The 57,671-nt window shown below is 71.3% G+C and carries 46 protein-coding genes, 1 other RNA gene and 1 pseudogene (2 of these 48 running past the window's edge); 37 read left to right on the top strand and 11 right to left on the bottom strand.

Annotated features, from left to right (window positions below; all coding sequences use genetic code 11):
• Window positions 1-366 carry the end of an ABC transporter permease gene (locus ACBJ32_RS21605; RefSeq protein ID WP_375128219.1) on the top strand. Its footprint begins 411 nt before the window's first position, so only the last 366 of its 777 coding nucleotides appear in the window; the start codon falls outside the window, past its left edge; the stop codon is at window positions 364-366.
• 117 nt (window positions 367-483) lie between these two features.
• On the top strand, window positions 484-1,179 hold the full coding sequence (locus ACBJ32_RS21600) for a L,D-transpeptidase family protein (protein WP_375128218.1): 696 nt from the start codon (window positions 484-486) through the stop codon (window positions 1,177-1,179).
• 206 nt (window positions 1,180-1,385) lie between these two features.
• On the opposite strand, the gene ACBJ32_RS21595 is transcribed toward ACBJ32_RS21600, so the two are convergent.
• The 4 genes from ACBJ32_RS21595 to ACBJ32_RS21580 all read right to left on the bottom strand — a co-directional run bounded on the left by ACBJ32_RS21595 (window position 1,386) and on the right by ACBJ32_RS21580 (window position 6,039).
• Entirely contained in the window at window positions 1,386-2,960 is a 1,575-nt protein-coding gene (locus ACBJ32_RS21595; protein WP_375128463.1) for an NADH-ubiquinone oxidoreductase-F iron-sulfur binding region domain-containing protein, read from the bottom strand.
• 70 nt (window positions 2,961-3,030) lie between these two features.
• Complete coding sequence (locus ACBJ32_RS21590; protein WP_357873410.1) at window positions 3,031-3,870, bottom strand: hypothetical protein; 840 nt, start codon at window positions 3,868-3,870, stop codon at window positions 3,031-3,033.
• Between the two features lie 70 nt (window positions 3,871-3,940).
• Window positions 3,941-5,419: a DUF1996 domain-containing protein gene (locus ACBJ32_RS21585; RefSeq protein WP_375128217.1), complete on the bottom strand. Its 1,479-nt coding sequence runs from the start codon at window positions 5,417-5,419 to the stop codon at window positions 3,941-3,943.
• Entirely contained in the window at window positions 5,416-6,039 is a 624-nt protein-coding gene (locus tag ACBJ32_RS21580; RefSeq protein WP_357873416.1) for a DUF4142 domain-containing protein, read from the bottom strand. The genes ACBJ32_RS21585 and ACBJ32_RS21580 overlap by 4 nt, the downstream gene beginning before the upstream one ends.
• Before the next feature lie 141 nt (window positions 6,040-6,180).
• Between ACBJ32_RS21580 and ACBJ32_RS21575 the strand changes: the two genes are divergently transcribed.
• The 4 genes from ACBJ32_RS21575 (at window position 6,181) to ACBJ32_RS21560 (ending at window position 12,727) form a co-directional block, all read left to right on the top strand.
• The gene (locus ACBJ32_RS21575) at window positions 6,181-6,726 is read left to right on the top strand and encodes a sigma-70 family RNA polymerase sigma factor (RefSeq protein WP_080047242.1); all 546 of its coding nucleotides are present in this window, start codon (window positions 6,181-6,183) and stop codon (window positions 6,724-6,726) included.
• Complete coding sequence (locus ACBJ32_RS21570) at window positions 6,726-6,926, top strand: anti-sigma factor (RefSeq protein WP_080042822.1); 201 nt, start codon at window positions 6,726-6,728, stop codon at window positions 6,924-6,926. Before ACBJ32_RS21575 ends, ACBJ32_RS21570 begins: the two co-directional genes overlap by 1 nt.
• A gap of 85 nt (window positions 6,927-7,011) precedes the next feature.
• Window positions 7,012-7,815: a tryptophan 2,3-dioxygenase family protein gene (locus tag ACBJ32_RS21565; RefSeq protein ID WP_357873422.1), complete on the top strand. Its 804-nt coding sequence runs from the start codon at window positions 7,012-7,014 to the stop codon at window positions 7,813-7,815.
• Between the two features lie 37 nt (window positions 7,816-7,852).
• A complete protein-coding gene (locus ACBJ32_RS21560; RefSeq protein ID WP_375128216.1) occupies window positions 7,853-12,727 on the top strand; it encodes an NAD-glutamate dehydrogenase in 4,875 nt (1,624 codons plus the stop codon).
• Window positions 12,728-12,811: 84 nt separating this feature from the next.
• Here ACBJ32_RS21560 and ACBJ32_RS21555 read toward each other — a convergent pair whose 3' ends face one another.
• Window positions 12,812-13,837, bottom strand: coding sequence for a hypothetical protein (locus tag ACBJ32_RS21555; protein ID WP_375128215.1), 1,026 nt, complete (start codon window positions 13,835-13,837; stop codon window positions 12,812-12,814).
• 47 nt (window positions 13,838-13,884) lie between these two features.
• Here ACBJ32_RS21555 and prfB point away from each other — a divergent pair, with 47 nt between their 5' ends.
• From prfB to ACBJ32_RS21485, 14 genes are all read left to right on the top strand, one after another.
• Window positions 13,885-15,000, top strand: a complete 1,116-nt coding sequence (prfB, locus tag ACBJ32_RS21550) for a peptide chain release factor 2 (protein WP_357873431.1) — start codon at window positions 13,885-13,887, stop codon at window positions 14,998-15,000.
• A gap of 411 nt (window positions 15,001-15,411) precedes the next feature.
• Window positions 15,412-16,101, top strand: coding sequence for a cell division ATP-binding protein FtsE (gene ftsE / locus ACBJ32_RS21545; protein ID WP_043620538.1), 690 nt, complete (start codon window positions 15,412-15,414; stop codon window positions 16,099-16,101).
• 20 nt (window positions 16,102-16,121) lie between these two features.
• Entirely contained in the window at window positions 16,122-17,021 is a 900-nt protein-coding gene (gene ftsX, locus ACBJ32_RS21540) for a permease-like cell division protein FtsX (protein WP_357873434.1), read from the top strand.
• A 50-nt stretch (window positions 17,022-17,071) separates the two neighbouring features.
• Window positions 17,072-17,539: an SsrA-binding protein SmpB gene (gene smpB / locus ACBJ32_RS21535; RefSeq protein WP_357873437.1), complete on the top strand. Its 468-nt coding sequence runs from the start codon at window positions 17,072-17,074 to the stop codon at window positions 17,537-17,539.
• 19 nt (window positions 17,540-17,558) lie between these two features.
• The gene (locus ACBJ32_RS21530) at window positions 17,559-19,415 is read left to right on the top strand and encodes a penicillin-binding transpeptidase domain-containing protein (protein ID WP_375128214.1); all 1,857 of its coding nucleotides are present in this window, start codon (window positions 17,559-17,561) and stop codon (window positions 19,413-19,415) included.
• A 310-nt stretch (window positions 19,416-19,725) separates the two neighbouring features.
• Window positions 19,726-20,109: a transfer-messenger RNA gene (ssrA, locus tag ACBJ32_RS21525) on the top strand.
• A 195-nt stretch (window positions 20,110-20,304) separates the two neighbouring features.
• On the top strand, window positions 20,305-20,688 hold the full coding sequence (locus tag ACBJ32_RS21520) for a YbaB/EbfC family nucleoid-associated protein (RefSeq protein ID WP_375128213.1): 384 nt from the start codon (window positions 20,305-20,307) through the stop codon (window positions 20,686-20,688).
• Between the two features lie 19 nt (window positions 20,689-20,707).
• Window positions 20,708-21,052, top strand: coding sequence for a hypothetical protein (locus tag ACBJ32_RS21515; RefSeq protein WP_375128212.1), 345 nt, complete (start codon window positions 20,708-20,710; stop codon window positions 21,050-21,052).
• Complete coding sequence (locus ACBJ32_RS21510) at window positions 21,049-22,152, top strand: hypothetical protein (protein WP_375128211.1); 1,104 nt, start codon at window positions 21,049-21,051, stop codon at window positions 22,150-22,152. Before ACBJ32_RS21515 ends, ACBJ32_RS21510 begins: the two co-directional genes overlap by 4 nt.
• A 183-nt stretch (window positions 22,153-22,335) precedes the next feature.
• Window positions 22,336-23,259, top strand: coding sequence for a hypothetical protein (locus tag ACBJ32_RS21505; RefSeq protein ID WP_375128210.1), 924 nt, complete (start codon window positions 22,336-22,338; stop codon window positions 23,257-23,259).
• Window positions 23,256-23,846: a hypothetical protein gene (locus ACBJ32_RS21500; protein ID WP_357873904.1), complete on the top strand. Its 591-nt coding sequence runs from the start codon at window positions 23,256-23,258 to the stop codon at window positions 23,844-23,846. Before ACBJ32_RS21505 ends, ACBJ32_RS21500 begins: the two co-directional genes overlap by 4 nt.
• Window positions 23,847-23,925: 79 nt before the next feature.
• On the top strand, window positions 23,926-24,759 hold the full coding sequence (locus ACBJ32_RS21495; RefSeq protein WP_375128209.1) for a phosphatidylinositol-specific phospholipase C/glycerophosphodiester phosphodiesterase family protein: 834 nt from the start codon (window positions 23,926-23,928) through the stop codon (window positions 24,757-24,759).
• 108 nt (window positions 24,760-24,867) lie between these two features.
• On the top strand, window positions 24,868-26,298 hold the full coding sequence (locus ACBJ32_RS21490; protein ID WP_375128208.1) for a hypothetical protein: 1,431 nt from the start codon (window positions 24,868-24,870) through the stop codon (window positions 26,296-26,298).
• Window positions 26,295-27,458, top strand: coding sequence for a hypothetical protein (locus tag ACBJ32_RS21485; RefSeq protein WP_375128207.1), 1,164 nt, complete (start codon window positions 26,295-26,297; stop codon window positions 27,456-27,458). Before ACBJ32_RS21490 ends, ACBJ32_RS21485 begins: the two co-directional genes overlap by 4 nt.
• Here the strand turns inward: ACBJ32_RS21485 and ACBJ32_RS21480 are convergent.
• Entirely contained in the window at window positions 27,403-27,813 is a 411-nt protein-coding gene (locus tag ACBJ32_RS21480; protein ID WP_375128206.1) for a hypothetical protein, read from the bottom strand. The two genes, ACBJ32_RS21485 and ACBJ32_RS21480, sit on opposite strands and share 56 nt — an antisense overlap.
• Before the next feature lie 99 nt (window positions 27,814-27,912).
• Between ACBJ32_RS21480 and ACBJ32_RS21475 the strand changes: the two genes are divergently transcribed.
• From ACBJ32_RS21475 to ACBJ32_RS21455, 5 genes are all read left to right on the top strand, one after another.
• Window positions 27,913-28,875, top strand: coding sequence for a GlxA family transcriptional regulator (locus ACBJ32_RS21475; protein ID WP_375128205.1), 963 nt, complete (start codon window positions 27,913-27,915; stop codon window positions 28,873-28,875).
• Between the two features lie 26 nt (window positions 28,876-28,901).
• On the top strand, window positions 28,902-30,473 hold the full coding sequence (locus ACBJ32_RS21470) for a serine/threonine-protein kinase (protein WP_375128204.1): 1,572 nt from the start codon (window positions 28,902-28,904) through the stop codon (window positions 30,471-30,473).
• Between the two features lie 13 nt (window positions 30,474-30,486).
• Entirely contained in the window at window positions 30,487-33,306 is a 2,820-nt protein-coding gene (locus tag ACBJ32_RS21465) for a BTAD domain-containing putative transcriptional regulator (RefSeq protein ID WP_375128203.1), read from the top strand.
• Window positions 33,307-33,491: 185 nt separating this feature from the next.
• Window positions 33,492-34,094, top strand: a complete 603-nt coding sequence (locus ACBJ32_RS21460; RefSeq protein WP_375128202.1) for a hypothetical protein — start codon at window positions 33,492-33,494, stop codon at window positions 34,092-34,094.
• Window positions 34,078-34,620 carry an OmpA family protein gene (locus ACBJ32_RS21455; protein ID WP_375128201.1) on the top strand — a complete coding sequence of 181 codons (543 nt, stop codon included), beginning with the start codon at window positions 34,078-34,080 and terminating at the stop codon, window positions 34,618-34,620. The genes ACBJ32_RS21460 and ACBJ32_RS21455 overlap by 17 nt, the downstream gene beginning before the upstream one ends.
• A 131-nt stretch (window positions 34,621-34,751) precedes the next feature.
• On the opposite strand, the gene ACBJ32_RS21450 is transcribed toward ACBJ32_RS21455, so the two are convergent.
• Together ACBJ32_RS21450 and ACBJ32_RS21445 are read right to left on the bottom strand one after the other, a co-directional pair.
• Window positions 34,752-35,867 carry a trypsin-like peptidase domain-containing protein gene (locus ACBJ32_RS21450; RefSeq protein WP_375128200.1) on the bottom strand — a complete coding sequence of 372 codons (1,116 nt, stop codon included), beginning with the start codon at window positions 35,865-35,867 and terminating at the stop codon, window positions 34,752-34,754.
• An 18-nt stretch (window positions 35,868-35,885) separates the two neighbouring features.
• Window positions 35,886-37,316: an AMP-binding protein gene (locus ACBJ32_RS21445; protein WP_375128199.1), complete on the bottom strand. Its 1,431-nt coding sequence runs from the start codon at window positions 37,314-37,316 to the stop codon at window positions 35,886-35,888.
• Window positions 37,317-37,396: 80 nt separating this feature from the next.
• Between ACBJ32_RS21445 and ACBJ32_RS21440 the strand changes: the two are divergent.
• The 3 genes and pseudogenes from ACBJ32_RS21440 to ACBJ32_RS21430 all read left to right on the top strand — a co-directional run.
• A pseudogene (locus tag ACBJ32_RS21440) lies at window positions 37,397-37,648 on the top strand (hypothetical protein); the annotation flags it as partial.
• A 531-nt stretch (window positions 37,649-38,179) separates the two neighbouring features.
• Window positions 38,180-39,046 (top strand): hypothetical protein, encoded by an 867-nt coding sequence (locus tag ACBJ32_RS21435; RefSeq protein ID WP_375128468.1) that lies wholly within the window; start codon window positions 38,180-38,182, stop codon window positions 39,044-39,046.
• A 108-nt stretch (window positions 39,047-39,154) separates the two neighbouring features.
• On the top strand, window positions 39,155-41,332 hold the full coding sequence (locus tag ACBJ32_RS21430) for an acyl-CoA dehydrogenase (protein ID WP_357873941.1): 2,178 nt from the start codon (window positions 39,155-39,157) through the stop codon (window positions 41,330-41,332).
• A 4-nt stretch (window positions 41,333-41,336) separates the two neighbouring features.
• On the opposite strand, the gene ACBJ32_RS21425 is transcribed toward ACBJ32_RS21430, so the two are convergent.
• Window positions 41,337-43,160, bottom strand: a complete 1,824-nt coding sequence (locus ACBJ32_RS21425) for a hypothetical protein (protein ID WP_375128198.1) — start codon at window positions 43,158-43,160, stop codon at window positions 41,337-41,339.
• 86 nt (window positions 43,161-43,246) lie between these two features.
• On the opposite strand from ACBJ32_RS21425, the gene ACBJ32_RS21420 reads away from it, so the two are divergent.
• The 5 genes from ACBJ32_RS21420 (at window position 43,247) to ACBJ32_RS21400 (ending at window position 51,091) form a co-directional block, all read left to right on the top strand.
• Window positions 43,247-44,788 carry a hypothetical protein gene (locus tag ACBJ32_RS21420; protein ID WP_375128197.1) on the top strand — a complete coding sequence of 514 codons (1,542 nt, stop codon included), beginning with the start codon at window positions 43,247-43,249 and terminating at the stop codon, window positions 44,786-44,788.
• 110 nt (window positions 44,789-44,898) lie between these two features.
• Window positions 44,899-45,033 carry a hypothetical protein gene (locus tag ACBJ32_RS21415; RefSeq protein WP_272894589.1) on the top strand — a complete coding sequence of 45 codons (135 nt, stop codon included), beginning with the start codon at window positions 44,899-44,901 and terminating at the stop codon, window positions 45,031-45,033.
• A 12-nt stretch (window positions 45,034-45,045) separates the two neighbouring features.
• Window positions 45,046-45,852: a glycosyltransferase gene (locus tag ACBJ32_RS21410; RefSeq protein ID WP_357873950.1), complete on the top strand. Its 807-nt coding sequence runs from the start codon at window positions 45,046-45,048 to the stop codon at window positions 45,850-45,852.
• Window positions 45,849-46,955: a glycosyltransferase family 4 protein gene (locus ACBJ32_RS21405; RefSeq protein WP_375128196.1), complete on the top strand. Its 1,107-nt coding sequence runs from the start codon at window positions 45,849-45,851 to the stop codon at window positions 46,953-46,955. The genes ACBJ32_RS21410 and ACBJ32_RS21405 overlap by 4 nt, the downstream gene beginning before the upstream one ends.
• The gene (locus ACBJ32_RS21400; protein ID WP_375128195.1) at window positions 46,952-51,091 is read left to right on the top strand and encodes an alpha-(1->3)-arabinofuranosyltransferase family protein; all 4,140 of its coding nucleotides are present in this window, start codon (window positions 46,952-46,954) and stop codon (window positions 51,089-51,091) included. The genes ACBJ32_RS21405 and ACBJ32_RS21400 overlap by 4 nt, the downstream gene beginning before the upstream one ends.
• Here the strand turns inward: ACBJ32_RS21400 and ACBJ32_RS21395 are convergent.
• Entirely contained in the window at window positions 51,018-52,163 is a 1,146-nt protein-coding gene (locus ACBJ32_RS21395; protein ID WP_375128194.1) for an acyltransferase family protein, read from the bottom strand. The two genes, ACBJ32_RS21400 and ACBJ32_RS21395, sit on opposite strands and share 74 nt — an antisense overlap.
• A 194-nt stretch (window positions 52,164-52,357) precedes the next feature.
• Here ACBJ32_RS21395 and ACBJ32_RS21390 point away from each other — a divergent pair, with 194 nt between their 5' ends.
• Window positions 52,358-53,278: a DUF3068 domain-containing protein gene (locus ACBJ32_RS21390; RefSeq protein WP_375128193.1), complete on the top strand. Its 921-nt coding sequence runs from the start codon at window positions 52,358-52,360 to the stop codon at window positions 53,276-53,278.
• A gap of 162 nt (window positions 53,279-53,440) precedes the next feature.
• Window positions 53,441-54,547 (top strand): nitronate monooxygenase family protein, encoded by a 1,107-nt coding sequence (locus tag ACBJ32_RS21385; RefSeq protein WP_357873964.1) that lies wholly within the window; start codon window positions 53,441-53,443, stop codon window positions 54,545-54,547.
• Between the two features lie 101 nt (window positions 54,548-54,648).
• Here the strand turns inward: ACBJ32_RS21385 and ACBJ32_RS21380 are convergent, their stop codons facing one another.
• Entirely contained in the window at window positions 54,649-55,458 is an 810-nt protein-coding gene (locus ACBJ32_RS21380; protein WP_375128192.1) for a crotonase/enoyl-CoA hydratase family protein, read from the bottom strand.
• Between the two features lie 113 nt (window positions 55,459-55,571).
• On the opposite strand from ACBJ32_RS21380, the gene ACBJ32_RS21375 reads away from it, so the two are divergent.
• Window positions 55,572-57,116 carry an acyl-CoA synthetase gene (locus ACBJ32_RS21375; RefSeq protein WP_375128191.1) on the top strand — a complete coding sequence of 515 codons (1,545 nt, stop codon included), beginning with the start codon at window positions 55,572-55,574 and terminating at the stop codon, window positions 57,114-57,116.
• Window positions 57,106-57,671 carry the 5' portion of an OB-fold domain-containing protein gene (locus ACBJ32_RS21370; RefSeq protein WP_357873973.1) on the top strand. Its footprint extends 334 nt past the window's final position, so only the first 566 of its 900 coding nucleotides appear in the window; the start codon lies at window positions 57,106-57,108; its stop codon lies off the right edge, out of view. Before ACBJ32_RS21375 ends, ACBJ32_RS21370 begins: the two co-directional genes overlap by 11 nt.

The following is a 57,671-nucleotide window of genomic DNA, read 5'->3' as shown; positions in this document are numbered from 1 at the left end:
TACCCGCCGCTGTCGCTCGCCGACGGGCCCACGCTGCGGGCGGCGGCCGGGTCCGTGCTCTACCTGGTGCTGATCGCCGTGCTGAGCGCGGGCGTGGCGACGGCCGTACGGGACTCGGCGGTGGCGGCGGGGGCCGTGCTCGGACTGATCTACCTCTTCCCGACGGTCGTCCTGATGATCACGAACGAGGACGTGCAGCGCCTGCTCTGGCGGCTGTCGCCGATGAACGCCGGGCTGGCCGTCCAGGCCACCACGAGCCTGCCCGCCATGCCCATCGGCGCGTGGGCGGGGCTCGGCGTGGCCGCCGCCTGGGCCGCGGCGGCGCTGGCGTGCGGCGGGCTGCTGCTGCGCGCACGTGACGCCTAAATACGAAATAACCGATTTTGGCGGGATCCGGATATTAGCCGGGGCTTTGCTTGATAAAAGCCATGAATTCTCGGCGGTGCGGGTAGGCGTTGATTTATGAGGATAAAGCTTCAAAGAATGGCCGCCCTTGGTGTCGCCGCCGCCGTCTGCGTGATCCCGGCCCCGGCTTCCGCCGACCACACGGACCAGGCCGGCCAGGTGGCGGGGGTCGTGCTGCGGCCCGGAGACCGGGGAGAGGCCGTCAAGCTGCTGCAGGCGAAGCTGCACCGCGGCCGCTACTACTTCGGGAAGATCAACGGCGTCTACGACGACCAGACCAAGATGGCCGTCTGGGCGCTGCAGAAGCACCGCAGGTTGATGCCGCAGGGCGAGGTCGGGTCGCGGGTGTGGGCGGCGCTGGACCGGTCGGCGCGCCACCGCCCGCTGGTGCCGGGCGGGGGCCCTGACCGGGTGGAGATCAGCCTGCGCGACCAGCTCCTGACCGTCTACCGCGACCGCAAACCGGCGCTGATCACGCACATCTCGTCCGGCGCCGAGGTGCGTTACTGCGAGGACGGCCGCTGCGGCAACGCCATCACGCCGGTCGGCGACTTCCGCGTCTCCCGGCGGGCGCCGGGCTGGACGACGGGGCGGCTCGGGTCGATGTTCAACTCGCTGTACTTCGTGGGCGGCATCGCCATGCACGGCTCGACGAAGGTGCCGCTGCGCCCGGCCTCCCACGGCTGCGTACGCGTGCCGCTGACGACGTCCAAGCGGCTGTTCGAGATGGTGAAGATCGGTGAGCCCGTTTACGTGCGAGGCAAGATCATGTGACGTCGATTATTCATATATCGGCACCGTTTCTGAAATACCGGCAATTGTCGCCTTCGCGGCAATTGGCACGTGGGAAAGCGTCCCGGTGGCGAAAGTGCGGCGGCGCGCGGAAAAGCCCGGCGGTCCGTGGCGTCTCCCCGGAGATCCTGGTGACCTCTCGCGAAGACGCGCGGGCGTTCCGCCGGGTTCGTCACACCCCCTCACGATCAGGCGCGCGCGATGCCGACGCGGGTGAGCCGCGGCACGCTCTCTCCTGCCTTCTTCATCACTCCGTCCTTGACGAGCCGCAGCGGCCTGCCCGCGGGCTTGGGCTCGCCGCCGTGGTCCCCGCCGTTGGTCTGGGCCAGCCGCAGGGCCAGCGCCGGGCACATGTCGACCGCCCGCCGCGCCTCCTTGGCCATGAACCCCGGGATCTGGCGGAACGACGGGAACCCGTAGTCGTCCAGGTCCACGAACTCCGGCAGCAGGTGCGCGCACAGCCCGTGCCCCTGGCATCGGGACCAGTCGACCTCCAGCCGGTACTCGGGCTCGGCCTCGCGCTCCGGCATCGGCAGCACCCCGAGTACGGGGCGGCCGCAGGAGCCCTGCTCCAGATGCTGGGCGATCTCGACCTCGAACGCGTCCAGGGCCGACAGCACGAACTTGGCCGTGCCGTCCGGGTGGAAGCACGCCCCGCGCCGCTCGACGCCGCGCACGCCGCGCCGTACCGCGTCGACCGAGCCGGTGCCCTCGACCAGCGCGTACATGGCCTTGGCGATGTCGGGCAGGCCGAGCCGGCACGGCCCGCACTGGCCCGCGGACTCCGCCGCCAGGTAGGCGGCGACCCTGGCGGCCTCGCCCAGGGCGCAGGTGGACTCGCCGAGCGGGACGATGATCCCGGCGCCGAGCGTGGCGCCGGCCTGCTTCATGCCCTCGCGCGAGATCACGGCCGTCTCGACGACGTCCGCCGACAGCCACGCGCCGTGGTAGCCGCCGATGAGCACGCCGTCGCCGATGTCCGCCTCGCACAAGCCGAGCACGTCCGACAGGTACGTCCCCGTGGGCGCCTCGATGACGGCGCCGTGGGCCGCGCCGCCGCTGACCGTGAGCAGGATCGTGCCGGGCTCCTTGGCGGTGCCGACCTCGGCGTACTTCTCCGGCCCGTACTCGGCGAGCAGCGCGAACTGCGCGTACGTCTCCGTGTTGGACAGCAGCGTCGGCAGCCCGTCCACGCCGCTCGTCGCGGCCCGCTTCTTCCTGCCCGGCGGGATGCCCTCCTCTCCGTTCACGGCCTTGACCAGCGCGCCGCCCTCGCCGGAGATGAACCGCTCCTTGATCCCGACCACCCTGATCGGGACCCGGCTCTCGGCTCCGCCGGACACGTTGGCCGCGCGGCGCTCGTTCACGGCGGCGGTGACGGACGCCTCGGCGACCTCGCCACCGGCCGTGGCGACGACCACTTCGCGGGCGCCCAGCGCCTCGGCCGCCAGCACCGCGCCGTCCAGCACGAGATGCGGGTTGCGGGTGAGCAGCATGGCGTCCTTGGAGCTGGCCGGCTCGCCCTCGGCGCCGTTGACCAGCACGACGCACTCGCCGCCCGAGCGGGCCGCGTCGGCCACGGCGCGCAGCTTGCGGGCGAACGGGAACGCCGCGCCGCCCCGGCCGCGCATGTCCACCTCGTTGGCGTACGAGATGAGCTCGCCCAGCTCCCTGGGCTCCATGACGCCGTGCAGGGTGCGGTGGGCGGGCAGATCGAGGCGACGGCAGTGGTCCAGCCCGGCGGTCAGCCGGGCCGGACCCATGCGTAACACCCGTGGCACTCTGGCCGGAATCACGGTCGCTCCTTGACGGGTGCGGACGGGATCAGCCTGGTCATCCTGCCTCCCGGTATCTGCGGCGGGCCTCGGCGAGGCTGACGGGCGCCTTGACGGCTGTCGCCGCCGCTCCGGCCGCGACCGGAGCCTTCTGCTTGGCCTGCTGTGGCCGCTCCGACGGCACGCCCAGGGCGGCGGGAGCGGTCACGGCGGGCATGATGACCTTCTCGGGTACGACCGGCGGCCGGCGCACCGTCGCCAGCACGCGGACGATCAGCGCGCCGCCGACCGCCGCCATGCTGGCCACGTACGACCAGGCCACCCAGCCGGCCGGCGGGCGGCCGGCCGTCAGTCCGTGCATGATCCCGACGGGCCAGGCCAGGTACGCCGCGGAGTGCATGATCCGCCACATCCACGGCCTGGTCCGCGTCGCGAACCGACCCCTGAGCATTCCCGTCACCACGGCCACGACCATCAGGTCGAAGGCCAGGGTGCCCAGCCCCACGTAGATCCCTGCGACCGGCACGACCGCCGCCCCCGGCGGCACGTGCCCGAGGCTGATCATGAGCGTGATGTGCGTGACCAGGTACGCCAGCCCGATGAGCGCGGTGGCCCGGTGAGCGAGCTGGGCCCTGACCCGGTTGGCCGGTGACAGGAAGACGCGTTCCGTGGTGAGCAGGCCGAGCGCGACGGTCGCGGTCAGCAGCACCAGGGCGAACACGCCCGCGTAGAACTCGAGGAAGCCGACCCCTCGGCCGAGCAGCGCGATCCCGCGTTCCGTCCTGGTCAGTGCGAACACTGTCAGCACGAGGGCCGCGATGGAGGCGCTCGCCCCCAGCCGGACGTTCCTGGTGTCCAGCAGAGTGGGGGCGTGCCTGGGGTGTCGTCTGTGGAGCATCTATTTCCCTCCAAGGTCGGGTGAGGGTGCGACTCGGAGAGCTGCGTTGCCTGTGAGGGCGACGTTCAGATCAGCAACGGCGGCCACGGTTGATGCATGAGACGACGAACTGCATCAGCCGGTCGGGCATCACGTTGGCGAAGTCACCGTGGTCGGTGACGGGGTTGTGCTTCTGCTCAGGGAAGGCGTCCACGGCGTACGAGGGGCCTTGCGGCACGTTGTACGCCAGCGTCATGCGTAGCTGCGGAATCGCCCTGGTGCCCTGCGGGCAGGCACCACCCTGGTCAGGGAAGACCACGTGCGTGCGGTGATTGGCGCTGTCGGTGTTCTGACCGTCCCAGCAGCTGGGGAAGTCCAGAATACGGAGGACCTGGCTGCCGCGCGGGCAAAGCGTGTATTTGTCGGGACTTATGCGATTTTGGAATCCCGAGCAGCTCCAACCGGCCTTGGCGTTGGCCCCGCCGTTCGTGGCCGCCTTGGCGTCACCGGTGATGATCCGGATGAACCTCGGCATCGCGACCACCCGGGAGGCGGCGTTCCCGCGGAACTGGAGCGTCACGGCGCGCGGCCGCAGCACCTGGCCGACGTTGCCGTCAGGGTCGGTGGCGTTCGCGTCCGACCTGCGGTCCCTGAGCACCGGCCAGAAGTAGGTGGACTTGTCGCCCAGCCGGCAGGTCGTTCCGGCCGCCGCCAGGCTCTCGTCGGTGGAGAAGGCGTCCGTCGACAGGTTGCCCACGTAGTCGTGCAGGTGGTGCGCGCCGTTGCTCACGCCCGGGGCCACGATGAAGTTGTCGGGGTTGTTGTGGCCGTTGCGGTTGGTGCCGCACTGCGAGACGAACGTGCCGCGCGAGCCGTTCCTGCCGGCGCGGGCGTCGTTGTTCACCGGCGCGACCTGGCGGATGTCCACGAAGTCCTCGGGGAACGGGCCCAGGTCGGCGCACTCCTCCTCGGCGCCGCCCGTCCCGGTGGGCGAGGGCGAGGCCGAGCCGGTGGGCGACGGCTCGGCGGTGGACCCGCCGTCGTCGGGGTTCTGGGTCTGGCTGGGGCTCGGGGTGGGCGTGCGGGTGGGCTGGTTGCCGCCGCCGCGGCGGCGCCCGAAGGTCTCGGCGGTCTGCTCCGGCTCGGCCTCGGGGTTGCCGGCCTCCGGATCCTCCGGAGCGCCGGTCTCCGGTGGCTGCGCCGGGTCGAGCAGCGCGATGCCGCCGCCCTGGGGGGCCTGCTGCTCGTCCTCGGCCTGTCCGGTGCCCTGCTGGTCGCCCTGCTGGTCTTGTTGCTGTCCCTGCTGGTTCTGATCCTGTTGCTGGCCCTGGTCCTGGTCCTGTTGCTGGCCTTGGTCCTGGTTCTGGCCCTGGTCCTGCTGCTGGCCCTGATCCTGGTTCTGGTCCTGATCCGGCTGCTGGGTCTGGCTCGCCTGAGGTGACTGGGTGGCCTCCGCCGGATCGCAGTGGTCGGCCAGAACCGGGCCGACACCGATGACGGCCGCGGACACCAGGCCGCTCGCCACCACCGCCAGGGTGGTCACGGCCGCGGCCATGCGTCTGGATCTCATGATGTGTGTCTCCTCTTTTCAACCGCCAGTGCGACGGGTGGAGCGGGTGAGGGCGTCGGGGGTTCGGGCAACTGGCTGTGGTCGACCAGGCCGGTGGACTCCAGGTAGCCCATGTGGCGCATCACGTAGTTGATGCCTTCCTGGGCGAACTTCCTGATCTCGGAGTTGCGCGTCCCGGACCGTACGCCCGCCACGACGGTGAAGACCTTGCCGTGCGCGGCACGCAACAGGTTCGCGAAGTCCTTGTCGAAGGCCGGTCCGCTTTCGGCCGCGAGCTGGGCCATCCAGCTCTGCTGGTCGGCGTTGGGCTCGTCGGGCAGGGCCACGCCGAGCTTCTTCGCGGTCTGGCGCGTGATCAGGTCGAGCTCCATGTGCTCTTCCATGATCAATTTGCCGACTTCCTTCACGCGCTGGGACTCGGCGCGGGTCTGGGCGTACTCGCCGACGGGCATCTCCCAGAGGCCCGCCTGGCGTACCTTGACCAGCAGATCGCGGTCGGCGGCCGTGAGCGGCCCCGATGAGGTCTGCGTCCACTGGGCGGCCGCGGGATCGATCGCCGGCGGCATGACCAGCGCGATCGTCGCGGCAGCGGCTACGACGAAGCCGCCGAGCATGAACATCTCGCCGCGCAAAAGCCTGTGCATGGTCGGAGGTACGCGGGCGTCTCGGTCCAGGTTCACGCATGGCCGGGAATAGTTAGAAATGACTGGAGTTATCGGAGTGGCTACCGCTTGGATAACGAAGGTGTAAAGATGTGCCCCGTGCTAGGTCACCTCGACGGCAGGTTCGAGAGTGCGGATGCCGAGGCGGAGCACCGCATCGCGGTGCTTTACCAGGAGTTCGGCGGCCCTCTGCTGCGCCACGTACGCAAATCAACAGGTAACGACCTTCAGTGGGCTGAAGACGTCGTGCAGGAGACGATTGTCAGGGCCTGGCGGAACTCGGCAAGACTGCAATGGGAACCAAGCCTCATATGGGCGTGGCTGCTGACAGTGGCCCGTCGCATAGTCATTGATGGTCGTCGGCGGAAGAGCGTCCGGCCGCAGGAGGTCGAGCCGCCTGAAGTCGACATGATGTCGGTGCCCGATGGATCGGAGCGAGCCTTATCGGCGATGGTCGTCGCGGACGCGCTGCGGTCCCTGTCCGAAGAACACCGCGAAGTCATTGAGCAGACCTACCTCCGAGACCGTACGATAAGCGAAGCGGCGGAGATTCTGGGGATCCCGCCGGGCACGGTGAAGTCCCGGCTCTACTACGGGATCCGGGCTCTCCGCGAGCTGCTGCGGGACAAGGGGGTAGCCGGCTGATGCATGACGGGGTGGCCGCCTACGTCCTCGGCGTCCTCGATGAGGAGGAGCACGAGGCCTTCGAACGCCACCTCGACACGTGTGAGCAGTGCCAGGCGGAGCTGATTGAGCTCGCCGAGCTGCCGGAGCAGCTCGATGAGCTCAAGAACGACCCCTCCTCGACTTCCGGTGACGATCCGCCCATGTCGATGTCACGTTGACGTCTGTCCCCTTTTCGGGTGGTATCGGGTAGGTAAGGCGTTGCGCCCGGCCCCGCGTGGCCGGGCGGTCAGGGGGAGGTGTTCGGTGGGCATCGACGGTGATGCTTCCGGTCCTCCGCGCCGGCAGTTCGGTGAGGAAGGCGGCCGGCTGTCGTACGGCGGCTACCTTCGTCTGCCCGAGCTCCTCGCCCAGCAGCAGCCGCAGTCGCGGGCCCCCGACGAGCTGCTCTTCATCACCATCCACCAGGTCTACGAGCTGTGGTTCAAGCTGCTGCTCCACGAGCTGGAGGGCGCTCGCGAGGCCATGTTCGCAGGAGAGCTGTGGAAGGCCAGGCACCTGTTCAAGCGGGTGCACGCGGTCGAGCGGGTGCTGATCGAGCAGGTCGAGGTCCTGGAGACGATGACGCCTCAGGACTTCATGGAGTTCCGCGCCAACCTGGCGCCCGCCAGCGGGTTCCAGTCGGTGCAGTTCCGCGAGCTGGAGTTCCTGTCAGGGCTGCGGGACGAGCGCTATCTCGGCTCGTTCCGGCATGCCTCCGACGAGGAACTGGCCAGGCTGCGCCGCAGGCTCGCCGAGCCCACGCTGTGGGATGCTTATCTGACAGCCCTCTCCCAGCGTGGCCTGCCGGTCTCGGACGACGAGATCATGACTTCGCTGCTGGCCGTGGCGAGAAACCGCGGGTCCTACGACGACCTGTGGCAACTGGCCGAAGACCTGCTGACGCACGACGAGACCGCCGCGTTGTGGCGGATGCGTCATGTCCAGATGGTCGAACGCCAGATCGGCACCAAGTCGGGCACAGGCGGCTCGACGGGTGCCCCCTACCTGCGCGGTAGGACACGCCTGCACTACTTCCCACTGCTGTGGGAACTTAGGGCCTGGCTATGAACACGTTGGCAAACCCTCACAAAGGAGTGAGAGCGAAATGCCGCTCGACGAGGCCAAGGATGAGCTGCTCCAGCGAGCCGCCGAGAGTTGCGCGGTGGGCAGTGACCATGTGAGCCCCGAGGAGGCCCTGTCCTTCCTGCGGTTCTACTATCGGCATGTCGCGCCGGAGGACCTGCTCGACCGCAACCCCGTTGACGTGTACGGTCCCGCGATGTCCCAGAGACAGCTCGCCGAGCTCCGCCCCCAGGGCAGGGCCGTGGTCAGGGCCTACACCCCGACGCTGGACGAGAACGGCTGGGACCCCGGCCACTCGGTGGTCGAGGTGGTCACCGACGACATGCCGTTCCTGGTCGACTCGGTCACGATGGAGCTCGACCGGCACGACCTCGGCGTGCACCTGGTGGTCCACCCCCAGATGCGGGTGCGCCGCGACATGACGGGCCGCATGCTCGGCCGCGGCCAGGAGGACGTGACCGGCCAGATGCTGGTCGAGTCGTGGATCCACATCGAGATCGACCGCCAGTCCGACGACGCGGCGCTCAAGGCGATCGAGGCCGACCTGCAGCGCGTGCTCACCGACGTGCGCCACTCGGTCGAGGACTTCAGGAAGATGCGCGCGCTGGCCGTGCAGACCGCCGAGGACCTGAGCATGAACCCGCCGCCGCTGGAGCCGGCCGAGGTCGAGGACAGCATCGACCTGCTGCGCTGGCTCGCCGACGGGCACTTCACCTTCCTCGGCTACCGCGAGTACCGCCTGGAGGACACCGACGAGGGCGAGACGCTGCGCGCGCTGCCCGGGGCCGCGCTGGGCATCCTGCGCGACGACAAGGTGGGCTCGGGGAGCTTCGCGGCGCTGCCCGCCGAGGTGCGGGCCAAGGCCCGCGAGAAGCAGCTCATGATCATCACCAAGGCCAACTCCAGGGCCACCGTGCACCGGGCCACCTACCTCGACTACATCGGGGTCAAGCTGTTCTCGCCGGAGGGCGAGGTGATCGGGGAGCGGCGCTTCCTCGGCCTGTTCACCCACGTGGCCTACAACGAGTCGATCTCCCGCATCCCGGTGCTGCGGCGCAAGCTGGCCGGCGTGCTGAACGAGGCCGGGCTGGCGCCCGACAGCCACGACGGCAAGGACCTGATCGAGATCCTGGAGACGTTCCCCCGCGACGAGCTGTTCCAGACCTCGGTCGACCAGCTCCTGCCGATCGCGATGGGCGTGCTGCGGCTGCGCGAGCGCAAGCAGGTCAAGCTGTTCCTGCGGCGCGACGACTACGGGCGCTACATCTCCTGCCTGATCTACCTCCCCCGCGACCGCTACACCACCAAGGTGCGGCTGAAGATGCAGGAGGTGCTGCTCAAGGCGCTCGGCGGCAGGTCGCTCGACTACAGCGCGATGATCGGCGAGTCGGTGCTGGCCCGCCTGCACGTGGTCGTCAGGGGCGAGCGGGGCAGGCAGCTCCCGCCGCCCAGCGTGGACGTGGAGGAGCTGGAGGCGCGGCTGGCCGCCCTCACCCGCTCCTGGGAGGACGACCTGGCCACCGCGCTGACCGAGATGACCTCCGAGGAGGAGGCCCCCACGCTCATCCGGCGCTACGCCTCCGCCTTCCCCGAGGGGTACAAGGCCGACTTCCCGCCCAAGGTGGCCGTGGTCGACCTGCGGCGGCTGGAGCAGATCGTCGAGGCGGGCGACGGCGAGCAGGTCGGGATCAACCTGTACGAGCCGTACGACGCCGCGGAGGGGGAGCGGCGGCTGAAGATCTACAAGGTCGGCTCGCCCATCTCGCTGTCCCAGGCGCTGCCGCTGATCCAGCGGCTCGGCGTGGAGGTCGTGGACGAGCGCCCCTACGAGATCGACCGCGACAACGACCCCGGCACCAAGAACGCCTGGATCTACGACTTCGGCCTGCGGTACACCCCGTCGGAGGAGGTCGACAGGAACGACTTCAAGCGGTTCTTCCAGGACGGCCTGGCCGCCCTGTGGACGGGGCGGGTGCAGGACGACGACTTCAACGCGCTGATCCTGCGGGCCGGGCTGACCTGGGAGCAGGTCGAGATCCTGCGGGTCTACGCCAAGTACCTGCGGCAGGCGGGGAGCACGTTCTCGCAGCCCTACATGGAGCGGGTGCTGTGCGACAACGTGCGCGTGGCGCGGCTGCTCGTCCGGCTGTTCGAGGCCAAGCTCGATCCGCGGCGGGGCGAGGACGTGCGGGTGGACCTCGTGGAGGCGCTCAACGAGGAGATCCTGCGGTCGCTGGACGAGGTGGCCTCGCTGGACGAGGACCGCATTCTCCGGGCGTACCTGGAGATGATTCAGGCGACATTGCGTACCAACTACTTCCAGACGGTGGATGGAGAGCGCAAACCGTACATATCTCTCAAAATCGATCCGCAGGCCGTCAGCGTGTTGCCGTTGCCGCGGCCGAAGTACGAGATATTCGTGTATTCGCCCCGGGTTGAGGGCGTGCATCTGCGCTTCGGGAAGGTGGCGCGCGGCGGGTTGCGGTGGTCGGACCGGATGGAGGACTTCCGCACGGAGATTCTCGGCCTGGTTAAGGCACAGATGGTGAAAAATACCGTTATTGTGCCGACTGGGTCCAAGGGTGGATTTGTCGTTAAGCGTCCGCCAAAGTCTGGTTCGCGGGAGGATCTGCTCGCCGAGGGCGTGGCCTGCTACCGGATGTTCATCTCCGGCCTGCTCGACGTCACCGACAACCTCGTGGACGGCAAGGTCGTGCCCCCGCCGGACGTGGTCAGGCACGACGGCGACGACACCTACCTCGTCGTCGCCGCCGACAAGGGCACCGCCACCTTCTCCGACATCGCCAACAGCGTGGCCAAGGAGTACGGCTTCTGGCTCGGCGACGCCTTCGCCTCCGGCGGCTCCATCGGCTACGACCACAAGGCCATGGGCATCACCGCCCGCGGCGCCTGGGAGTCGGTCGAGTACCACTTCCGGACCATGGGCGTGGACGTCCAGACCACCGACTTCACCGTGGCCGGCATCGGCGACATGTCGGGTGACGTGTTCGGCAACGGCATGCTGCTGTCGCAGCACATCCGGCTGGTCGCCGCGTTCGACCACCGGCACGTCTTCGTCGATCCCTCGCCCGACGCGGCCCGCTCCTTCGCCGAGCGGCGGCGGCTGTTCGAGCTGCCGCGCAGCTCCTGGGAGGACTACGACGCCAAGCTGATCTCCGCGGGCGGCGGCGTCTTCCCGCGCACGGCCAAGTCCATCCAGATCACGCCCCAGATGCGGGAGGCGCTGGGCATCCCGTCCGGCGTGGCCTCCATGGCGCCGAACGACCTCATCAGCGCCATCCTGCGGGCCCCGGTGGACCTGCTCTGGAACGGCGGCATCGGCACCTACGTCAAGGCGAGCTCCGAGTCCCACGCCGACGTGGGCGACAAGGCCAACGACGGGCTCCGGGTGAACGCCGCCGACCTGCGCTGCAAGGTCATCGGCGAGGGCGGCAACCTGGGCCTCACGCAGCTCGCCCGGATCGAGTTCGCGCTCAACGGCGGGCTGGTCAACACCGACTTCATCGACAACTCGGCCGGCGTGGACACCTCCGACCACGAGGTGAACATCAAGATCCTGCTCGACCAGGTCGTCCGCGACGGCGAGCTGACCGACAAGCAGCGCAACCAGGTCTTCACCTCGATGACCGACGAGGTGGCCGACCTCGTGCTGCGCGACAACTACGCGCAGAACGTGGTCCTCGACGCCGCCCGTACGCAGGCCGTCGAGATGCTCCACATCCACGCCCGCTACCTGCGCAAGCTGGAGCGGGACGGGCTGGTCAACCGGGAGCTGGAGTTCCTGCCCTCGGACAAGACGCTGGCCGAGCGGCGCCAGGCCAGGCTGGGGCTGACCGCGCCCGAGTTCTCCGTGCTGCTCGCCTACACCAAGCTGGTGGCCGACGCCGAGCTGCTCGGGTCCGACCTGCCCGACGACCCGTACCTCGCCTCGTGGCTGGTCTCCTACTTCCCGTCGGCGCTGCGGGAGCGGTTCCGCACGTACATGGACGAGCACCCGCTGCGGCGCGAGATCATCACCACCTGCGTGGTGAACGAGCTGGTCAACTCGGCGGGCACCACCTTCATGTTCCGCTTCGGCGAGGAGACCGGGGCCTCGACGCCCGACATCGTGCGGGCGTACCTGGTCGCGCGGGAGGTCTTCGACCTGCCCAGCTTCTACCGGGCCGTGGAGGGGCTGGACAACAAGGCCGACACGGGCACGCAGATCGCCATGTTGCTGGAGGCCCGCAAGCTGGTCGAGCGCGGCGCCCGGTGGCTGCTGGTCAACCGCCGCCCGCCGCTGGACCTGGCCGGGTCCGTGAGCTTCTTCGTCAAGGGGGTCAACGGGCTGCTCGCGCACATCCCGAAGCTGCTGACCGGGCCCGACCTGTCGGCCTACGAGGAGCGGCGTGACTCGTTCGTGGCCCGCGGCGTGCCGCTGGAGCTGGCCGAGCGGGTGGCCGGGATGGTGCCGGCGTACTCGACGCTGGACCTGGTGGAGATCTCGTCGCTGACGGGACGGCCGGTCAACGAGGTCGCCGAGGTCTACTTCGACCTGGCCGACCGGCTGCAGCTCGCCCGGCTGCGGGAGCGGATCATCGCGCTGCCCCGGGACAACCGGTGGAACTCGATCGCCCGGTCCGCGCTGCGCGACGACCTGTACGCGGCGCACGCCTCGCTCACCCGCGACGTGCTGGCCCACAGCAAGCCGGGGCTGCCTCCGGAGGAGCGGCTGGCGCGGTGGTCGGAGGCGAACTCCGCGGCGGTCTCCCGGGCGCGCCAGACGCTGTCGGAGATCTGGGAGAGCGACAACTTCGACCTGGCCACGCTCTCCGTCGCGCTGCGCGCGATCCGCACGCTCGTCGCCGCCAGCAACCTCCCCTACACGGAGGCCTGACCCACTTTCACGTGCCGCCGGGGCCGGCCGACCGCCGTCCCCGGCCGGCCGTCACGGCACGCACCGCCGGCCGAGGCGGGCCGACTACTGCCCGGAGGCGCGCGTCAGCACGCCGTCGTGGGCGATCACGGGCGCGGCGGACGGGGTGGTGAGGGGCGGGACGGCGGTGGCGTACTGGTGGGTCTCGATCAGCTTGAGCGTGCGCCGCAGCACCGGCGTGCTGATCGCCCACCGGGCCTGCTCCGGCACCGGGATGTAGTCGTCCTCCGCCGTCTTCGTCGTCGTGGACGTGGTGCGGGACAGGGAGTACTGGATCAGCGCCCCGCCGTCCTCGGTGCGCAGGGCGTAGACGGGGAAGTTGTCGGCGCTGAAGATCGAGTCGTAGCTGAAGCCCTCGTTCTTGGCCCGCTCCCGGTTGGCGGCGATCTGCTCGGCCACGTCCGTCGTGAGCGGGCCGGCCCCGAGCAGGCCCGCCGTGACCCCGGCCGTGCCCGTCTCGGCCACGCTGGCGTGCACGGGACCGATGAACTGCGGGCTGATCGTGACCGACTTGTCATCGGCGGCCACCACGGCCGCGTAGCCGTCGGCGTCGAGCTTGATCTTCGGCAGCTCCTGACCCGGCAGGAGCTCGGCCGCGGAGCTGAGACGCCAGTGGTCGGGCTTGGCGAAGGTCAGCAGCGTCTGCCGCCCGTCGCGCGTCACCAGCGCGCTGAACCAGGGCGCCCGCTCGTCCCGGGCGAACCTGGGCACGTACAGCGTCGGCGAGCCCCACTGGCGGCGCGGCGGCTTGGAGCCGGTGGACACGTAGCCGGCCTGGGTGATCGGCCACTGCCCGCCCGTGGTGATGTCCATCGCCTGCGTCAGCCTGCCCTCGTAGAGGCTCTCCCAGGTCGTGCCGCGCAGCGAGTTGTCGGTGAGGGTGAAGGCGGTGAACTCCTCGGCCGCCTCCGCCAGCGTCACCAGGGGCTCGTCGGCAGAGGGTGACGGGGGCGTGGCGACGGCGGCCGCGGGCGTGGTGGCCGGAGGCCGGGCATCGCCCGTGCAGGCGGTCACCGCGGCGAGCAGGCCGGCGGCGAGCGCCAGCATCCCACGCCGACCGTATGCACGCACCTCGCCATGTTATTCGGGCCCGCGAGGGTCGCGTACCCTTGGGAGACGTGGCAGGCATCGATCCGGCAGAAGAGATCAACGAGCTCCGGGGCACGCTCCGCAGCATCCAGGACGTGCTCGACCTCGACGCGATGCGCAAGCAGATCGCGGAGCTGGAGCAGCAGGTTGCCGCGCCTGACCTCTGGGACGACCCCGAGCAGGCCCAGAAGGTCACCAGCAAGCTCTCCCACCTCCAGGGCGAGCTCAACCGCGTGGAGGGCGTCGCGCGCCGTCTGGAGGACCTCACGGTCCTGTACGAGCTGGCGGCCGAGGAAGCCGACGACGACACGCGCGCCGAGGCCGACAAGGAGCTCGAGGGGCTGAAGTCCGACATCGGCGCCCTGGAGGTCCGCACGCTGCTCTCGGGCGAGTACGACGCGCGCGAGGCGCTCGTCACCATCAACTCCCAGGCCGGCGGCGTCGACGCGGCCGACTGGGCCGAGATGTTGCTGCGCATGTACCTGCGTTACGCCGAGCGCAAGGGTTACGCCACCGAGGTCTACGACACCTCCTACGCGGAGGAGGCCGGCATCAAGTCGGCCACGTTCACGATCAAGGCCCCCTACGCCTACGGCACGCTGCGCGGCGAGCACGGCACCCACCGGCTGGTCCGCATCAGCCCGTTCGACAACCAGGGGCGGCGGCAGACCTCGTTCGCCGGCGTCGACATCGTGCCGGTCGTCGAGCAGACCGACCACATCGACATCAACGAGGACGAGATCCGCGTCGACGTCTACCGCTCCAGCGGCCCCGGCGGCCAGGGCGTCAACACCACCGACTCGGCCGTGCGCATCACGCACCTGCCGAGCGGCATCGTGGTCTCCTGCCAGAACGAGCGCTCCCAGCTGCAGAACCGCGCGACGGCCATGAACGTCCTGCAGGCCAAGCTGCTGGAGCGCAAGCGGCAGGAGGAGGCGGAGAAGATGTCGGAGCTGCGCGGCGCCACGACCACGTCGTGGGGCACGCAGATCCGCAACTACGTGCTGCACCCGTACCAGATCGTGAAGGACCTGCGCACGGGCACGGAGGCGGGCAACCCGTCAGCGGTGCTCGACGGCGACCTCGACGAGTTCATCGAGTCGGAGATCCGCTGGATGCGGCGCCAGGAGTCAGGCGCCGAGTAGGCCGGGAGCCGGGCGGGTCAGGTGCCGAGCAGGTGCTGGGCCGCGAGGCTCAGCAGGAGCAGGGCGACGAGGAGCAGGGCGATGAGGGCGGGTGACAGCCCGGCGAAGCCGTGGTTGTGCATCCGCTCTCTGTTGGCGCGGCAGACGGGGCAGCGCCCCTCGACCACGGGGTGAGCGCACTGGGCGCATACGAGGTGTTCACAACTCATGACAGCCCCAAGTCTAGCCGCACAATCGTTTTGTTTCCGTTATGGACGTTCCATGCCAGTCTTCCCCCTAGACTGTCGTCTGGCCAATCGGAACGTCGATCATCAGTAAAGTCAACGCCCCCGATCGGCCGGTGGCGGGAAGTGGGCATGTGCCACCCTCGCTTCCGTCCTGACCCCTAGACTGGCATGCCGTGATGCTCTCGTGATCCATTTCGATAATGTCACCAAGGTCTACGCGAACCAGAACCGGCCCGCCCTCGACCACGTATCCGTTGACGTGGACAAGGGCGAGTTCGTGTTCCTCGTCGGTCCCTCGGGATCAGGCAAGTCGACGTTCCTGCGTCTGATCCTGAAGGAGGAGCGGCCCAACTCCGGCGCGATCCACGTCGCCGGCAAGGACCTGGCCCGCCTCTCCAACTTCAAGGTGCCGCACCTGCGCCGCCGCATCGGCTGCGTCTTCCAGGACTTCAGGCTGCTCCCCAACAAGAACGTCTACGAGAACGTGGCGTTCGCCCTCGAGGTCATCGGCAAGCCCCGCCGGTTCATCCGCAAGGTGGTGCCCGAGGTCGTCGAGCTGGTCGGCCTGGAGGGCAAGGCCCACCGCATGCCCGACGAGCTGTCCGGCGGCGAGCAGCAGCGCGTCGCCATGGCCCGCGCGTTCGTCAACAGGCCGATGATCCTGCTGGCCGACGAGCCCACGGGCAACATCGACCCCGCGACGAGCATCGGCATCATGAAGGTGCTCGACCGCATCAACAGGACTGGCACCACGGTCGTCATGGCCACGCACGACGCGGCCATCGTCGACTCCATGCGTAAGCGTGTCGTGGAGCTGGAGGACGGCAAGATCGTCCGTGACCAGTCGCGTGGCGTGTACGGCCAGGCGTACTGACAGGGAGCTGCAGACAAGACATGCGGGCGAATTTCATCTTCTCCGAGGTCTGGATCGGCCTCCGTCGCAACCTGACCATGACGATCGCGGTGGTCATCACCGTGGCGGTCAGCATGGCGCTGCTCGGCGTCGGCCTGATGATCAACAGTCAGGTCGGGCTGATGAAGGGCTACTGGGACGACAAGGTCGAAATCTCGGTCTTCCTCTGCAAGAAGGGGACGGCCATGCCGGCCTGCAACGGCAAGGCGATCTCGCCCGCGCAGACCAAGGCGCTCCAGGAGCACATCGAGAACACCCCCGGCGTCAAGGGAGTGGTGTTCGAGAACGAAGCCGCCGCGTACGAGAACTTCAAGCAGTCGTTCTCGTCCAACAAGGCCCTCGTCGACGCGACCAAGGTCGAGGACCTGCCCCAGTCGTTCAGGATCAGCCTGGAGAATCCCGACAACTACCAGCCCGTCATCGACGCCATGAAGGGCCAGCCCGGCGTGGCGCAGGTGATGGACCAGAAACAGCTCATCGCCCCGTTCTTCAACCTGCTCAACACGCTGGCGTTCGCCGCGCTCTCGGTGGCCGTCGTCCTGGTGCTGGCGGCTGCCCTGCTGATCGGCAACACGGTGCGGCTGTCGGCGTTCAACCGGCGCAGGGAGACGGGCATCATGCGGCTGGTCGGCGCCTCCAACCTCTACATCCAGCTCCCGTTCGTCATGGAAGGCGTCATCGCCGGCCTGGTGGGCGGGGTGTTCGCCGCGGTCATCCTGATCCTGGCGAAGGTGTTCCTGTTCGACGAGGTCGTCAACTTCTTCGGCACCGGGCTCGGCTGGAACGACCTGGCCCAGACGATCACGCTCACTATGATCATCGGTGTCGTGATCTGTATCCTGGCCTCGTTCGTGACGCTGCGCCGCTACCTCAGGGTGTAGCAGGGGTGCGCTTGGGTCGTGACCGCCCCGGTCGCCGGTAAAGTCGAAGCATGCCACGTGAGACCGGGCGGAAGGTCATCGCCCAGAACAAACGTGCTCGGCACGACTACCACGTCGAGGACACTTTCGAGGCGGGTCTCGTGCTGCAGGGCACCGAGGTGAAGTCGCTACGCGAGGGCCGCGCCTCGCTCGTCGACGGCTACGCCAGCATCGACGGCAACGAAGCGTGGCTGCTCAACGTCCACATTCCCGAATATTCGCAGGGCACGTGGACCAACCACGCGGCGCGCCGCAAGCGCAAGCTGCTGCTGCACCGCAAGGAGATCGAGAAGCTCGCCGCCAAGACGAAGGAGGGCGGGCTCACGATCGTGCCGCTGACGCTCTACTTCAAGGACGGCAGGGCCAAGGTCGAGATCGCCGTGGCCCGAGGCAAGAAGGACTGGGACAAGCGGCAGGCGCTGGCGGAGCAGCAGGCCAAGCGGGAGATGGCCCGGGCGATGCGGCACCGCAACCGATGAGAGTGTGACACCGCAACCGATGAGACGCGCCCGCCGCACCCTGGCCGCGACCGTCACCCTGGCGGTCGCGTGCACCACGCTGACCGGCTGCTTCGAGGAGCCGTCACCGCACGACGCGGTGCGTGACTTCCTCGTGGGCTGGCAGACGGAGGACTACGAGCTGGCCGCCGGCCGCACCGACGGCGACGTGGCGACGGTGCGCAAGGCACTGGCCGACGCCAAGCTGGAGCTCGACGCGGCCTCGTTCCGCTTCAAGATCATGAGTATCAGCGTGACCGGCGACGAGTCCAAGGCCGACTTCCGCGCCGAGGTCGACCTGGGGGAGAACAACCCCCTGTGGGGGTACGCAGGCGTGCTGCCGCTGCACCTGGTCGACGGCTCGTGGAAGGTGCGCTGGTCGCCCTCGGTGCTGCATCCGCAGCTCAAGGAGGGGCAGCGGTTCGCGGTCGACACCGAGCCGAAGCCGCGCCAGCCGATCGTCGACAGGGCGGGCGACCCGCTCCAGAGCGACACCGTGCTCTACGTCGCCGGCGTCTACCCCAACCAGCTCGGCGACCAGGCGGAAGAGGTGGTCACCAAGCTGGCTGAGGTCACCGGCTACGCCCAGGACCGGCTGCTGAGCAGGGTCAGGTCCTCGCCCCCGGAGAAGTTCGTCCAGCTCGTGACGTTCGGGCGCGCGCGTTTCCAGTCGATGCAGTCGAAGCTGGAGGCCATCGACGGGATCGAGATCGAGCCGCAGAAGCAGCCCGTCGATCCCGACGCGCCGCGCCAGATCGTGGGCAACGTCAGCGCGCTCACGCCCGAGACCGAGCAGAAGCTCGGCGGCCCGCAGCGGGCCGGCGACTCGGTGGGCAGGAACGGCCTGCAGCAGGCCTACCAGAACTACCTGACCGGCTCCACCGAGACCAAGGTGATCACCCTCGATCTCAAGACCGGCCGGAAGGTCGCCGAGCTCGAGGGGTGGCCCGGCCGGCAGAACGTCTCGGTCAAGACCACGATCGACCGGGCCACGCAGGCCGCGGCCGAGCAGGCGGTGGCCGACACCGGGACGAGCGCGCTGGTGGCGGTGCAGCGCGAGACCGGCGAGATCCTCGCCGTCAGTACCAAGGGCCTGCACCAGGAGCGCGACGCGCTGGCCGGCAAGTTCCCCGCCGGCACGGCGTTCTCGATCGTGGCCGCCGACGCGCTGCTGAAGAAGGACGTGAGCACCAAGCAGAAGCTGGCCTGCCCGCAGGAGCGCACGGTGGGCGGGGCCAAGTTCGTGCACGCCGGGCAGTCCACGGGCGTCACGACGTCGGCCACCTTCCAGGAGAACTTCGCCAAGGGCTGCGTGACCGCGCTGGCCTCGCTGGCCCGCCGCGTCACGGCCGACGACCTGGAGCGGAGCGCGAAGGCGTTCGGCGTGGGGCAGCCGTGGCGGCTGCCGCTCAAGTCGTTCAGCGGGACGCTGCCGGAGCTGTCCAGCGACGCCGACAAGGCCAAGGCGATCGCGGGCCAGAACGTCGAGATGAGCCCGCTCGGCATGGCCCTGGTGGCCGCGGCGGTGGGCTCGGGCACGTGGCGGCCGCCGGTGCTGGTCACCGACCCGAAGTCGCCCGACCCGTCGGCGGAGGCGACGCCGGTCACCCAGCCGGCCTCGGTGCCGATGGACCCCAAGGTCCGCACCGCGCTGATGACCATGATGCGTGCCGGCGCGGCCGGCACGCCCGCCCAGGCGGGCAAGGGCCCCGTCTACGGCGTCCGGGCATCGGCGGGCAACCAGCAGGGCTGGTTCGTCGGCTGGCAGGGCGATGTGGCCATCGCGGTGCTGACCAAGAACTACGACGCCGCGGCCGTGGCGGGCAGCTTCTTCGCGGGGCTGCGCAACCCATCGTGAAATTGTCGTGACGCGGAGCAACCATCCGGGCACCTGGTTGCGTCTTACTGAATGACTGGGCCCGCTCGGGGGGTTGCGGTTCCAGTCGCCGTGATGAGATCAGGACTTCATCTCGGGGGAAGTCCTGCCGTCCGGACCGGCTCGACCCTGCCGGTCGGCCCCCGGGAGCGCGTGCCGCTGTGCCACGCTCCCGGGGGTTTCGGCATGTGCGGCTGCACCAGGAATTAAGTTGGCGTTGGGGGTGTTGTCCCCTGTAGATTCATCAATGCGCGGGCCTCGTCCTGACGGGGCGCGTGTTGAAAACTGCACAGGGGGTGACTGGCTTCGACTTTGACCTTGCAAGCCAGGTGAAGCGGGCCGAGGACTGCGGACATAACCTCGTTAATCCTGTGACCGCGAACAACAAGTGCCAATTCCAAGAGCACTGTGGCTGCCAGGTCTGACCTGGCGCTCGCTGCCTAAGTAGCGAAACCACTGTCAGCCCGGGAGTGCCTTCGGCCCGGTGTCTGGCATCGTCAGAAGGCTCAACCGATCAACCCGGCCACGGGGGCGATCGGGAAACCAAACAGTGGCTGAGCCCGTCGGCGACTCGCCTGCGTGATCGCCGGGGCTGAGAAAAGCACAGCAGGCTGCGCCCGGAGAAGCCCTGACTTGGGGTTGAAGGACGCGGGTTCGATTCCCGCCACCTCCACCACTTCAGACCGCCTCCTACCTGCGGAAACATCGCAGGTAGGGGCGGTTTTTTGCGTTCCCCGGCCCTGTCTCCCGGGGAACCGCCGGTGAACCGTGGGCGAACTTTCAAGATCAACCCCAGGTGGCGCCGCGCCCTTCTGCTTGGATCTCTTTGGCCGAAATTTGCCATCGAGCATGACCGAAAGTGAGGGGCCCCATGGCGACCTCGGACGAGGCCGACTTCCTGGACCGGTTCGCCGAGCTGCGGGAGGTCGAGGCGGCGGCGAACGGCCTGGTCAAGGTGACGGTCGACGGCACCAGCGACCTGGTGGAGCTGGTGATCGACCCCAGGGCGATGCGGCTGCCGTCCGAAGAGCTGGCCGCCGCGATCAAGGAGGCGTTCGGGCGGGCCCGTGCCGCCGCCCAGGAGCGCGCGATGCAGGCCGTCCCCGACGTCCTGCGCCAGGAGACGCCGGAGCTGACCGCCCTGCTGAAGGAGATCGAAACCGACGCCCGCGGCAACATGAACGAGATCCTCCTGGCCGCCGGTGAGCTGACCGCACGGCTGGACCGGCTGATGCAGCAGGGCACGCAGCGATGAACGACCACCAGGGACGGCGATGAGCGACAACAGCAGCGGGATCCAGGTCGTCTACGGCAGCCGGACCGTGTCCGCGAGCCGGCTCAGGGAGCAGGCGGACGAGCTGGAGCGGGTGCTGGGCGGCGCGCTCGGCAGGGCCGGGTACGCGGGAGGCGGCGGGGCGGCGCCCGAGCGGCCCGGGGCGCAGTTCGACGTCGAGTTCGCGGGGCTGACCGAGCTGGTGCAGAGCGCGTTCGGAGCCACGGCGCGGACGTTGCGCGACCACGCCGCGAGAGCCGAGCTGTCGGAGCAGAACTACACACGTGCCGAGCAGGCAGGCGTCGAGTCGGCCGAGCGCGTACGGACCGGTCTGGAGGAGCTGTGAGCTGGGAACTGCCGCCGGGGCTGCGGGCGGTGCACGGTCTCGTCGCGTCCGACGCCCCGTGGCCGCGCGCCGACGAGACGCAGCGCCTCGACGGGGCGGGGTCGTGGATGGACCTCGCCTCCGCCTCGCAGGGCGGCCGGGTGGAGTCGGCCTCGGCCGTCTCCCAGGTACGGGCGTCCGGCAACCACAGCGGCGACATCTCCGTCTTCGAGAGCTCCTGGAGCGGCACCGAGGAGCGGATGGGCGACGGGGCCCTGGCCAACGCCCTGGTCGGCACCGGGACGACCGCGGTCGTGGTGTTCCGCACCGTGTGGAAGTACGTCGTCGTGATCGCCCTCATCGCGTTGCTGCTGGCCATCATCCGGGGCTTCGCGCTGGGCCCGGCGCTGGGCGCGCTGTTCGCCAGGATCCGGACCATGGGGACGCGCAAGGCGCTCCAGGTCACCCTGGCCCAGATCGAGCGGAACATCGGCGGGAACGCGGTCGCCGCCCTGCGGCTCGCGAGGGGCATGCTCGGCCGCCTCATGATCGTGCCCGGTTTCCAGACGGCCCTGGTGGCGGTCAACACGCTCTCCCTCGACCCCTTCGACGACAACTCCAAGGCCCGCGAGGCGGCCGAGCACGTGCTGAACCAGACGCCCGCGGGCCGGGCGGCGCTCGCGTACGCCAGGGAGCACGGGATCACGACCCTGTACCAGAACGGACCGAACGAGTACGGGTCGGGCTACAACCGGAACCTGAACGTCATCCACATCGGCGGCGCCGACTGGTCCACCCCCGAGGCCATGGCGGGGGAGTTCGTCCGCCAGGTCGAGATCGCCAAGAGCCGCTGGGACCCGAGCCCCCTCGGGATGGACATGGGCGAGTACGCCGACGCGCGGGGCCGCGAGGAGGAGGCGGCCAACCGGGCGGCGTACCGCATGGGCGCCCAGCTCGGCTACGAGGAGGACGCCCGCGCGACCTACGGCGAGAACGACTTCACGGGCTACGGCGCCGGCTACGGGGACCTGGCCCAGGAGCACGACGAAGGGCTGGAGCAGGCCATCCTCAACGGCCCGTTCAAGTTGTTCAACGACGGCCCTCTCGACTACACCCGCTGACGCCCGGGCCCCCACCGGTGAGGGGGCCCGGGTCAGCAGCCCCGCCAGAAGCGGAACCACCGCCGCGATGAGCGATCGTTCGCCAGCACTGAGTCACAGATCTGCCACTCTGTCACCAAACATTGCTCTACGTGTGCTTAGGTGTTGCTTTGACAATTCGTGTGTTCTAGGTGGGGTTAAAGGGTGTCAAGGTACGACTGGCGCCATTCGGCGTTCGCGCCGCTGGTGGGGCTGCTGGTGTCCGGGGTGCTGCTGGTGGCGGGGGCGGTGGGAGCGCTGCTGAGGTTCGTGGGCGCGACGACGGCCCCGGCGGCGGCCGAGCTCGTGGTCACGCTCGTCATCGCGGTGTTCCTGACCACCGTGCTGAGGATCGTCAGGGCAGTGCCCGACATCCGGCGGGAGAGCGCCGCGACGGCGCGGGCCGTGGCGAACATCGGGTCGGTGAAGCCGACCGAGGGCACGCTGGTGGCGCGGCGGCTCAAGCTGTTCAAGGAGGCGGCCGAGGCCGGCAGCGACTGCGAGGCCGTGCTGAGCGCCCGCTCCGCGCTGGACGAGGGCGAGATGACCAACAGGCATCACCTCGACCACGCGCTCATCTGGGCGCTGCCGGTCTTCGGGTTCATCGGCACCGCGCTGACCATGGCGGCGATGGTGGGCTCGTTCGGCAACGCGCTGGACGGGCGGGGCGACCCCAGCGTGCTGATCGCCGCGCTCAAGCAGTACGTGCTGCCCGAGCTGGCCTCCGCGTTCGGCGTCACGATGATCGCGCTGTTCCTGAGCGTGCTCGCGTTCGGCGCGATGGCGCTGGTCGAGCGGGCCGAGCGGGCCAACGTCGGGGCGGCGGACGAGGTGTTCCTGATCTACCTGGCGCGGCTGCCCGGCAAGGAGGCGGCGCCCGGCCTCCAGGGGCTCACCCGCGAGCTGGCCCAGGTGCAGGGGCTGACCAGGGAGCTGTCCCACATGCAGGGCCTCACGCAGGAGCTGGCCCACTCCCGGGGCAGGACCGAGGAGCTGGTGAAGGGGCTGGACGCGCTGCGCACCGCCGTGGACCGGCTGGCCGCCGCAGAGAGCCGGCCGCAGAAGTACACGCTGGTGAGGGAGCAGTGAGGAAGCGGGCTCCGAGGTCGTTCGCGCCGCCGCTCGACCTGCGCTTCATCGACCTGTTCATGGCCATCGTGCTGGCGCTGTCGTTCGTCGCGATCATGCTGACCGTGGTGACGCGGATGTTGCCGACGCAGGACGCCGCGCCGCCCGCCCGGGAGCAGAAGAGCGTCGCCCAGCTCGAACGGCAGCTCGCCGCCGCCGAGCGGGCCAGGCGGGAGGCCGAGGCGGAGCTGCGCACGACCCGGGAGCAGATCTCCGAGCAGACCGCCTTCGCCCTGCCCTGGTGGCTGATCGGCTTCTGCGCGCTGCTCGGCGTGCTGGCCGTGTTCATGAACTGGCGGGTGCGGCTGTGGAACAAGGGCAGCCTCCCGCCGCTGTGGAGCTGGGGGCTGGTCACGCTCGTGGTGGCCGTGGTCACGGTGGTGATCAGGTCGCTGAGCGACGGCCAGGGGTACCTGCTGCTGGCCGAGATCCCGTGGTGGGCCGCCGACGTCCTCTGCCTGGGGCTGCTGCTGGTCGCGCACGTGCTGATCTCCGACATCCGGGACCGGCACCTCACGCTGGGCAGGATCAAGGCGCGGGGCCGATAGTTCAGGAGAACGTCACTCCTGTCACATCTTTCCCGCATAACGTGACACGCGTCTCGATCATCCCCCGTAAGGAGATGCGATGTTGCGTCGAACCCTGGGCGTGCTGGCCGCCGCGGGCGCCCTGCTGCTGACGGCCGTCCCCGCCTCGGCGACGGCCGTCGAGCCCCTTCCCCGCGCCCACGCGCACAACGACTACGAGCACGAGCGCCCGCTCCTGGACGCCCTCGACCACGGGTTCACCAGCGTCGAGGCCGACATCTACCTGGTGGACGGCGAGCTGCGCGTCGGGCACGACCCCGAGGACCTGCGACCCGGCCGCACGCTGCAGTCGCTCTACCTCGACCCGCTGGCCGAGCGCGTCCGCCACGGCAGCGTCTACCCGCGCAGCCGCCGGCAGCTCCAGCTCCTGGTGGACATCAAGAACAACGGCGCCGCCACCTACACCGAGCTGGACCAGGTGCTGAGGAGCTACCGCACGATGCTCACCACCTACCACAAGGGCAGGGTCAAGCCCGGCGCGGTGACCGTGGTGATCAGCGGCGACCGCCCGCGCGACCTGATGGCCGCCCAGGAGCGGCGCTACGCCTTCTACGACGGCCGCATGGCCGACCTGGGCCAGGGCAACCCGGCCCTGATCCCGCTGATCAGCGACAACTGGACGAACCACTTCACCTGGACCGGCGCGGGCGAGATGCCCGCCGCCGAGCGGGACAAGCTGCACCGGATCATGGCCACCGCCCACCGCGACGGGCAGCGCGTCCGCTTCTGGGCCACGCCCGACACGGCAGGGGCGGCCAGGGACGCGCTCTGGCGGGAGCTGATCGCCGCGGACGTCGACCACATCAACACCGACGACCTGGCGGGGCTGGCGGCCTTCCTGCGCAGCGAGGACGGCAAGCGCGAAGCGGCATAAATCCCTTCGCGCCGGTCGCGAACCCCCGGTAAGGTCCGGAACCAGACTGGCCGCGGGACTTCGGTACGACTTCCGGAATCCGCCTGTACAGCGATACTTTCGCAGCTCGTGCCTCCATTCCCCGGCCAGTCGACGACCCCGGGGGAGCCGATGGAGACCTACGCCGACCTGATCGGGTGCGAGGACGTGCTGCTCTTCGCCAACGCGGCGATCACCTCGACCGGCCAGCGCGAGTTCCACAGCGCGGCCGGCGAGCAGCGGCTCTCCCTCGCCTTCCTGCACAGCTACATCCACGGCAACTATCCCGACCTGTACGCCGCCACGCTCGCGCTGGACGTCAACGACCACAACGCCGCCCTCATCATCGCCAACCTGCTCCGGCGCAAGGGCGGCCACCAGGGCGACGCCCGGCTGATCGCGTGGCGGCTGGCGCGGATGAGCCCGCCCCGCGTCTACCGGCTCTTCCAGGAGCTGCGGCGCGCGGGCGTCAACAACCGGCGCACCAGGGCGCTCGTCCGCGACTGGCTCGCCGCCCGGCCCGACCTGGCCTTCGACGCGGTCAAGTACCGCTCGGCGGTGAAGTCGGCCGCGCGGCACGCGCACCTGCGGCCGGAGGGCGAGCTGGGCGACTTCCTGTTCGCGCCGTTCAGCCGCGCCCGGTACGACACTCCCGTCCTGGAGGCGTGGCGGCGGGCCCACTACGACAAGAACGCCCTGTACGACCTGCCGTACACGGTCGCCGAGGGCTTCGCGGCCCGCCACGGCATCAGCCGGGCCGTCTTCCTGGAGCGGGTCGCGCCTCGGCTGACCCGGCTGGAGCGGCTGCGGCTGGCCGGGGCGGCCGAGCGCGACGGGGTGCGCAGCGAGGCGGACCTGGCCGCGATGCCGCTGGTCAGGCTGGCCTCGTACGTGCTGTCACTGGCCGCGGACGTGCGGACGCGGCGGCGCGCCGAGCTGGTCGCGGCGCTGCGCGCGTCGGCGGCGCGGGCGGCAGGGGCGCGGGCCGGCACCTGGGGCAGCGTGGCGGCGGTGCTGGACGACAGCTTCTCCGCCTTCGGCTCGCCGGTGAAGCGCCGCCGGCCGCTCGCGGTGGCGCTGGCCTGCCACTACCTGCTGGAGGCGCTGGCGGGCCCGTACCGCGCGCTGTGGCTGTCGCACCGCTCCGACCCGCTCCAGGTACGCCCGACGGGGCCCACGCCGCTGGGACGGCGGATCATCGACGCCCTCGAAGGGCGGCCCGGCCTGCTCGTCATCGTCTCCGACGGCTGGGACAACGCGCCACCGGGGCTGGCGGGCGGGGTGCTGCGCGTCTGGCGGCGCAAGCTCGACCCGGCGGGCGAGGTCGGCATCGTGCACCTGAACCCGGTCTACGACGCCGGGCAGTTCGAGGTGCGGCGGCTGTCCACGATGGTGCCGACGGCCGGCATCCGCGACGCCGAGGACCTGCCGGCGCTGGTGGAGCTGGCCAGGTTCGCGGAGGGGCGGACGGGGCTCGCGGAGCTGCGCGCGTATCTGGAGGACCGGGTGGCCCAGCGATGATCGATCTCACCGGGCTCGACACCCGGCCCGCGCAGACGTGGGGCGCGATGCGGCTGGTGCCGCTCGTGCGCCGCCGGCCCATCGAGGACCTGCGGCTGCACGCCAAGGTGTACGGCGACGAGGCCAGCGTGGTGTTCCTGCCGGACCGCACGCTCTACACCGCGTACGTGCCGCACGCCTTCGTCGCGTCCTGGACCGATGACGGCACCCCGGCGGCGGCGTACGGCACGCAGCTCGGGCAGCCGCTGCGGCAGGTGCGCGTCAGGACGCGGCGCAGGATGGCCCGCCGGGTGGATGTGCACCGGCTCCGGTTCCTGCCGCTGCACCTGGCCATGGAGGGCTTCCTCGCGCTGCACTTCGGCGGCCCCGAGATCGCGTGGGAGGAGTGGTCGCGCCAGGCGGTCGCGCACGGCCTGTCACCGCGGGCCGAGGACGCCTACACCGGGGCGGAGGTGCGCGGGCTCGACGACGCCCTCAAGGTGTTCGAGATCTACCCGGGGCAGTGCGGGCTGCTGCTGTACGCGGGGGACACGCTGGCCGGCGCGTTCGTGGTGCCGCACCCGGAGGACTACCGGGCGCTGCACCCGACCCTCGTCCGCGACCTGTACGGGGAGCTGATCTACGAGTACGCCCTCTTCCACCCCGCCAGGGACTTCCCCGCGGTGATCGACGAGAGCGCGGTCACCAGCCTGGCCGGCCTGCGCGCCGAGGCCGAGCGCCACGAGCGCGAATGGGCCGGCTTCCACGACTCGGTCATGGCGGCCGGGCTGCTGCGCGCTCCCGCGAAGGTGGAGACGGTCTACCGGATGGGCCGGTACACGCTGAGCCGGTTCCTGCCCTCGTTCGAGCGGAAGAGCGAGAACCACATCGGCGAGACGATCACCGATGAGGACGGGCGGCTGGCGTACCTGAAGACGTTCAGGCTGTCGGAGGCGCAGTGCCGGCGCGGCCACCTGCTGAGCGAGCTGGCCGCGCACGGCTGGAGCCTGGCCGCCACCGCCGCCACGCTCCGGATCAGCGTGCCCCTGCTTGCGGCGCGGCTGGAGCGGGCGGGGTTCGGGCATCTGCTGCGGCAGGACGTCATGGACGCCTTCCGCAAGCAGCTCAATGAGCGCACCCGGCGTACTCGTCGAGGCGGCGCAGCATCGCCACCAGCATGAGCGGGAACATCACCACGTGCGAGACCAGCATCAGCCCGTCGGCGTCCATGACCCCCGTCCACAGCAGGGGGAAGAGCGGGACGGCGGGCGCGAACATGATCGCGCACATCTCCAGCGTCGGGGCCCAGCCGTGGCCGCGGAACCGCATCCACGCGGCCATGCCGATCGACATGTTCAGCGCCATCGACAGGTACCACAGCTCCGGCTGCTCGGCGTGGGAGACGCCGAGGCCGACGGCTGACTGCAGCATGCCGAGCGCGAACATCCCGACGAACATCGCGATGATCATTTCGAGGTAGTGGAGGGCGAACCTGCCCCAGCGGCGTCCGGTCTTGGAGGGTGTCGTCGTCGTCATGCCCCGACTGTGTCCGGTACGGGCGCCGCGGGCCAAGGGCGGCGGCCCGGAAGGTCCGGAAACTTGGGTTCTGCGTCCTTCGGACCTACAGTCGGGGCCATGGACCGACGACGGGTCGTGATCGTGGCCTACGAGGCTTCGGAGCTGCTCGAGATCGCGAGCATCACCTCGACGCTGGAGAGCGCCAACTGGCACGGCGCGCTGCCGTACTACGAGTATCGCGTCGCCACCCCCGGCGGTCACCCCATCACCACGGCCACGGCGCTGACCCTGAGCGCCCAGCTCGTCCTGGAGCGGGTCACGGGCCCGCTCGACACGGTCGTGGTGGCGGGCGGGATCGGCCACGAGGACGCCGCCGCGAACCCGCTGATCGTCGGCCACGTCCGCCGGCTCGCCAAGGAGAGCCGCCGCGTCGCCTCCGTCTGCACCGGCTCGTACGTCCTCGCCGCCGCCGGCCTGCTCGACGGCCGGCGCGCCACCACGCACTGGCACCAGGCGGAGCGGATGGCCGAGCTCTACCCCGACGTCGTCGTGGACCCCGACCCGATCTTCATCAGGGACGGCAACGTCGCCACCTCCGCGGGCATCACCGCCGCCCTGGACCTCATGCTGGCCTTCGTGGAGGAGGACAACGGCACCGAGCTGGCCAGGACCGTCGCCAGGAACCTCGTCACCTACCTGCAGCGACCCGGCGACCAGGCGCAGATGAGCATGTTCGTCAGCGCCCCCTCGCCCGCCAACAGCCTGGTCAAGCGGACACTCGAACACATCTCGGCCCACCTGCGCGACGACCTGAGCACGGCCGCGCTGGCGGTCGAGGCGGGCGTCAGCGAGCGGCACCTGACCAGGCTCTTCCTCAAGCACCTCGGGCAGACGCCCGGCCGCTACGTCAGGCAGGCCCGCACCGAGGCCGCCGCCCACCTGCTCGCCTCCACCTCGCTGCCGATGGCGGCGGTGGCCGTGCGCTGCGGGTTCGGCACCGCGGAGACGCTGCGGCAGGCCTTCATCGACCGGTACGGCATCCCGCCCTCCCGCTACCGCCTGACGCAAGCGGTCGGTTGATCCTGGCTCTGGCTAATGTGTCTGCGATGAACGGTGACCGGGTCGTGGGCGGCTACACGCTGCGGCGCCTGCTCGGGCGGGGCGGCATGGGCGAGGTGCACCTCGCCGCCACGCCCACGGGCGGCCTGGCCGCGGTCAAGCTCATCCATCCCCACCTGGCCGGGGACCCGGTGTTCCGGCGGCGGTTCGAGCGCGAGGCGGCGGCGGCCCGGCGGGTGGCCAGGTTCTGCACCGCGCCCGTGCTGGACGCCGGGATCGACGGGGACGTGGCCTACCTCGTCACCGAGTACGTCAAGGGGCCCGACCTGGCGCAGGCCGTACGCGAGCAGGGGCCGCTGTCGGGGGCGAACCTGGAGGCGCTGGCGGTGGGCGTCGCCACCGCGCTGAGCGCCATCCACGGGGCCGGGGTGATCCACCGCGACCTCAAGCCCTCCAACGTGCTGCTGTCGCCGCTGGGGCCGCGCGTGATCGACTTCGGCGTCGCGCAGCTCGTCAACGACTCCATGGCCAGCCAGGCGATACTCGGGACGCCCGCGTTCATGGCGCCCGAGCAGGTGCGCGGGGAGCCCCTGACGCCCGCCGCCGACGTGTTCGCGTGGGGCGGGGTGATCGCGTTCGCGGGCACGGGGCGGCCGCCCTTCGGGAGCCCGCCCTCGGAGGCGCTCTACCGCCTCGTTCACCGGGAGCCGTGGCTGGACGGGCTCGACGAAGGCATCCGGGCGGTCGTGGAGCGGGCCCTGGCCAAGGACGTGCGGCTGCGGCCCACGGCTCAGGAGCTGCTGGCCGAGCTGGTGGGCGGCACGCGCCTGGCCACGGCCACCCAGGTGGTCGAACGCACCTGGACGGGGGCCGTCGCGGCCGCCGGGCGGCCTGAGGCCGTGGCTGCGGGGGCGGCTCCTTCCGGCCGGCGAGGAAGGCGGTGGCCGTGGAGGGCGGCGGCTCCTTCCGGCCGGCGGAGGAGGCGGTGGCCGTGGGTGGCGGCGGCCGGGAGCGGGGCGCTGGCCCTCGCCGTCGCCGCCGCGACCCTGCCCGGCCTGGCCCCCCGGTCCTGGCCGTACGAGGCCGGGTTCGCGGACGGATGGGCCGTCGGCGCGTCCGACGCCGGCGGCACCCGCCTGGACGGCGCCGCCTACGAGCTGACCGTCGAGCCGGGCTGGCGGCTGTGGAAGTCGGCCCCCGTCCGGGAACCGGAGAACGGGGTGATCGTCAGCGCGAAGGCCACCCTGGAGGAGGGCGAGGGGGAGTACGGTGTGTGGTGCCACGGCTCGGCGAGCTCCGGAGACCGTTACGAGTTCGGAGTGAGCGGCGCGGGCAAGGTCTCGATCGTCAAGCGCCGCACGGGCACCGGGGGCAAGACCCTGTACGGCCCGGCGGACGCACCGAGGACGGCTGCCAACCGCATCGTCGCGGAATGCGGCCAGAGCGGGAGCAAGGTGACCCTGCGGATGTGGCTGAACGAGAGCCTGGTCGCCGAGGTGTCCGACGCCGAGGAGCCGTACGGCCCCGCCGAGGCGGGCGTGCACGCGGCCTCGGGCGCCACCCGGCGGGCCCGCGTGAGCTTCGAGTCCTTCGCCGTCAGACCGGCGACCGGCACGTGAGCCCGAGGAGCCGGTGAACGTGCGCTTCGGCGTGCTCGGCCCGCTGCGCGTCGAGGGCGGCCAGGCCCCTGGACCGGCCAAGCACCGGACGTTGCTGGCCGCGCTGCTGCTGTCGGCGCGCGAGCAGGTGCCCGTCGAGCGGCTGCTGTCCGCCGTGTGGGACGACCGGCCGCCCGCGTCCGCCGAGGCGGTGCTCCGGGTGTACGTCAGCGGGCTGCGCAAGGTCGTCGGCGGCATCCGTACCGTGCCCGGAGGTTACCTGCTCGACGTGGAGCGGGACGACGTGGACTGCCACCGCTTCGAACGGCTGGTCGCCGGAGCCAGGCAGGCCCGGGAGGCCGGGCGGCTGGCGGAGGCGGCCGACGGGTTCAGGGCGGCGCTGGGGCTGTGGCGGGGGCCGGCCGCGCTGGCGGACGTCGAGTCGTCGGCGCTGCGGCGGGCGTACGGCGTGCCGCTGGAGGAGCTGCGGCTGGCGGCGCTGGAGGAGCGGGTGGAACTCGACCTGCGGCTGGGGCGGGGCGCCGAGGTGGTGGGCGAGCTGCGGGCGCTGGTCGGGGCCCATCCGCTGCGCGAACGGGCCTGGGTCCGCCTCATCGAGGCCCTGCACCAGGCGGGGCGCAGGTCGGAGGCGCTGAACGCGTACCAGGACGTGCGGCGGACCCTGGTGGAGGAGCTCGGCCTGGAGCCCGGGCCCGAGCTGGTGGCCGCCCACCAGCACGTCCTGAACGACACCGGCACGGGGAACCCGGCCCTGGTGGCGGATGAGCCGATCAACGAGCTGCCGCCCGACATCTCGGACTTCGCGGGGCGGCGGCCGGTGCTCGACTGGATCGCGCGGATGGCCGCCGAGCGCGCCTCGGCCCCCGTGCACCTGGTCCTGCACGGGCCGCCCGGCTGCGGCAAGTCGGCCGCCGCCGTGCACGCCGCCACCGCCCTCGACCTCCCGGACGGCCGCCTGTACGCCGCCCTCGGCGCCCGCCCGCCCGGCGCCGTGCTGGAGGACCTGCTGCGTTCCCTGGGCTGCCCGGACGGCGCGGTGCCGCCCGCGCTGGACGATCGGGTGCGGCTGTACCGCAGCACGACGGCCCGCAGGCGGCTGCTCGTCCTGCTGGACGACGCCGCCGACGAGTCCCAGGTCCGCCCGCTGCTCCCCACGGGCCCCGGCAGCCTCACCCTGGTGACGAGCCGGTCGCCGCTGGCCGGGCTGGAGGCGGCGCGGGCGTACGAGCTGGGCCTGCTCGACGAGGACGAGGCCGTGGCGCTGCTCGGCGGCGTGGCCGGCCCGGACCGGGTACGCGCGGAGCCCGAGGCCGCGCTGCGCATCGTCCGGCTCTGCGGCCACCTGCCCCTGGCCCTGCGCATCGCCGGGTCCCGGCTGGCCAGGAAGCCGGGCTGGACGCTCGGCCACCTGGCGGGGCGGCTCGGCGACGAGCGGCGCCGGCTCGACGAGCTCAGCGCCGGCGATCTCGCCGTACGGGGCAGCCTCGCCCTGGGGTACCGCGGGCTGCCGGACCCGGAGCGGCGGCTGCTGCGCCGGCTCGGCGCGCTGTCCGCGCCCGACTTCGCGCCCTGGGCGCTGGGCGCGGACCTGGAGCCGCTGGTGGAGGCGGGGCTGCTGCAGTCGCGCGGGCTGGACGAGGCGGGTCAGGAACGGTACGGGTGGCACGAGCTGACCCGGCTGTACGCGGCAGAACGCCTGGCCGAGGAGGACGGCGGCCCGGCCGGGGTGCTGGCGGCCATGGCGGGCGAGATCCTGGAGCGGACCCGCCAGGCCCGCGAAGCCCTCCTCCCGGCTGAACCCGGCACCGGCCGCACCGAGGTCCACCTGCCCGCAGGCGGCGGCCCCGCTTCGGGCACGCACCCCTCCTCAGGTCGCGGCGGGTGGTCGCGGCGGGGTGGCGACGGGCTGGAGACGGGGTGGTTGCGGCAGGAGGCGCGCTGGCTGAGTGCCGAGCGCCGGTTCCTGGTGGCGATGGTCGAGGACTTCTTCCGTGCCGGTCTGTACGAGGCCGCGTGGCGGCTGGCCTTCTACCTGACGCCGCTGTTCGAGCTGGGCGCGCACCACGACGACTGGCACGCGGCGACGGCGACCGGGCTCGACTCGGCCAGGGCGGCGGGCCACCGGCACGGCGAGGCGCTCCTGCTGCGCGGCCTGGCCGACCTGCACCGGGCGGAGGGGCGCATGGACGCGGCGGCCGCGGCGCTGAGGGCGGCCCAGCCCCTTGTGGACGGGCTGGAGCTGGCGCGGATCACTCTCCGGCTGGGCCTGGTCCAGGCCGCCGCGGCCGGCCACCGGCCGGAGGCTGGGGCGGCAGGCCGTGCGGGGAGCCGATCGCCGGTGGCCGGTGGGGGCGGTCGGCGGGCGTCGCAGGTGCTGGAGGCGGAGCGGGCGTTCGCGCGGGCGTTGCGGGTGTTCGAGGAGGCCGGTGACCGGCGGGGACGGGCCGAGGCGTTGCGGGCGCTCGGTTCCCTGCGCGGGGACGCCGGCGCGGTGGAGGAGAGCCTGGTCGCGTACCAGGAGCTGGGTGACCTGCGTGGCGAGGCGGAGGCGCTGCTCGACCTGGCCAGGCTGCACCTCACCGCCCGCCGCCACCACCCGGCCCGCGACTGCGTGGAGCGGCGGCTGGGGATCAACCGCCGCCTCGGCGACCGGCTCCTGGAGGCGGTGGCGCTGCTCGTCCTGGCCGAGATCGAGGAGGCGGAGGGCGTCCCGGCAGCCGCGGCGGAGGCGGCGCGGGCGGCGCTGGAGACGTTCACCGCGTACGGGGACCACAGGAGCGCCGCACGGGCCCGGCAGGCGCTGGCGCGGGCCGGGCTGGAGCCGGGCGGTTGAGACCCTGATGGGAGGTATGGGAGAGTTTGACGGCCTCGGTGCTGAACGGGTCAAGGCCGAGGACGGCAGGCTCGCGCGGGAGGCCGGCAGGCGGCGTGGTCGGCGGATACAGCGGACTATGCGGATCCTGAAGGTCGCCTCCCTAGGGTGAGGGCCACATCCCCGACTACGAAGGTGACCAGGTAATGCGAAAGACGTTCGCGCTGGCTGTCACGGCGGTCGCGCTGGCAGGGTGCGGCATGCTGCCGGGCCAGCAGGGCGGAGGCGGCGAGGAGCGGCAGTCGCAGGCCGCGGCGGAGGGGCAGCCCGCGTCCACGTCCGCGTCCACGGCTCCGACGGGGCAGGCGCCCGTGCAGAGCGCGCCGCCGCAGGACACCGAGGTGATCGCCAGTCGAGAGGTCAAGGTCGGCGCGGGCGACATGTACGGCAAGGCGCGGGTCGACATCACCGCGCTCAAGCGCCAGGGCCGCACCCTCAGCCTCAACTGGACGGTCACCGCGACCGAGGGCAAGGTCAACCTGCACAACGGCATGGGCGCGGGCCCGCTGGACTTCACGGTCTCGGCCGTCTCCCTGATCGACCCGGTCAACGCCAAGCGGTACCGGGTGGCCCGCAACGGCACCGGCCAGGGCGCGGAGTGCGTGTGCTCCGGCACGCAGGGGCAGTTCCTGGAGCCGGAGGAGGCCTCCACGCTGTACGCGGTGTTCGCGGCCCCGCCGGCGGACGTCACGAAGATCAACATCGAGATGCCGATGTTCGGCGTGTTCACCGATGTTCCTATCTCTTAGCGTCGTGCTGGCCCTCGCCCTGTCGCCGACCCCGGTCCCCAGCCCGCCCGCGAACGCCACCGGCGCCGTCGAGGACCTCGTCCTGCCCGTCGAGGACATCGTGGGCGAGGTCGAGTCCATGGACGGCACCGAGAGCGAGAGCAAGGTGGGGCGGCAGGTCACGGTGGCGGTGACCAGCGACGTGCTGTTCGCGCTGGACAAGTGGCAGCTCACCGCCAAGGCCAGGCAGCGGCTGGCCAAGGTGGCCGAGAAGGTCGAGGCCGAAGGGGCCGGCGGGGTGGTCAGGATCGAGGGGCACACCGACGACCAGGGCACCGACTCCTACAACATGACGCTGTCGCAGCGGCGGGCGCAGGCCGTCGAGAGCGTGATGCGGAAGCTGCTGACGGCGGCGGGCGTGACGCTGGAGGCACGCGGCCATGGCGAGAGCCGGCCCAAGGTGCCCAACGTGATCGACGGCAAGCCCGTGGAGCCCAACCGGGCCAGGAACCGGCGCGTCGAGATCGTCTTCACCGCCAAGCAGTGACCCCGGGGGCCCGCAGGCGGTGAGCGCACCCGCCAGATGACGCGGGCGGCCCGGGACCGGTCGTCGCCCACCTGCGAGTGGCGGGTCACCCGTGAGTGGCCGGTCGTCATTCACCCGCGGGTGGCCGATCGTCACTCGCCCGCGAGTTGCCCCAGGGTCACGGTGACCATCTGCGTCTGGCCGTTCGAGCGGATCACGCCCACCCGGGCGCGGTCGCCCGGCTTGAGCGTGGTGATGGTCTCGGCCAGGACGGCCATCGTCGGCGTTTCCTTGCCGTTGATCGAGACGATCACGTCACCCGCGCGGAGGCCGGCCTTCTCGGCGCCCCCGCCCCGCTCCACGCTGGCCACCCCGACCCCCGTCGGCTGGCCGTCGGAGCCGATGACCGTGCTGCCGCGGATGCCCAGGGCGGCGCGGTGGCTGTTGGTGACCTTGCCGTCCTTGACGATCTGCCGGGCGATGTCCGTGGCCGTGTTGCTCGGGATCGCGAAGCCGATGCCCGGCGCGGTGCCTCCGCCCAGGGCGGGGTCGGTGGCCGCGAGCGTCGGGATGCCGATCACGTGACCTGACAGGTCCACGAGGGCGCCGCCGCTGTTGCCCGGGTTGATCGCGGCGGAGGTCTGGATCGCGCCGGCGATGGTGGCGCCCGGCGAGTCGGGGTTCTGCGGCTCGGTGACCGTACGGCCGAGCGCGGAGACGATGCCGTTCGTGACGCTGCCGGACAGCCCCAGCGGGTTGCCCATGGCCAGCACGATCTGCCCCACCCGCAGCTTCGAGGAGTCGCCGAACCGCGCCGGCCTGAGCCCGTCGGGCCGGTCCACCTTGATCACGGCCAGGTCCCCGGCGGCGAACGATCTGACCAGCCTGGCCGATCGCGGCGGCCCGCCGGTGGCGATGGTGACGTTCATCTGCGTGGCCTGCCCGACCACGTGCGCGTTGGTGACGATGTGGCCCTTGGTGTCGAACACGATGCCGGACCCCAGCCCCACCTTGGTGTTGATCTGCACGATGGACGGCAGGACGTCCGAGATGACCTTCTCGTACGCCGCCTCCAGCGCCTGCGGCGACGTGGTGGGCGAGGCCGCCGGCGTGCTCGGCGCCGTGGGCGAGCCCGTGGGCGAGCCGGTGGGTGAGGCCGTGGGGGAGGACGGCGCGGACGGGCTGATGGTGCCTGTGGTGGTAGGGGGAGGCCCGCAGCCGGCGACCAGTACGGCTGCGGCGGCCAGTCCCGCGACGATCTCCCTCATGGGGAGATCCTGCCCAGCTCAGCTCGAAAGATACGCTTCCCGGACGTTTCGCCTGCTCAGCTTGCCCGTCGGCGTTCGGGGCAGCGACTCCCGGTACTCGATGAGCCGCGGATGCTTGAGCCTGGCCAGCCGGGGCGCGCAGTGCCGCAGCAGGTCGGCCGTGAGCTCCTCGCCGCCGGTGACGCCGGCCACCGGCTGGACGAGCGCCACCACCTTCTGCCCCCACTCGGGATCGGGCACGCCGATCACCGCCACGTCGGACACGGAGGGGTGCTCCAGCAGCGCCGCCTCGATCTCGGCCGGGTAGATGTTGACCCCGCCGGAGATGATCAGGTCGGTCCGCCGGTCCAGCAGGAACAGGTAGCCGTCCTCGTCGAGGTAGCCGATGTCGCCCGGGGTGTAGTCGCGCCCGCGCATGGCGGCCGCCGTCTTGTCCGGGTCGCCGTGGTACTCGAAGCGGTTGATGCCGCCGATGTAGACCAGCCCCGGCGAGCCCGGTGGCACCTCGTTGCCGTCCTCGTCCACGATCGTGAACGTCATCCCGTCCAGGGCCTTGCCGACCGTGCCCGGCTTGGCCAGCCACTCCTGCGAGGAGACCATGGTGGCCACCGCCGCCTCGGTGGAGCCGTAGTACTCCCAGAGCACCGGCCCGAGCCAGTCGATCATCGCCTGCTTGGTGGCCGGCGGGCACGGGGCGGCCCCGTGGTAGAGGTGGGTGAGGGACGACAGGTCGTACGACTCCCGGTCCGGCACCGCCAGCAGGCGGTGGAACATCGTGGGCACCATGAACGCGTTCGTCACCCGGTGCCGCTCGATCAGCTCCAGCGCGGCGGCGGCCTCGAACCGCTCGGGCGCCACGATCGAGTGCCCGAACTGCAGCGCCATCATGGCCTGCCCGTACGGCGCCGAGTGGTAGAGCTGCGAGCACACCAGGTGCACCCCGCCCATCGGCAGCCCGAAATGCCGCCAGCTCTTGCGCATCAGGATCGGGTACAGCTCCTCCGGCGTCAGGTCCAGCAGCCGCCGGCGCACGCCCTTCGGCCGTCCGGTGGTGCCCGAGGTGTAGAGCATCATGGACCCGGCCCGCCGGTGGCCGGGCGGGGTGGCGGGCTGATCCGCGACGAGCTCGTCCACCGTGAGGGCGTCCGGCGCGATCACCACCTTGGCCCCGCAGTCGCCCACGATGTAGTCGATCTCCTCGGCGGTGAAGTGCCAGTTGACAGGGACGAGGTAGGCCCCGATCTGGTACGTCGCCAGCATCATGGTCAGCGCGTCGGCCCCGTTCTTCAGGACGGTCACCACGCAGTCGCCCGGTGCGACTCCGCGCGAGGTCAGGCCGTTGGAGGCGCGGTTGACGCGGTCGAGCAACCGTCCGTAGGTGATGCCCTCGTCGCCGAGGAGGGCGGGGCGTTCAGGGTCGTTGGCGGCGATCTCGTAGAAACCCCTCATGTCCGCAGACCTTACAGAATTAGATTCTGCTGGGGGAATAGCGGAATTATCCCGCTCCTCCGTGACGTAACCTCAAGGCCATGGCGGACGACGGCGAGCGCAAGCGCACCTATGACTCACCCACCACCCCGTTCCGCAAGATCGTCCTGCCCGCGGAGGAGACGATCAGGATCTCGCGGCCGCCCGCGCCGGGGCCGTCCGGCCCGGTGAAGTCGCCGAACCAGGCCGAGGGCCAGCCGCCCGCCCAGCCCACCGATCAGCCGGCCGCGCAGCCCACCGACCAGCCGGCCGCTCAACCCGCCGATCAGCCGGCCGCTCAGAACGGCGGTGAGTCCACCGCACAGAAGGGCGGCCACTCGACTGATCAGAAGGGCGGCCAGTCGACTGATCAGGCCAATGGTCAGCCGACCGGTCAGGCTTCCGCGAAGGCGCCGGCGAAGGCGCCGAATCAGGCTCCCGGCCAGTCGCCCGGCAAGATGGTGGCCCCAGCGCCGAGCCAGGCCCCGAAGCGGCAGCCGCCGAGCGGGCCCTCCGCCCAGCCTCCGGGCCAGACCCCCATGGGCACGCCGACTCCGGGCCACGGTCCGGGGCCGGGCCAGAGCCAGGGGCCGGGCCAGGGTGCCGGCCAAGCCCCAGGGCCGGGCCAGGGGGCCGGCCAAGCCCCAGGGCCGGGCCAGCCACTGGGTGCAGGCCGGCCGCAAGCTGCAGGGCAGGCGCAGGGTGCGAATCAGGCACAGGGTGCAGGTCAGGCGCAGGGCGTGGGCCCGGGTCAGGGTGCAGGGTCGGGGCAGGGCATGGGCCCAGGCCAGGGTCAGGGCGTGGGCCCTGGGCAGGGGCCGGGTCCCGTTCACGGCCCGGGGCCGATGCAGGGCCCTGGTCAGGGCACGGGGCTGCGGCTGGGGCAGCCGCCGCAGCAGCAGTACATGCAGCCCCCGCCACCCGTGCCGCCGCTCCCCCCGGAGCCCAGGGTCCGCCGTTTCGGCGACATCCCGATGAAGGCGGTCTACCTGGTCGGCGCCATCCTCGGCACGGTCCTGGCCGTCCTGCTGGTGTTCGTCGTCTTCCGTGGCGACGTGCCCACCAACCAGCAGCCGGACGAGCAGGTCGTCCGGGTCGCGCCGGTGCCGTCCGTCTCGGCGACGCCGACGGTGTCGGCCAGCGCGACCCCGACCGAGACGCCGATCGTGCTGCCGCCGGTGCCCGACTCCAAGAAGTACGCCACGCTGTCCGGCAAGGCGTCCGCGGTGACCGGCACGATCACCGACAAGACCAGCGGCATCTCCTACCCGAGGCTGGCCTCGCCGTGGAAGGCCAAGTCGTTCCCGCCGTTCTCGATCGCGCAGCGCATCGGCAAGGTCGCCGTCCCGCACACGGTGATCGCCTCCGCCATGTACCCGGGCGAGTCGCCGGAGGAGAAGCCCAGCTCGAACGCCGACTACCGCGAGATCGCCACCCAGGCGGCCCGCTGGACGATCCGCACCCAGTACCCCGCGGGCGCCAAGCTCGACGAGTGGACCGCCTCGCAGAAGATCCCGGTCGGCAAGGGCTGGACGCTCGGCTACAAGGTCACCTACACCTTCGACGGCAAGGAGCAGGAGGCGCAGGCGATGGTGACGGTCATCGAGGTGGGCAAGACCAAGCCGGCGATGCTCATGGCCTCGATCCCCGAGACGAACAAGACCCGCTGGCGCGACCTGAACACGCTGGTCCAGCAGGTCCGTCCGCTCTAGCCGGCCGCCGCTCCCCGAAGGGAAAGGTGGCGAGGGAGAGCGGTATGCCAGAAGCATCCTCTAGAATATGATTCTGGGCATGACTCGGACCTGGCTGGAGGATGGACAATGGCGATCGGGTTGAGCGAGGAGCACGAGGCGCTGCGCGAGTCGGTGAGCGGCTGGGCGGAGCGGAACATCCCCTCGGAGCTGCTGCGCGCCGGGACCGAAGGGCGTCCCGCGTTCTGGCCTGGCCTCGCCGAGCAGGGGCTGCTCGGCCTGCACGTGCCCGAGGAGTACGGTGGCTCCGGCTACGGGCTCCTGGAGGCGGCGGTGGCCATCGAGGCGCTGGCCGAGCGCATGGCGCCGGGGCCGTTCGTGCCGACCGTGCTGGCCAGCGCCGTGATCAACGCCTCCAAGCGCCGCGAGCACCTGGAGTCGTTCGTGGACGGCACGCTGACCGCCGCCGTCGCGCTGACCGGTTCGCTGACCGGCACCCGCCGCGAGGACGGCTCCCTGGTCGTCTCCGGCACGGCCGAGCCCGTGCTCGGCGGCTCGCTGGCCGACTCGCTGGTGCTGCCGGTCGCCACGGCCGACGGCGAGGAGTGGGTGCTCGTCGACGCCTCCTCCGCCACCGTCACCGAGATCAAGTCGCTCGACCTGACCAGGCCGGTCGCCAAGGTCGAGCTGTCGGAGGTGGTCGTCCCCGCCGAGGGCATCCTGGACGGCGTCGAGACCTCCGACGTGCGCGACCTGGCCGCGATCCTGCTCGGTGCCGAGGCGGCGGGCGTGGCCTCGTGGTGCGTGACAGCCGCCGCCGAGTACGCCAAGGTACGCGTCCAGTTCGGCCGCCCGATCGGCCAGTTCCAGGGCATCAAGCACAAGCTGTCGCGCATGCTGGTCGCGCTGGAGCAGGCCCGCGCCACCGTGTGGGACGCCACCCGCGCCGAGGGCCAGGAGCTCCGGTTCGCCGCCGCCGTGGCCGGGGTCATGGCCCCCGACGCCGCCGTGCAGTGCGCCAAGGACGCCATCCAGACCTTCGGCGGCATCGGCTACACCTTCGAGCACGACGTGCACCTCTACTACCGCCGCGCGCTCACCCTGCGCGCCCTGCTCGGCTCGTCGGCCGAGTGGGCCGCGACCGTGACCGAGCTCTCCCTGCAGGGCGTCTCCCGCGAGATGGAGATCGACCTGCCCGAGGGCGCCGAGGCGCTGCGCGAGTCGATCCGCGCCGAGATCGCGGAGATCGCGAAGCTGGAGGGCAAGGAGCAGAAGCGGGCCCTGGCCAACCAGGGGTTCGTCATGTCGCACCTGCCCAAGCCGTGGGGCCGCGACGCCAAGCCGCTGGAGCAGGTGCTGATCGCGCAGGAGCTCAAGGCCGCCAAGGTGCGCCTGCCCGCCATGATCATCGGCGCCTGGGTGGTGCCGTCGATCGCCGCGTACGGCACGCCCGAGCAGCAGCAGCGCTTCCTGCCCAAGACGCTCAGCGGCGAGATGATCTGGTGCCAGCTCTTCTCGGAGCCCGGCGCCGGCTCCGACCTGGCCTCGCTGCAGATGAAGGCGGAGAAGGTCGAGGGCGGCTGGAAGCTCAACGGCCAGAAGATCTGGACGTCCGTCGCCCACGTGGCGGAGTGGGGCATCTGCATCGCCCGTAACTCCAGCGAGGGCTCCAAGCACGAGGGCATCACGTACTTCCTGGTCGACATGAAGGCCCCGGGCGTCACGGTCAGGCCGCTGACCGAGATGACCGGCGAGAACCTGTTCAACGAGGTCTTCCTCGACGACGTGTTCGTGCCGGACGACCTGGTCGTGGGCGAGGTCGGCGAGGGCTGGAAGGTGGCCCGCAACACGCTGTCCAACGAGCGCGTCTCGCTGTCGTCAGGCTCGGGCGGCACCGGCGCGTCCGTGCCCGACCTGCTCGGGCTGGTCGGGCGGCTCGGGCGGGAGCTGACGCCGGCCGAGGCGCAGACGGTGGCCGAGGTGGTCTGCGAGGGGCACTCGATCAACGCGCTGTCGCTGCGGGTCACGCTCAAGCAGCTCGCCGGGACCGAGCCGGGCGCGGACGCCTCCGTACGGAAGCTGCTGTCCACCTCGCACGCCCAGCACGTCTCCGAGACCGCGGTGGAGCTGCTCGGCGCCGCCGCCGTGACCGCCGCGGACATGAAGCTCGGCGACGCCGGCTACTGGAACCGGGCGGTGCTGGCCACCAGGGCGATGACCATCTACGGCGGCACCACCGAGGTGCAGCTCAACATCATCGGCGAGCGCATGCTGGGCCTGCCGAGGGACCCGGAGCCGGGCAAGTAGAAGATCACCCCGCGGGTCGCGGGGGAACGGCCGCGCCGTCCTCGTCGGGGACGGGGCGGCCGATCCTGATCTCCCCGACGCAGGCGTCCGGGCCGCCGGTCGTGCGGATGGCGAGCTCGCCGCCCTCGCCGGGGATCCGGGCGAACGTCCTGCCGAGGCCCTCGCCGGCGCGCACCTGCGTGACACCGAGCCCGAGCCGTACCGACAGGGTGGTCTCCGCGCCGTTCAGGTAGGTGATCTGCGCGGTGTACGCGCCGCCGGGGAGCCGCCCCGGCAGGCGGAAGCGGACCTCGCCCGGTCCGACCGGCACGCAGTTCCCGCGCTGCGGGATTCGCAGGCCCTGGATGGTGACCGGGCGCAGGCGGCCCCGCGCGTCGAACGTCATCGGGTGCTGCACGGGGCCGGAGAGCTCGCGCAGCCACGTCACCGGCCACGGGTCCGGCACCCCGAGGACCTTGGAGTGCAGGGCGTAGTCGTGGAAGAAGGCGGCGGCGGCGACCCCGGGCGGCACGTGCGTGTCGAGCACGGCCGTGCCCTCCGGCACGCGGGAGAGCGCCTGCCTGGCCGTTTCGACGTAGTGGCGGACGGTGCCGCCGAGCGGGCGATCGGCGTACGCGGCCACCGACCAGACCGAGCCCGCCGTGACGGCCGCGGCCAGCGGCGCCCAGGCCCACCTGAGCCGGGTGCGCGGGCGCAGCCAGGGCCGTTCCTCGCCGTCCAGCGGGATGAACGCCAGCCCGAGCACGAGGGCGACGACGGTCGCGGTGGCGGCCAGGTAACGCAGCTCGAACCCGAGGACGGCGGGCCCGAGCAGCTCGATCCGTCCCAGCAGCACCGGCACCACGTCGGCGAGCAGGAAGTAGCCGAGCAGCACCAGCCACGCCAGCCAGGCCCGCCGCCGCCACCGCACCGACACGGTCACCACGGCCGCCGCGACCACCAGCCCCGCCCAGACCAGCGGCTCCGGCGGGGCGGCCATCGCGTAGTCGTCCCCGATCGGCCGCCACTGCCACGGCCCGCCCAGCGCCGACGGGACCAGGCCGCGCGAGCCCAGCATCCAGAAGAACTCGCCCGCCACGCCGGCGTCCGGCAGGCCGGGCGTCTGCGTCGCGTTGTTGATCTGGACGGAGCTGTAGAGCCCGGTGAAGAAGACCCACGAGTACGCGGCCAGCAGCGCCGCGTACGGCAACCAGGCCCGCCACAGCCGCTTCCAGCCCGGCGTCAGCCAGCCGGCGGTGATCACCAGCATCAGCACCGGGATGAACGCGGCCTTGACGAAGAAGAGCAGCCCGAACAGCGTCCACGCGCAGGCCGCCACCACGTGCCGGATCCGGCCGTCACGCACGTACAGCACGTGCGAGGACAGCGCCATCGGCAGTGCCAGTTGCAGCGGCAGCGTCTCCAGCACCGCCGCCCACCACGACAGCGACGGGATCGTCATGGGCGTCAGCAGGTAGAACCCGAGCGGCACCAGGATCGCCGGCCGCGCCCCGAACAGCAGCCGCAGCAGCCGCAGCAGCGCCAGGCTCGCCCCCGCCTGCAGCGCGATCGTCATCGTGTGGGCCAGCACCTCGTTGTAGCCGCCGAGGCGGGCCATCGCCCAGGAGATGCCGAAGCCGCCCGGCAGCAGGTGGCCCACGTCCACCCACATCAGGTAGTCCCAGGTGAAACCGCTCTCCTGGCCCCTGATGATGTAGTGGAAGTCGTCCTGGCGGAAGTACGTCCGCCTGACCAGCTCGAACTTCCACACGAGCTGGACCGCCACCATCACGAGCCCGGTGGCGAGCACGGCGTCGCCGCCCCGTGATCGCAACCCCTGTACGGTCATGGCCCCCAGCCTCCCGTCCCGGCGAGAGTAACCACGTGCGCGTGATCAAGGGAATGGCCGTGGCTCGGTTGTGATGTCATTGCGGGATGCCGCACACCGCCCGAGCCGGGCTCGCCGCCGCCCTCCTCGGGCTGGCCCTCGGCTGCCTGGCGCTCGGGCCGGCCCTGGGGTGGGGGTTCACGCTGCTCCAGGACATGGTGTTCGTGCCGGACCCGGCGTTCTCGCGGTTCACGTTCGGGCTGGCGGGCGGCGCGGCGCGGGTGGTGCCGAGCGACGCCGTGGTGACCGCGCTGGCGCAGGTGCTGCCCGCCGAGCTGGTGCAGAAGGCGATCCTGCTGGTGATCTTCGTGCTGGGCTGCTCGGGGGCGGCGCTGCTGCTGCCGTCGCAGTCGCTGGGGCCGAGGCTGGTGGCGGGGGCGTTCTACGTGTGGAACCCGTACGTGGCCGAGCGGCTGCTGATCGGGCAGTGGGCGTTGCTGCTCGGGTACGCCGGGCTGCCCTGGGTGGTTCGAGCCGTCTGGTCGGGACGCAGGACGGCGCTGGCCGTGCTGCCGGCGGCGGTGGGCGGGTTCGCGGCGATGACGGTCACCGCTCTCACGGCGCTTCCCCTGGCGCGGCGGGACGTCCTGGTGCGGGTGGTGGCGGTGCTGGCGGTGTTCAGCCTGCCGTGGCTGATCCCGACGGCGCTGCGGCCTCGGGGCATCGAGGGCGATCCGGTGGGCGTGGAGGCCTTCGCGGCCAGGGCGGACACGCCGTTCGGGACCGTGGGGAGCCTGCTGTCGCTGGGCGGGATCTGGAACGCGTACGCGGTGCCGCCCGGGTACGAGACCGTGGTGGGGGCGGTGGCCAGGCTGGCGCTCACCCTCGTCGGGGTCGTGGCGTTCCTGCGCGCGGACGTGCCGTACAAGCGGAGGCTGGGCGCGGCGGCGGCGATCGGGCTCGGCGTGGCGTGCGCCGGGGTGAGCGAGCCCGGGCGGGCGGCGTTCGCGTGGGTCGTCGTGGAGGTGTGGGGCGGCTTCGCGGTGTTCAGGGACGCCCAGCAGTACGTGGCGCCGCTGGCGCTGGTGGCGGCGCTGGGGCTGGGGCTGCTGGCCGAGCGGGTGGCGCGGCACCGGGTGTGGGTGGGCGCGCTGGCGCTGGTGCCGGTGGCCGTGCTGCCGACCATGGCGTGGGGCTCGCTGGGGCGGCTCGGGGCCGTGTCGTACCCGGAGAGCTGGACGGTCGCGCGGGAGCTCATCCGGCGCGATCAGCAGCCGGGTGACGTGCTGGTGCTGCCGTTCGAGTCGTACCGGCAGTTCCCGTGGAACGGCGGGCGAGCGGTGCTGGACCCGGCGCAGCGCTTCTTCGCGGCGCCGGGCCGGCGGGTGGTCTCCAACGACGCCGTACGGGTGGGCGGGCTGGTCGTCAGGAGCGAGGATCCCCGCGTCCAGGCGCTAGAACACGTACTAGAAGGGCCCTCGCCGGATCTGCCCGGAGCGGGGTTTCGCTACGTGATTGTCGACGCGGGGACAGGGGAGGAGCGGCAGCGGTTCGGTACGTGGCTACGCAGTGCGAGGGTCCTGGTCGATACCCGTGACCTGCGGTTGTACCGATTCGATGGTCCTGTGGTGCGGGTTCCGTCCGAATAGGTACGCTGATCAGCGTCTTTGTTAAGATTTCGTCTAGCTACTTCCGAGTAGCAAGAATTGGTTCTAGGTTTAGGGACGCCCGCACCAATGCCCGCTCGAGGAGGAACCCCGTGATCAAGATCCTCTTAGCAGCGATGATCGGTGTCGCCGTTGCGGCCCTCGTGGCGACGGTCACCACCGTCACCTTCACCGGCGCCACCGCCACGCCGGTCAACCAGCCGCTCTACAACTACGGCGACCGGTAATCCGAGCCGAACATGCCACCCTCTCCACAAGGGGACGAGAGGGCGAGCCGGCCACCACTGCTTGAGATCGTCATTCCCGCCTACAACGAGGAACGACGACTCCCCGGGGGGCTCCTGCAGCTGTGCGCGAAGCTTGCCCGAATGCCGTTCCCCACCTCTGTCATCGTCGTGGACAACAACAGCACCGACCGCACGGCCGAGATCGTCAGGAGCCGGCCGCGCGGCCCCGTGCCCGTCCGCCTCGTCCAGTGCGCGATCCCCGGCAAGGGGGCCGCCGTACGCGCCGGGCTGCTCGGCACCAGCGCACCCTTCGTCGGCTTCTGTGACGCCGACATGGCCACCGACCTCGACGCCATCGACGTGGCGCTCGGGCTGCTGCTGTCCGGCGAGCGCGTGGTGATCGGCTCCAGGGCGCACCTCGGCTCGCACGTCGAAAACCGGCACAGCAAGATTCGGGAGCTGGGCGCTTTCGGCTTCCGCGCGCTGGCCGGCGCGCTCGTGCGCGGCGTGAGCGACACCCAGTGCGGCTTCAAGTTCTTCGACGGCGTGCTGGCCCGCGAGACCGCCGCGCGGCTGCGCACCCCGGGTTTCGCGTTCGACGTCGAGCTGCTCGCTCGCTGCGTGGAGCGGGGCTCGACGGTGCGGGAGATCCCCGTACGCTGGCGCGACATGCCGGGCTCGCGCTTCTCCCCGGCCAGGCACACCTTCGGCATCGTGCTGGAGCTCGGCCGGATCTGGCTGCGGCTGCGCGCCCGGCCGCGGCCCGCCGCCGCGCACCCGGCCTGGGAGCCGCCGCTCGACCCCGTCGGATATCCGTGAAGATCGCTGTCGTCAACTGGCGTGACCCCTGGCACCCCCAGGCCGGCGGTGCCGAGACGTTCGCCTGGGAGCTGGCCCGGCGCTTCGCGCGCGCGGGCCACCAGGTGTGCTTCGTCACGGCGCGGGCGCCGGGGCAGCGCCGGCACGACAGCGCAGAAGGCGTGCGCTTCGTGCGGATGGGCGGGGTCTTCTCCGTCTATCCGCTGGTGCTGGGCTGGCTGCTGCTGCGCAGGGGCCGCTTCGACGCCGTCCTCGACTGCCAGAACGGCATCCCGTTCTTCACTCCCTGGGTGGTACGGCGGCGCACCCGCGTGCTGTGCGTCGTGCACCACGTGCACGACCGGCAGTTCGGGGTGCACATGCCGGGGTGGCTGGCGGCGTTCGGGCGGTTCCTGGAGGGGCCCGTGTCGCGGTGGAGCTACCGGCGGCACGCGAGCGTGGCGGTGTCGCCGTCCACGCTGCGGGCCATGCGGGAGCGGCTCGGCTGGCGCGGCCCGGTGCACATCGTGCCGAACGGGGTGAGCATCGCTCAGCCCGTAGATATCGAGAAAAGTCCAGTTCCTCGGCTCGTCTGCCTCGGCCGGCTCGTCGCGCACAAGCGGGTGCACCTGCTGCTCGACGCCGTCGCCGAGCTGCGCGAGCGCCAGCCGGACCTGGTCGTGGACATCGTCGGCCGGGGCCCCGAGGAGGCGGCGCTGCGCGCCCGGCTGCCCGAGGGCGTGATCCTGCACGGCTACCTGCCGGAGGAGGACAAGGCGCGCCTCGTCGCGCAGGCGTGGCTGCACGTGAGCGCCTCGCAGGGCGAAGGGTGGGGGCTGAGCGTGCTGGAGGCCGCCGCGCTCGGCGTGCCGACGGTGGCCTTCGAGGTGGACGGCCTGCGCGACGCCGTACGGCCCGGCGAGACGGGCTGGCTGCTGCCCGAGGGCCCCGATGGCGGCGCGAGCCTGGCCAAGGGCATCGCCTCGGCACTCGACGAGCTGGACCACACTTATACCGTGAAATGTCGGGAATGGGCCGCGCGGTTCTCCTGGGACCGCAGTGCCGAACGCCTCATCGCGCTCATGCAGGGCGCCGACCCGGGACCCGGCTGGGAGGAGCGGTGAGCGAGGGGCCGGCCAGGAGCACGCAGGCCAGGCCCGGGACCCTGCTGCCGACCGACAAGCTGGTGGCCGGACGGCGCACGGGCGCGGGCCGGCCGGTGGGCGAGCCCGCCAGACGCCGGCTCTGGCTGCTGCTGTGCTGCGCCGGCTTCGCGCTGCTGGCGTTCACCACCAAGCCCGGCCACCTCATCTCCGACACCAAGATGGACCTGGCGCTCAACCCGGTCGGCTGGCTGGAGCGCGCAGCCCACCTGTGGGACCTGCAACACTTCGGCCAGCTCCAGAACCAGGTGGCGGGCTACATCTTCCCGATGGGCCCGTTCTTCGCGCTCGGCGACCTGGCGGGCGTCGCGCCGTGGGTGACGCAGCGGCTCTGGCTGACGCTGCTGATGTGCGTGGCCTTCCTCGGCGTGGAGCGGCTGGGCCGGCAGCTCGGCATCGGCACGCCGGGCACCAGGATCGTGGCCGCGCTGGCGTACGCGCTGGCCCCGCGCACGCTGTCGATCCTCGGCGAGATCTCGATCGAGTGGCTGCCCGCCGCGATGTTGCCGTGGATCCTCATCCCGCTGCTCACCGCCTCGGAGACCGGCCAGCGGGCCCGCGGGGCCATCAGGTCGGCGCTGGCCGTGGCGCTGTGCGGCGGCGTGAACGCGGTCGCCGTGCTGGCCGTGCTGGTCGCGCCCGTCCTGTACATCCTGACCCGGCCGCGCCCGGTGCCGCGCTGGCGGCTGCTCGGCTGGTGGTCGGGCGCCGTCGCGGTGGCCACCCTGTTCTGGTCGCTGCCGCTGCTGCTCGTGGGCCGCTACGCGTTCAACTTCCTGCCGTACACCGAGACCGCCGACACCACCACCGCCGTCACCTCGCTCACCAACGTGCTGCGCGGCGCCTCCGACTGGGTGCGTTACCTGCCGCTCAACGGCGTCTTCGAGCAGCCGCCCGGCTTCACGATCGCCACCTCGGCCACCATGGTCGTGGTCACCGGCCTGATCGCCGCGCTCGGCCTGGCCGGGCTGTCGCGCCGCGACCTGCCCGCCAAGGGGTTCGTGGTGGCGATGTTCCTGGTCGGCGTGGTCGCGATGGTCGCGGGGCACGCCGGCGCGCTGGAGCCGATCACGGCCGAGCCGGTGCGCTGGCTGCTCGACGGGCCGCTCGCGCCGCTGCGGAACCTGCGCAAGTTCGACCCCCTCGTCCGGCTCGCGCTCGCCTTCGGCCTGGCGCACCTGCTGGTCAGGGCCAGGATCCCGCTGCGCACGACCGCGGTGGCGGCCTTCGTCGCGCTCGTGCTGCCCGTCTTCAACCAGGGCCTGGCCGCGCCGGGCGACTTCCAGCAGGTGCCGTCCCACTGGCGGGAGGCGGCCGCCTGGCTCGACGACAACGCCGGTGACGACGGCGTGCTGGTCGTGCCGGGCGCCAAGTTCGGCGAGTACGTCTGGGGCCGCCCCATGGACGAGCCCCTGCAGGCCCTGTCCACCGCCCGCTGGACCACCAGGCAGATCACGCCGCCCGGCTCCGTGGGCCTGACCAGGCTGCTCGACGCCATCGACCAGCGGCTCACCGCCGGCCAGGGCTCGGCGGGGGTGACGGCGGTGCTGCGCCGGCTGGGCGTGCGCTACCTGCTCGTCAGGAACGACCTGAACAGGGCGAACCTCCAGGGCGCCTGGCCGTCCAGGATGTACGAGGCGCTGCGCGAGTCGCCGGGCATCAGGAAGGTGCGCTCGTTCGGCGACGTGGTCGGCGACCGGGAGACCGACGACGCGGTCAACCAGGTGGACGCGCCGTTCCCGGCGCTCGACCTGTACGAGGTGTCCGGCAGCGCGGACCTGGTCTCCGTGCAGCCCGCGGCCGACGCGCTGGCCGTGCGCGGCGGGCCCGACTCGCTGCTCGCCATGGGCGACCTCGGCCTGCTGGACGAGGGCCCCGTCCTGGTGAACGGCGACGCCGGCAAGCGCGAGGCGCCGACCGTGGTCAGCGACGCGCTGCGGCTTCGCGAGCGCTCGTTCGGCGAGATCAGGTCGAACTGGTCGCCCACGCTGACGGCCGACAGGAAGGCCGACTTCGGCGGCGTCAGGGAGCTGGACCTGCTGGAGGACGGCTGGCTGGACGGGACCGCGGTGGCCGAGTACGACGGCATCGCCGGCATCAGCGCCTCCTCCTCGGTCGCCGACCCGTACGCGATCGCCGCGATCAGCAGCCCCGGCAGCGGCCCGTGGGCGGCCATGGACGGCAACGTCGAGACCGGCTGGCAGAACGACGGCTCCACGGCTCCGCAGGGCCAGTGGCTGCGCGTGGATCTGGCCGGGCGGATGCGGCTGCCGTACCTGGACGTCATGTTCGCCCCCGACCTGCTGCTCGGCCAGGCGGTCAGGCGGATCGCCGTGGAGACCGAGGCGGGCAGCCTGGTCCAGGACGTCACCCGCAGCACGGACCCGCAGCGGCTGCGCGTGCCCGGAGGGCCGACGACCTGGGTGCGGCTCAAGGTCGTCGAGACCGCCAACGCCGGGTGGAGCTACGGCCAGCGAATCGGCATCGTCGAGCTGTCCATCCCCGGCGTCACGGCGGGCCGGACGATCAGGCTGCCGGGGCAGGGCGACGTCTACGTCATGGACCGGGGCCTCGACGCGCGGCCCGCGTGCACGCGCAACCCGTACCGGTGGGTCTGCAACGAGGTGGCGCTGGCCAGGAAGGGCGAGGAGACCGGGTTCGACCGGACCTTCAGCGCGGGGTCCGACGCGGCGGTGAACGTGCGGGGAACCGCCGTGCTGAAGGATCCCGAGCTGGTCGACCGCTTCACCCGGGTCCGTGCGGACCTGACCACCGTGACCGGCTCCTCCCAGCTCAGCGACGACGCCGTGGTCTCGCCCAGGTCGGCGTTCGACGCCGACGGCAGCACCACCTGGATCCCGGACGCCGACGACACCGAGCCCGCGCTGACCATCGCCTGGAAGGGCAAGCGGAAGATCTCCCGCATCCAGATCGGCCGCCCGAGCGACGACACGCAGCCGCTGGACGTGGTCGTGAGCGGCGACGGCGGCCAGGTGCGCGGCGGGCGGGTGGACGAGCGCGGCGAGCTCACCTTCAAGGCCATGTCCACCTCCCGGCTCAAGCTCCGCTTCACCCCCTTCTCCAAGCGGCTGCAGGTGACCGAGCTGGTGGTGCCCGGCGTCGACCCGGTGGGCCGGCCCGCCGACATCCCGCTCAGGCTGGCCTGCGGGCTCGGGCCCAGGATCGAGGTGAACGGCCGGGCCATCCCGACCAAGGTCGCCGGCACCCACGTCGACCTGCTCGAACAACGGCCCGTGCAGATCCTCGGCTGCTCCAGGGCGGAGCTGGCGCAGGGGGACAACCGGGTGCGGGTGGCGGGCTGGGACCCGTACACGATCGACTCGCTCGTGCTGGGCACGCCGCCCCGCCGGCCGGACGGCGTGGAGGGCTCGGCGGTGCGCGGCACCTGGACCACCACCACGCGCGAGGTCATGGTGAGCGCGCCGAAGGACTCCTTCCTCGTCGTCAACGAGAACTACAACGCCGGCTGGCGGGCCCAGCTCGGTGGCAAGACGCTCAAACCCGTACGGATCGACGGCTGGAAGCAGGGCTGGGAGCTGCCCGCGGGCACCCAGGGGACCGCCAGGCTCGAATACCTGCCCGACCGCCCCTACCGGCTCGCCCTGCTGCTCGGCCTGGCCGGGATCGCGCTGCTGGCGCTGCTCGCGCTGGCGCTGCGCGGGCCGCGCCCCGAGCACGTGCGCGAGACGGCCGCCGCCCCGGCGGCCCGGCTGTCACGGCCGCGGGCGCCGGTCGTGGTCGTGCTCGCGCTGGCGTTCGGCGGCTGGGTGGCGAGCTGGCAGGGCATGGTCGCGGTGCTGGCCGCCGTGCTCGTGACCCTGCTGCTGCGGGCCCGCGGGCTGCCCGCGCACTGGGCGGCGGCCGGGATCTTCGGCGCGGCCACGGCGTCGCTGGCGGCGGCCATGGTGCTGCGCGACCACGGATTCGACGTGGGGGCCCTCATGGACCAGGCGCCGCAGCTCGCCGCGGTCGCGGCCGTGGGCGTGCTGTTCGGGCAACTCGTCACGGAGCCGGCGCGGCCGGCAGCGGAGCCGGAGCTCCCGGCGGAAGAGCAGGTGCTGACCGGTGTCCGCTGAGCCTGAGCGCACTCGCCTCGATCAGGTGGTAGCTGCCGACGCTCAGCAGCATCGTGACCACGAACGAGACCACCGCCACGCTGGCGAAGTCGCCCTGGAACGGCTGCGCGCCGGTGAGCTTGAGCTGCAACGTGATCACGGGCGCGTGCCAGAGGAAGAAGCTGTAGGAGATGCGGCCCAGGTAGGCGCTGACGGGGTTGCCGAGCACCCGGTTCCGCAGCGAGCCGGGACAGGACGCCAGCGCGAACGGCGCCACCAGGAGCACCGCCACCGCCGCCTCCAGGCTGACCCGCCACAGCGACTGCGACAGGGTGGGCAGCGTGAGCGTGCGGGGGCCGGCCAGATCGGTGCTCAGCAGCGCGTACAGCAGGCCGGCCAGCACCAGGAGCTGCGGTGCCAGCGAGTCGATCACGCGGCTGTGCCCGATCCACACCGACAGCACCGCCATCGCCATGCCGCAGGCGAAGTAGACCAGGTGGTACGGCAGCAGCAGCGCGAGCTGCGGCTGCTCGAACAGCCGGGCGGCGGCCACGGTGGCCAGGCAGATCACCGGCAGCACCCCGATGCCGACCAGCAGCCGGACCGGCCGGTTGCCGCCGCGCGCGAAGCGGTGCAGCAGCCACGCCAGGATCGGCAGCAGCACGTAGAACGACATCTCGATGGGCAGCGTCCACATCTGGTAGAGGCCGTCGGGAGTGGGGTCGCCGGGGAAGAAGTTCTGCGCCAGCAGCATCCACTTCAGCCAGCCGGTCCAGTCGAAGGGGCTCCACGCCCACAGCGCCAGCGCGGTCACGAGCCAGTAGACCGGCATCACCCGCAGCATCCGGCGCCACAGGTAACGCAGCGGCCGCGGCCGTGGCGTATCCTCGATCACCGCGCGCGCCCACGGGCGGTACAGCAGCAGGCCCGACAGGAGGAAGAAGATGGGTACGGCGATGCCCAGGCGGCTCATCATCCAGGGGAGCATGCCCTCGCGGTACATGACGCCCGTGTTGCTCCCGACGTGCAGCAGCCAGACGCCGAGCGCGGCGATCGCGCGGATGCCGTCGAGCGCGGCGTCCCTGCCCTTCATCGCTGCTCCCACTTTCTCGCTTTCCTGACCGTACGACGCTTCGCCGGCCGGGGCCGGAACCACGATAGAACTTGTTTCTATCAATTTGGTTGCGGTGCCAGGGCCGCCGGTGACGGACATCACTCACTGTCATACTTTGTTGCTCGACGATCGCAGACAAACGACAACATGTTCTACAAAATGCGGAGGCCTCGATGGGTCGTATCTCCACGCTCGTCCTCATCGGGTTCGGGGCTTTCTTCATCGCGCTGGCGCCGCTGCTGAAATTCTGGGCGGCCGGTCAGATCATCTCGGCGCCGGCGGACCAGTTCGGCATCTCGCGGCTGGAGGCCAAGGGCGCGCAGTACTTCTCCATGCAGGACCTCAAGGTGCTGACCGGCGACCTCGACATCATCGTCACCACGCGCGGGGACGTGAAGGAGGCCAAGGACGACCACGTGGTCTGGGACGAGGCCACGGTGGTCAACGACGTGACCAACAGCCGCCCGCAGATCGACATCTCCGAGCGCCGCAGCGCCTTCAACAAGTACACGGGGCTCGCGGTGAACTGCTGCAGCAACAACGTGGAGAAGGCGCCGGTGACGCTGGAGGGGCAGATCTACAAGTTCCCCTTCGACGTGGAGAAGAAGACGTACAAGGTGTTCAACTCCACGGCGCAGAAGGCGTTCGACGCGGTCTTCGTCCGTGAGGACAACGTCAACGGGCTGCCCGTCTACGTCTTCGAGCAGACCGTGCCGCCGACCAAGACCGAGACCCGCACCGCCCCCGCCAACGTGCTCGGCATCACGGGCGAGACCGGGGACGTGCAGGTGGACCGCTGGTACGACGGCAAGACGACGTACTGGATCGAGCCGGTGACGGGCTCGCCCGTCCGGCAGGAGGTGCAGCGGCACGAGGTGCTCAAGACGCAGGACGGCGTCGAGCGCTCGGCGGCCTTCGTCGCCACCGCGAAGATGACCGACGCGACCGTGAACGACCTGGTCAAGAACGCGCAGAGCGGCAAGAGCACCATCAACCTGCTGCGCAACGTCATCCCGCTGGTCCTGCTCGTCGTGGGTGTCGTGCTCGTCGTGGCCGGGGTGCTGCTCGGCCGCCGCCCGGAGCGGGTCGAGTAAATAGCCACGCAATTTCGGGGCCCGTGAGAACGGGCCCTTTTTCATTGACAACAACCCTTAACTGGAACCAGTTATAGTCTAAGGTTACTCACCGGTACCAGACGAAAGGTTCTAGTCTAGAACGCGTTGCAGTTTGCCCGGCGGCGGACGTATTGTCGGGCCATGCGGACACGCGTCACGGACATGTTCGGAATCGAGCTCCCGATCTTCGCGTTCAGCCACTGCAGGGACGTGGTCGCCGCCGTCAGCCGGGCCGGCGGCATGGGAGTGCTGGGAGCGCTCTACTTCACGCCCGAGGAGCTCGAGACGGAGCTCAAGTGGATCGACGACCACGTGGACGGCAAGCCGTACGGGGTGGACGTCGTCATGCCGGCCTCCTACGAGGGCGCCGACTTCGCCCCCGAGGAGCTGGTCGGCCGCCTCCAGTCCATGATCCCGGAAGGCCACCGGGCGTTCGTCGAGAACCTGCTGGCCAAGCACGGGGTCCCGCCGCTGTCGGCCGATGCCGAGGCCGGTCGCGTCCTGCTCGGCTGGACGGACGCCACCGCCCGCCCGCAGGTCGAGGTCGCCCTGCGCCACCCCATCGCCCTCCTGGCCAACGCCCTCGGCCCGCCGCCCGCCGACGTGGTGGAGCTCGCGCACTCCCACGGCGTCAAGGTCGCCGCCCTCGCCTCGACCCCGCGCCACGCGCTCAAGCAGGTGGAGGTCGGCGTGGACGTGGTGGTCGCCCAGGGCACCGAGGCCGGCGGCCACACGGGTGAGATCTCCACCATGGTGCTCATCCCGCAGGTGGTGGACGCCGTGGACGTGCCCGTGCTGGCCGCGGGCGGCATCGGCAACGGCCGCCAGATGGCCGCCGGCATGGCGCTGGGGGCCGAGGGGGTGTGGACGGGCTCGATCTGGCTCGCGGTCGAGGAGGCCGACACGCCGGAGATGGCCAAACGCCGCATCCTGGAGGCGACCTCCCGCGACACCGTCCGCTCCCGAAGCTGGACGGGCAAGCCCGCCAGGCTGCTCAGGAACGAGTGGACCGAGGCGTGGGAGTCGGAGGAGTCGCCGGGGACGCTGCCGATGCCGATGCAGTTCATGCTGGTGTCGGACGCGCTGCGGCGCATCGGCCGCTCGGACGCCTCGGAACTGGCCACGTTCCCCGCCGGGCAGATCATCGGGGTGATGAACCAGGTGCGGCCGGCCAAGGACGTGGTGTTCGGGCTGGTGGAGGAGTACGGGGAGGCGCTGGAGCGGCTGGAGCGCATCACGGAGGAGTGACGGGTGGCCGGTGACGGAAGCGGGCCTCGTGGCGAACCGGTGAGGGGCGCGCTTCCGTCGTCCGGCCGTGGCGAGCGCGAGTGCCAGGCCTGCCGCCCGGATCAGTGGCCCTGGTAGTCCGGGGAACGCTTCTCGCGGAACGCCCGCGTGCCCTCCTTGGCGTCCTCCGAGCCGATCACCGGCCACCCCAGCTCGTCCGACACCTTGAGCGCCTCCACCTCGGGCATCCCCAGCGTGTCCCGGTACGTGCGCAGGATCGCCTGCACCGCCAGCGGCCCGGACGCGGCCACGTCCTCCGCCAGCTCGCGCGCCGCGGCCAGCGCCTGGCCGTCCGGCACCACGCGGTTGACCAGCCCCATCGACAGGGCCTCCGCCGCCGTGACGGCGCGGCCGGTGAGCAGGAGGTCCATGGCGTGGCAGTACGGGATCTGCCGGGGGAGCCGGACGGCGCTGCCGCCCATCGGGAACAGGGCGCGCTTGGCCTCGAACAGGCCCAGCGTGGCCGACTCCGCCACCACCCGCAGGTCGGTGCCCACCAGCAGCTCGGTGCCGCCGGCCACCGCGTAGCCCTCCACCGCGCAGATGATCGGTTTCGTCGGCAGGTCCTCGCGCAGCAGGCCCTTCCAGTGGAAGTTGGGGATCTGGGCCGCCCTGGCCTGCACCTGCGGGTCCGAGGACGGCCGGCCCATGGCCTTGAGGTCGGCGCCGGCGCAGAACGTGCCCTCGGCGCCCGTCAGGATCGCGACCCGGATGCCCGGCTCCTGCGACGCGTACGCCCACGCCGAGGCCAGGCCGACCAACATGTCCGAGGACAGCGCGTTGCGGGCCTCGGGCCGGTTCATGGTGACGGTCAGGACGTGGCCGTCGCGTTCGATCCGGCAGTGGGGGGTGCTGATCGGCAGGAGCTCCACGGACGCCTCCGGAGTGATTAGATCAAGCGCTTGCTACGAAGTTTGGCCCAGGATACGCTCCGACAAACGAGAACAGGTTCCTGTTTTGCTCACTCCCGCGCTGAGGAGATCAGATGGGCACGCTCGGCTTCTGGAGGCTCGCGCAGGCGGATCCCGAGTGGATCGCGGCGGTGGACCCCGATGGCACCCAGCACCGCGCGGGCGACCTGCTGGCCCGCTCGAACAGGCTCGTGCACGGGCTGCGCGAGCTCGGCCTCCGGCCCGGCGACGGCATCTGCGGCCTGGCCCCGAACGGCGCCGACGGGCTCGTCCTCTACCTGGCCGCCCTGCAGGCCGGCTGGTACTACACGCCGATCAACTGGCACCTGACCGGGCCCGAGATCGCCTACATCGTCGACGACAGCGAGGCCAAGGCGTTCTTCGTGCATCCCCGCTTCGCCCAGGAGGGTGCCAGGGGCGCGCAGGCCATCGCGCCCGAGCGCCGCTTCCTGCTGGGAGAGGGGGACGGGTTCAGGCCGGCGAGCGAGCTGACCGGCGGGCAGCCGGACACCACGCCCGCCGACCGCACCGCCGGCGCCACCATGCACTACACCTCGGGCACCACCGGCAAGCCCAAGGGTGTCAGAAGGCCGCTCAGCGGCCTCGACCCGGACGACTCCGCCGAGCTCATGACGTTCCTGCTCGGACTGTTCGGCATCACGCCCGGCCGCCCGAACGCCCACCTGGTCACCTCGCCCAGCTACCACACGGCCGTGACCCAGTTCGGCGGCACGGCCCTGCACATGGGGCACACCCTCGTCTACATGGACAGGTGGGACGCTGAGGAGATGCTCGCGCTCTGCGAACGCCACCGCGTCACGAACTCCCACATGGTCCCCACCCACTTCAAGCGCCTGCTCGCGCTGCCGGACCAGGTCAGGAAAAAGTACGACCTGTCCTCGCTGCGGTGGATGATCCACGCCGCCGCCCCCTGTCCCGTCCCGGTCAAATGGGCGATGCTCGAATGGTGGGGCGACTGCGTGTACGAGTACTACGCGGCCACCGAGGGCGGCGGCACCCTGGCCACGCCCGAGGACTGGAAGGCCCACCCCGGCACGGTGGGCAAGGCCTGGCCGATCAGCGAGCTGCTCATCACGGACGAGCAGGGCGAGCCCGTGCCGACCGGCACCCCCGGCACCATCTACATGAAGATGATGGGCGTCCAGTTCGAGTACAAGGGCGACCCCGCCAAGACCGCCGAGAACCGCCTCAAGGACCACTTCACCGTCGGCGACATCGGTTACCTCGACGAGGACGGCTTCCTCTACCTCTGCGACCGCAAGGCCGACATGATCATCTCGGGCGGGACGAACATCTACCCCGCCGAGATCGAGAACGAGCTCATGGTCCACCCGAAGGTGGCCGACGTGGCCGTGTTCGGCATCCCGGACGAGGAATGGGGCGAGCAGATCAAGGCCGTGGTCGAGCCCGCGCCGGGCGTGGAGCCGGGGCCGGAGCTGGCCGCCGAGCTGCTGGCCTCGCTGGAGGGCCGGCTGGCCAGGATGAAGTGGCCCAAGAGCATCGACTTCATCGCCGAGATGCCCCGCGAGCCGAACGGCAAGCTGCTCAAGCGCAAGCTCCGCGCCCCGTACTGGGAGGGACACGACCGTGCCATCTGACCCGCTGGTCGCCCAGCACGTCCTGGAGTTCCCCGGCGGCTACACGCGTACGACGGGGCCGGTCATCGGCCGGTTCCTCAGCGAGCTGCGCGCCCGCCGCATCGTCGGGGTGCGGACGGCGGAGGGCCGGGTGCTCGTCCCCCCTCTCGAGTACGACCCCGCGACCGGCGAGCCGGTGACCGGCGAGTACGTCGAGGTCGGCCCGGCCGGCACCATCACCACCTGGGCCTGGGTGGACGAGCCGCTCGACGCCCACCCGCTGGACCGCCCCTTCGCCTGGGCCCTGATCCACCTCGACGGCGCGGACAGCGCGCTCCTGCACGCCGTGGCCGCCGACAACCCCAAGGCCCTGGCGGCGGGCACCCGGGTCTGGCCGGTCTGGCGTGACCGGCCCACCGGCCACATCACCGACATCTCCCACTTCGCCCCCGAGGTCACGAAGATCGTGTCCAGCGTGCGCGCCGAGTACCGCCTCCAGGCCGGCGGCGCGCTCCGCGTCTTCCTGGAGGGCGTCGAGCGCGGCGTCCTGCTAGGCAGCCGCTGCGAGCAGTGCGA

It is taken from the genome of Nonomuraea sp. GTA35, assembly GCF_041950525.1.
GTDB lineage: Bacteria > Actinomycetota > Actinomycetes > Streptosporangiales > Streptosporangiaceae > Nonomuraea.
Note: the sequence above shows the minus strand (reverse complement) of the source record. Positions and strands in the feature narration are given on the sequence as shown.

What these genes read in the sequence shown, in the direction of transcription:
- ACBJ32_RS21590 (WP_357873410.1), bottom strand. Translation starts at nt 3,870, where the DNA reads ATGCTCCACAGACGACACCCCAGGCACGCCCCCACTCTGCTGGACACC.
- ACBJ32_RS21445 (WP_375128199.1), bottom strand. Translation starts at nt 37,316, where the DNA reads ATGAGGGGTTTCTACGAGATCGCCGCCAACGACCCTGAACGCCCCGCC.
- ftsX (WP_357873434.1), top strand. Translation starts at nt 16,122, where the DNA reads ATGCGGGCGAATTTCATCTTCTCCGAGGTCTGGATCGGCCTCCGTCGC.
- ACBJ32_RS21455 (WP_375128201.1), top strand. Translation starts at nt 34,078, where the DNA reads ATGTTCCTATCTCTTAGCGTCGTGCTGGCCCTCGCCCTGTCGCCGACC.
- ACBJ32_RS21515 (WP_375128212.1), top strand. Translation starts at nt 20,708, where the DNA reads ATGAGCGACAACAGCAGCGGGATCCAGGTCGTCTACGGCAGCCGGACC.
- ACBJ32_RS21410 (WP_357873950.1), top strand. Translation starts at nt 45,046, where the DNA reads ATGCCACCCTCTCCACAAGGGGACGAGAGGGCGAGCCGGCCACCACTG.
- ACBJ32_RS21585 (WP_375128217.1), bottom strand. Translation starts at nt 5,419, where the DNA reads ATGAGATCCAGACGCATGGCCGCGGCCGTGACCACCCTGGCGGTGGTG.
- ACBJ32_RS21485 (WP_375128207.1), top strand. Translation starts at nt 26,295, where the DNA reads ATGATCGATCTCACCGGGCTCGACACCCGGCCCGCGCAGACGTGGGGC.
- ACBJ32_RS21475 (WP_375128205.1), top strand. Translation starts at nt 27,913, where the DNA reads ATGGACCGACGACGGGTCGTGATCGTGGCCTACGAGGCTTCGGAGCTG.
- ACBJ32_RS21390 (WP_375128193.1), top strand. Translation starts at nt 52,358, where the DNA reads ATGGGTCGTATCTCCACGCTCGTCCTCATCGGGTTCGGGGCTTTCTTC.
- smpB (WP_357873437.1), top strand. Translation starts at nt 17,072, where the DNA reads ATGCCACGTGAGACCGGGCGGAAGGTCATCGCCCAGAACAAACGTGCT.
- ACBJ32_RS21420 (WP_375128197.1), top strand. Translation starts at nt 43,247, where the DNA reads ATGCCGCACACCGCCCGAGCCGGGCTCGCCGCCGCCCTCCTCGGGCTG.
- ACBJ32_RS21460 (WP_375128202.1), top strand. Translation starts at nt 33,492, where the DNA reads ATGCGAAAGACGTTCGCGCTGGCTGTCACGGCGGTCGCGCTGGCAGGG.
- ACBJ32_RS21530 (WP_375128214.1), top strand. Translation starts at nt 17,559, where the DNA reads ATGAGACGCGCCCGCCGCACCCTGGCCGCGACCGTCACCCTGGCGGTC.
- ACBJ32_RS21495 (WP_375128209.1), top strand. Translation starts at nt 23,926, where the DNA reads ATGTTGCGTCGAACCCTGGGCGTGCTGGCCGCCGCGGGCGCCCTGCTG.
- ACBJ32_RS21580 (WP_357873416.1), bottom strand. Translation starts at nt 6,039, where the DNA reads ATGTTCATGCTCGGCGGCTTCGTCGTAGCCGCTGCCGCGACGATCGCG.
- ACBJ32_RS21560 (WP_375128216.1), top strand. Translation starts at nt 7,853, where the DNA reads ATGCCGCTCGACGAGGCCAAGGATGAGCTGCTCCAGCGAGCCGCCGAG.
- ACBJ32_RS21470 (WP_375128204.1), top strand. Translation starts at nt 28,902, where the DNA reads ATGAACGGTGACCGGGTCGTGGGCGGCTACACGCTGCGGCGCCTGCTC.
- ACBJ32_RS21385 (WP_357873964.1), top strand. Translation starts at nt 53,441, where the DNA reads ATGCGGACACGCGTCACGGACATGTTCGGAATCGAGCTCCCGATCTTC.
- ACBJ32_RS21520 (WP_375128213.1), top strand. Translation starts at nt 20,305, where the DNA reads ATGGCGACCTCGGACGAGGCCGACTTCCTGGACCGGTTCGCCGAGCTG.
- ACBJ32_RS21375 (WP_375128191.1), top strand. Translation starts at nt 55,572, where the DNA reads ATGGGCACGCTCGGCTTCTGGAGGCTCGCGCAGGCGGATCCCGAGTGG.
- ACBJ32_RS21430 (WP_357873941.1), top strand. Translation starts at nt 39,155, where the DNA reads ATGGCGATCGGGTTGAGCGAGGAGCACGAGGCGCTGCGCGAGTCGGTG.
- ACBJ32_RS21570 (WP_080042822.1), top strand. Translation starts at nt 6,726, where the DNA reads ATGCATGACGGGGTGGCCGCCTACGTCCTCGGCGTCCTCGATGAGGAG.
- ACBJ32_RS21395 (WP_375128194.1), bottom strand. Translation starts at nt 52,163, where the DNA reads ATGAAGGGCAGGGACGCCGCGCTCGACGGCATCCGCGCGATCGCCGCG.
- ACBJ32_RS21600 (WP_375128218.1), top strand. Translation starts at nt 484, where the DNA reads ATGGCCGCCCTTGGTGTCGCCGCCGCCGTCTGCGTGATCCCGGCCCCG.
- ACBJ32_RS21595 (WP_375128463.1), bottom strand. Translation starts at nt 2,960, where the DNA reads ATGGGTCCGGCCCGGCTGACCGCCGGGCTGGACCACTGCCGTCGCCTC.
- ACBJ32_RS21435 (WP_375128468.1), top strand. Translation starts at nt 38,180, where the DNA reads ATGCAGGGCCCTGGTCAGGGCACGGGGCTGCGGCTGGGGCAGCCGCCG.
- ACBJ32_RS21480 (WP_375128206.1), bottom strand. Translation starts at nt 27,813, where the DNA reads ATGACGACGACGACACCCTCCAAGACCGGACGCCGCTGGGGCAGGTTC.
- ACBJ32_RS21425 (WP_375128198.1), bottom strand. Translation starts at nt 43,160, where the DNA reads ATGACCGTACAGGGGTTGCGATCACGGGGCGGCGACGCCGTGCTCGCC.
- ACBJ32_RS21450 (WP_375128200.1), bottom strand. Translation starts at nt 35,867, where the DNA reads ATGAGGGAGATCGTCGCGGGACTGGCCGCCGCAGCCGTACTGGTCGCC.